Raw genomic sequence first — 55,551 nt, forward strand, 5'->3', positions numbered from 1 at the left:
CGGCGGGGCGCCCTCACCTCCCGGCCGATCAGCGGGGAGACGACCCGGGTGCTGCTGATGCTGCGCCGACGCCGCGCCGACTCCGTGCCGCAGCGCCACGCGGCCGGCGCACGACGCCCTTCACCTCGGTCGTCGCGCTGGAGGACGTCAACGGACGGGCGTTCTGGGCGTCATGTGTCGCTCGATGTGGATCTGGGTGAAGACCGCGACCTTGGCCCGCAGGGCCCAAGGGTCGAAGGGCTTGGTGATGTAGTCGACGCCACCGACGAGGTACCCCTGACTGGCGTGGACCGGATCCGCGCCCATGGCGGTCAGGAAGATGATGGGAACGTCACGGTTGCGGTGGCGGCGTTTGATCTGGGCGGCCGTCTCGTAGCCGTCCATGTCGGGCATCTGTACGTCCATGATGATGACCGCGAAGTCGTCGTTGTCCAGGAGGGCTTTGAGCGCCTCCCGACCGGACGAGACCGTGACGAGGTCCTGATCCAGCGTGCCGAGGACAGCGGTGATGGCCAGCAGGTTGTCGGGCTGGTCGTCCACGACGAGGATCTTGGGCAGGCCGGCGTCCGGCACGGCCGGGAGCACCGCGGGACGTTCGAGGGCGTCGAGCTGACGCTCCAGCAGCCGGCAGCGCTCCTCGGCGGCGGCCCGCTCCTCCCGCGCGTTCTTCAGTTCCTCACCGAGCCTGGTGACCTGCTGTTGCAGCACGTCGCGTTCCTCGAGCAGCTGGGTGACATCGGGGTGAGCGGCCGCCAGTTCGTCCGCACGGCTCCGCTCCGCCTTCCAGTCCGCCTCCAGCTGCGAGAGCCGCACCTCCAGGTCGTGGATGCGGTTCGTCCGCTCCAGCAGGGCGTCGCCCAGGACGTCTCCCTGAACGCTGGAACGCCGGGACCGGCGGTCGGCGTCGGCCAGCTGCTCCTCGAGGACCTCCATCGCATGGTGCTGCGAGGAGCCGGCGTCGATCGCGGCCCGGTACAGCTCCCGGACGAGCTCGACGGCCTCGGGCGTCACGGCCGTCCCCCGGTGCTCACCGAGGTCGGCCAGCAGCTCCCTCACGATCTTCCACGGAGGCAGCCGGGTGCCGTTGAGGTACCGGGACAGCGTGCCGGGGTCCCACTGCCGGCGCGTCGCGTACCGGCGCACCGAGACTCCCAGCCCCTCGAACAGCTCCCTGAGGGCCTGAGCCAGAGCACGCGTCGCTTCGGGAAGGTCACTGCCGAGCGGCCTCAGCTCACCCACGCCCCTCTCCTTCCGGCTCGCGGGACGCGTCGCCGCGGGCCCCGTCGCTCACGATCAACCGGTTGAAGAACGAGGCGGCGAGTCCGGCCGCGGCAAGACCGGCGAGCACACTGCGGGAAGGCCCCTCACCCCCCGTCCAGGACAGTGCTGCCGCGACACCCCCGCTGAGCACCGCGAGCAGCAGGACGAGTGCGCCTCTGGTCGTCAACAACGGCTGTTCCATACGGTGTCCATCCACTCGGCCCCTGGCCGGGAGGCAAGGGGAGCCCATCACCCGCGCGGCGGATTGCCCTCGGGGTGACACACAGGATGGAGTGCCGGGAACCTGTTGCGTACCGCAATCGGCGATGCAACACCCGTACTGAGGTGTCGTACGGCGGCGGCATGACCGGGCGGCGCCACGTTTCCCGAGGTCACCTGATTCCTCTCGGACGGAGCGTTGCCAGTGTGTTGCGCGCAACGTGGGCTCCCGCGGCGACCGCCCGGAGGCTCGCCGGCCGGGTGCTCACGGAGGCGTCGGGGCCCGGTCCCGGTCACCGGGGGCCGGAACCGGGCCCGGCCGGGGCGGCCGGTGGATCGGACCCGTCGTCCGGGACAGGGGCAGGCCCGTGGCGTCGTTCGCGCGGGCGATGATCTCCGCCGTGATGGACACGGCGGTCTCCTGGGGCGTGCGGGCGCCCAGGTCCAGGCCGATGGGGGAGTGCAGCCCGGCCAGTTGCCCGCTGGACAGTCCCGCCTCCCGGAGGAGGCGCAGGCGCTCGTCGTGCGTGCGCCGTGATCCCATGGCGCCGATGTAGCCGACGGGCAGGTCCAGCGCCAGACGCAGCAGGGGAATGTCGAACTTGGGGTCGTGCGTGAGGACACAGACGGCCGTGCGCTCGTCCACCGCCGTCCGCCGCAAGTAGCGGTGGGGCCAGTCGACCACGATCTCGTCCGCATGGGGGAAGCGTGCCGGGGTGGCGAAGACGGGGCGGGCGTCGCAGACGGTGACCCGGTACCCGAGGAAGCGGCTCGTCTCACTGAGGGCGGCGGCGAAGTCCACGGCGCCGAAGATCAGCATGCGGGGGCGGGGCGCGTGGACGTGGACGAAGGCGGTGAGCGGCTCGGGGCAGCTCTCCGCGTCCCCTCCGACCGTGGCGCGTCCGCCGCGCCCCGTGCGCAGCAGGGCCCGGGCCTCTTCCGCCACCGCTCGGCGCGCCGGCCCGTCGGCCAGGCCCGCGGAGGAGGCGTGGCCGTCACCGAGAACGCTCAGTGTCGAGCCGAGGAGATGACCGGGCCCTTCCACGAGCTGTGCCACGGCGGCCGGCCGGCCCCCCGTCACCTCGGTGAGGGCGGCCGCCAGGTGGGCGTGGGCGGCGGGGTCGACGTACTGGACGAAGACGTCGAGCTCACCGCCGCAGGTCAGGCCGACGGCGAAGGCGTCGTCGCCGGAGTGGCCGAACCGGGCCCGCAGCGGGAGGCCGGCCTCTCGGAGAACGTGTCGGCACAGTTCGTACACGGCGCCCTCGACACAGCCGCCGGAGATGCCGCCGACCGCGTTGCCGTCGTGGTCCACCGCGACCGACGTACCGGCCGGCAGGGGTGTGCTTCCGGTGACGTCGACGACCGTGGCCAGGGCGAAGGGCCGTCCGGCCCGGCACCAGCGGCGCAGCGTGTCCGCGATGTTCAGCATGGGTCCTCCTCCAGGGGACGCCGTCCACGTCGCGCTGCCCGGCCCGCCGCCGGCGCGGCCTCCACCGCGGTCCGACCGGCGGGGGCCCGGTCGCGGCGGCGGCCTTCACATGTGCTGGGCGCCGGCTCTGATCGCTTCGCGGATACGGGGGTAGGTGCCGCAGCGGCAGATGTTGCGGATGCCGTCCAGATCGGCGTCGGTGATCTCGCGTCCTTCTTCCGCCACGCGGCGGACGAGTGCGACGGCGGCCATGATCTGGCCGGGCTGGCAGTAGCCGCACTGGGCCACGTCCCGGTCGATCCAGGCCTGCTGCATCGGGTGCAGATCGGTCCCCGCGGTGGCGGGGAGTCCTTCGATCGTGGTGATCTCGTCGGTCGGCCGGAGCTTTCCGACGGGCACCGTGCAGGGAGTGACGGCTCTGCCGTTGAGGTGGCTGGTGCACGCCTTGCAGACGCTGATGCCGCATCCGTATTTGGGCCCGGTGACACCGAGGACGTCGCGCAGTACCCACAGGAGGCGCACGTCATCGGCGACGTCCACGGTCACCTGTTCGCCGTTGAGGCGGAATGTGTGCTCGGGCATGGGTGCTCCAGGTTCTCAGCGGACGTGGTCCAGGCCGTCGGTGGGCGATGCGGGGACGGGCGGGACGGTGGGCTTGGGCTCGAAGGAGAGCGTGCCGTGGTTGATCGGGAAGCTGGTCGGCATGGTTCCCGTGGCGCGGCCGTACGCGCAGGCGACGGCGGCCATCGAGGCGGCGACGCCCAGTTCCCCGGCCCCGCCGGGTTCCCCCGTGGTGGCCGGCATGACGACGATGTCCAGTTCGGGCGGTGTGTTCCACTGCCGGGTGTAGAAGTAGTTGTCCCAGCTGGCTTCCAGGAAGTACCCGTCGCGCAGGTGCAGGCTGGAGGTCAGGGCCAGGGCGATGCCGTCCATGACGCAGCCCATCATCTGCGCCTCCAGACCGCGCGGGTTGACGGCGAGGCCCACGTCCACGGCGAGGACCGCCTTGGTGACGCGGGGGCCCGTCACGCCGTCGCGGATCGGGCGGTCGACGGTCTCCGGGCGGCAGTCGATCTCCACGAGCACGGCGCTGGTGGCGTGGTACTCGGAGTGGAACGCGATCCCCTGCGCCATGCCGGCCGGCAGCGACCGCCCCCAGCGTCCGACCTCCGCGACCTTGTCCAGCACGGCCCGGGACCGTTCGTCCCGCAGGAAGTCGTGCCGGAACCGGAAGGGGTCCTTGCCCATCCTCCCCGCCAGCCGGTCGACGAGGAGTTCGCGGGCGCAGGTGGCGTCGGGGGAGTAGACGTTGCGCATGCTGCCCGTGTTGAAGCTCTTGTCGGTTTCGCTCAGCAGGCGGCTGTTGACACCGAAGTCGTAGGGCATCGACTGGGAGAGCTGGAAGAACGTCTCCGAGAACCCGATGTCGCCGACGGGCAGCCGTGCGGCCAGGGCGGTGAAGATCTCGCCCAGTCCGTGACCGAGGTCGGTGGCCACGCTGGTGTGCCGCTGCCGGTAGCCGAGGACGGTGTCGCCGAGATACGCGATGCGTACGCGGGAGGTCGCCATGGGGTGGGTGCGGCCCTGCCGTGAGTCGTCGGCGCGGTGCCACAGCAGCTTGACCGGTTTGCCGAGCGCCCGGGAGATCTCCACGGCTTCCAGCGCGGCGTCGAAGAAGAGCTTCCGGCCGAAGGAGCCGCCGCCTTCGGTGACGTGCACCGTGACCGTGTCGAGCGGCAGCCCGAGCTTGGCGGCGATCGCCTCCTGCGCGACGATCGGTGCCTTCAGACTCGACCAGACCTCGGCCCGGTCGGGCCGTACGTCGGCTATCGCGCAGTTCGGTTCCAGCGCGCTGTTGCTGCGGAAGGCGAACGTGAATCTGCCCTCCACGCTCGGTGTCAGGGGCGGCGGGCCGAGGGGGATCTCAGCCGCCTCCAGCTCTTCGAGCACGGACGCGTCGGACTTGCCTTCGGCGCTGCCCGGCTTCCAGGACACGCGCAGGGCACGGACGGCGTCGATGCACTGGCCGAAGGTCTCGCCGCGTACCGCCACGCCGGTGGAGACGGTGGCGACGTCCGTGATGCCGGGCATGCCGCGGACCTCCGCCAGGTTGGCCACCGACCCCACCGTGCCGTTGATGGTCGGCGGGCGGCACACCATGGTCGGCAGGGCGCCCGGCACGGTCAGGTCCAGGGTGAACCGCTTGCGTCCGGTGACGGCGGCGAGGGCGTCGACGCGGGTGCGCGGTGTGCCGATGACGGTGAAGCGTTCCCGAGGTTTGAGGTCCACGGCCACCTGCTGCGTCCGTACGCTCGCGGCCTTCTCGGACAGGGCGCCGATGCCGATGCTCTCGCCGGCCGGGCCGGTGACCACTCCGGCCTTCAGGGTGAGGCCGGTGACGGCCGTGCCGAGCTCGTCCGCCGCGGCCAGCAGCAGCCGGCCGCGGGCGACGGCGGCGGCGACCCGCACCGGGGTGAAGGTGGAGACGGTCGTGTTCGAAGCACCGGTGAGCTGGTTGAACAGCAACTCCGGTCGCGCGTCGGCGAGGGTGACCCGCACCCGTTCCAGGGGGACGTCCATCTCCTCGGCGATCAGCATGGCTGTCGACGTGGTGATGCCCTGGCCCACCTCGGCGCGCGGCAGCGCGAAGGACACGATGCCGTCCGTGCCGACCTCGACCGTGATCAGGCCGGAGGTCGGCAGGGCGGCCGCGGTCATCACGTCGTTGAGATCGACCAGTTCCGTGATCTCGGGGGAGGGGATGCCGGCTCGGGCCGTCGGTGCGGCGGCCAGTTCGGCGGCGGCCACGAGGGTCGGAGCCGCCAGCACGAACCCGAGGAACCGGCGCCTGCCCAGGCCGGCCGTACCGGGCTCCGGCCGGGGTGCACGGTCTGTGTCGCTCATCGACGGTCTCCTCGTGTCGTCGTGTCGTCGTGTCGTCGTTCCGTACTGCTCTGTCTCTGCGACGTCCGAGAGCTGTGCAACCGGACCGCGGGGTTCCGCCAGGGGGGCGCGGAACCCCGCGGTCCGGCGTCGGGGTGCGTCAGGACGGGCGGTTCACTTCCGGGATCTCGAGGTCGATGTCCTTGCCCTCGGCCAGGAACAGCAGGACGAACTTGCGGATGGCCTCCTCCACGGTCCAGGCGGCCTCCGGAACCAGCGGCAGGGGGATCAGGCCCTCGCGGAAGGCGACCAGCAGCGGCCAGGCGGCGCTGATCAGCGGCTGCCAGAACGGCTCCTTGTCCAGTCCGATCAGGTCCCCGGTCCGGTCGCCGACCGTGTACCTGGAGAAGGCGTTGATCAGGGGGCGGGTCAGGCCGGCGTCGAGTTCGGCGACGATGTCGAGGAGCACGTCGGTCAGCTCGTTGCCCTCGGGGGTGGAGGCCAGGATGGGGTCGAGGACCTGCCGGGACTGGGCGTCGGCCTCGTCCCAGGAGGCGGGGATGTACTCGTCCAGGATGCCCATCATGTGCGCGGTGACCTGCCACACGTGCAGGAAGCCGTCCGACTCGGCGGCGGAGATCGGCACCCTCCAGTCCTTCAGCTTGTGCATGACGAAGGTGGGCAGGCTGTGCCAGGTGACCATCATGTCCGCCTGGCTGATGGGGATGGTCTGGCCGCCGCTGGTACGGGACCAGCCCGGGGACTGCGGCAGCAGGTGCCGCACGGCGGCGTGCACCAGCCGGGTCTTCACCGCGGTGACGATCATCGTGCCCTGCGGCTGGTAGGCGTCCAGGTCCCCGACGTCGTACCCGAGCTTGGCGGTCTTGGCGATGCGGTCCTTCATGTCCGCCCCGCCCTTGGAGTAGTAGACGGCGCGTGCCTCCCGTGGGATGGCGGTGCTCATCAGACCGCTGCCCAGCCCGTACAGGGCACCGGTGTAGATGCCCTTGTTCTTGGTGAACCGGACCGCGGCCTCGAGTTTGCCCGAGTCGGCCCAGGACGGCATCCGGCGTGCCTTCTCCATGAAGTCCCGCAGGTCCGCGGGCAGTCCGGCCGGCAGCGGCTGGTCGTTGCGGGTCCACTGGCGCAGCAGCTCGTTGACCTTGGGCACGTCGCCCCGGTCGATCACCGCGGCGAGCACGGGATCGGCCTCGTCGTCCCACACCCACTCCGGGTCGAGCCCTGCTCCCGTTCCCGCCACCGAACCGCTCGGCGCCCACGTCCACGGGGGACGCGCCTGGGCGGGCGTGGCCGCGCCCAGCGCGCCCAGTGCTCCCAACGCCCCGCCGGCGATGAGCATTCTCCGCCTGCTGAGTCCGTCCATGCTCTGAACTCCTCCTTGAGTTCTGTCGGTGAGTACCGCGCTGCGAGGGGACGAGGTCCGCCCCTCGGTGCCCTGTGACGCCGGGCTTCGCACGTGTGCGGACGGGCCCCGTTGCCGGTGCGGCCCTTCCGCGTTCCGGTACGGCCCCCGTGCGGGGCCCGCGTGACAAGGCCACTGCAAGGGGGGGGCGACCGCTCGGCCGGGCACCAGCGGTGGCCGTCTCCCGTCCGGATGGTGAGGGGGGAGCGTCGCGCCACCGCGGGCGCCGATGCCCTTCAGGCCGGGCGGTTGGTGTCGGGGATCTCGATGCGCGTGCCCTGACCCTTGGTCAGGTAGAACAGGATGTACTGCCGGGCCGCCTCGTCGATCGTCCAGGCGAGGGGCGGTACGAGCGGCAGCGGGATCAGCTTCTCGCGGAAGGCCACCAGCTTCGGCCAGGCGGTCGCGATCGCCTTCTCCCAGAACGGCTCGTGGGGGATGCCGTCCCAGTCGGCGACCTGGTCGCCGACCAGGTACCGGGCGAGCGCGTTGACCAGCGGACGGTCGACGCCGCCGGGGCTGGTCTGTTCGGCGAGCTGGCCCAGCAGGATGTCGGTCAGCTCGACGCCTTCGGGAGTGGGGGCCAGGATGGGGTCGAGGACCTGCTGGGACTGGGCGTCGGCCTCGTCCCAGGTGGCGGGGATGTACTCGTCCCGGATGCCGAGCATGTGCGCGGTCACCTGCCACACGTGCAGATAGCCCGCCGACTCGGCCGGCGTGACGGGCACCTTCCACTCGCGCAGCTTCCGCATGGTGTAGGTGGGCAGGCTGTGCCAGGTGACCAGCATGTCCGCCTGGCTGATGGGGATGGTCTGGCCGCCGCTGGTGCGCGACCAGCCCGGGGACTGCGGCAGCAGGTGCCGCACGGCGGCGTGCACCAGCCGGGTCTTGACGGCTTCCACGATGACCTTGCCGTCGGGCCGGTAGGCGTTCAGGTCCCCGACGGCGAAGCCCAGCAGGCTCGTCTTGGCGACCCGGTCCTCCATGTCGGCGCCGCCCTTGGAGTAGTACACGGAGCGTGCCTCGCGGGGGATGGCGGTGCTCAGCATCCCGCCGCCCACGCCGTTGAGCAGATTGAGGTAGATGCCCCGCGACTCGTTGAACTCGGCCGCCGTCTCCAGCTTGGCCCGATCCGCCCACGAAGGCAGCTGACGTGCGCTTTCCATGAACTCGCTCAGGTCCGCGGGCAGTCCGGCCGGCAGCGGCTGGTCGTTGCGGGTCCACTGGCGCAGCAGCTCGTTGACCTTGGGCACGTCGCCCCGGTCGATCACGGAGGCGACGAGCCGGTCCACCTCCTCGTCCCACACCCACTCCGGGTCGAGCCCGGCGCCCGTTCCCGCCACCGAACCGCTCGGCGACCACGTCCACAGGGACCGCGCTCGGGCCGGCGACGCCATGCTCAGCGCGCCGAAGGCTCCCAACGCCCCACCTGTGATCAACATCTTGCGCCTGCTGAGTCCGTCCATTGCTGCGAACTCCTCCTGGAATTCCGTGTGTTGCGCGGACCTGTGGTCCTGCGGCTCCCGTTTGATACGGTGAAACAGATGCAGACTCTCTGTATCTTCAGGGGAGCACAACCGAGGCGGGAACGCCAGAGGCTTCACAGGATCAGGGAGGAACCCGTGAAACCCGCGCACGCGCCCCCCAGGGGCCCTGCCGACCTTGCGGCGCTGCTCGACACCGCGTTCGCCGACGCCGTCGGAGGCGCCGGCCGGGACGACGAGACGGACACGCGTCTGCTCGACGCCGCTTACGAGCAGTTCTGTCGTATGGGGATCAAGCGGTCCGCCATCTCGGACGTGGCACGACGCGCGGGAGTCTCCCGGATCACCGTCTACCGGCGGTTCGCCACCAAGGACCTGCTGGTCGAGCACGTCGTACGGCGTGAGTTCCGGCGCTACTTCGATCAGTTCATCATCGACATCCGGGACGCCGAGACCGTGGCCGACCGGGTCGTCGTGGGCTTCGTGAGCTCCATGCGGGCCATCCGCGACAACCCCCTGATCGGCGGACTGATGATCGCCGAACCGGAATCCGTCGTGCCGTCCATGACCAACGACGGGGGCCGCACGCTGAGCACGGTCCAGCGGTTCCTGGCGGGGAGGCTCCGCGAGGAGCAGCGCACGGGTCATGTCTCCGCCGAGGTGGAGGTGAGTCTCGTGGCGGAGATGATGGTCCGTATCTCCGCGTCGCTGCTCGTCATCCCCAGCCATGTCATCGACCTCGGCGACGAGGCGCAGTTGAGGAAGGTGGCCCTGGAGTTCCTCGTCCCGATGCTGGAACCGCCGCCGCCCCCGCCGCGCCCGTAGCGTTCCGCCTCGCACCGCCGGCGGGCGCCTTGAACCGGAGGGCGCTTGAACCGAAGGGGCCGGCCGAACCTGTTGACACTGAGTCAGGAGCAATTCACCGTGAGGTCCGCTCATGGACCTCACACACGGCTCGCGATGAAGGGAGCCCGCCGTGGCCACGGCACAGCAACTGCACGAGTCCGTCGAAGGACAGACCATCACCGGGCTGCTGCGCCGCAACGCCCGGCAGTTCGCCGACCTTCCCGCCCTCACCACCGGCGTCGGACCGGACGCGGCGACGCTGTCCTGGTCGCAGCTGCGCGCGGAGGTCGCCGCCCTGGCGCGCGGTCTCATCGCGCTCGGCCTGGAACAGGGCGACCGGATGCTCATCGCCATGTCCGGGCGGGCGCAGCACTGGATCGCCGACCTCGCCGCAGTGCACGTCGGCGCCCTGCCCTGCGGCATCCACGGCACACTGAGCACCGAGCGGATCATCGCCACGGCCCGGCACAGCGCCGCCACCGTGCTCGTCCTGGAGGGCGAGGAACAGCTACGGCAGTGGCGGCCGGCCCTGGCGGACCTGCCGCGCCTGCGCGCTGTCGTCGTCCTCGACTGGGACGCCGCCCCGGCGGACGACCCGCGCTTCGTCAGCTACCCGGCCGTACGCAACGCCGTACCGCCCGACGACGCCGCGTTCGAGGCGCTCACGGACGCCGTCACGGCAGAGCGGCCGTTGGCCCTGGTGTACACCTCGGGCACCACCGGAGACCCCGAGGGCGTGGTCCTCACCCACCGCAATGTCATCCACGCGTCCCTGATGTTCCACCGGCTCGCCTCCGCCCCTGAGCATCCACGCTGGGTGGCCTGCACGTCGACGGCGCACGTCACGGAGCGGGTCCTGGGAATCCACGGGCCGATCTGCGACGCCGGCCACACCACGCTCTGTCCGGCCCCCGAGCAGCTCCTGCCCACCCTGCTCTCGGTGCGCCCGCACGGGTTCTTCGGGACCCCCAGGGTGTGGGGCGAGCTCATCGCCGTCCTGCGGGCGGAACTCGACACCTTCACCGAGGACCGGGCGGCGGTCGTGACGCAGGCCAGGGGAACGGCGCTCGAGGCGTTCCGCCTGCGGGCCGCGGGCAAGGAACTGCCGGCGGACGTCGTCGAGCCGCTGGAGCTGCTCGACGCGCAGGTGCTGCGGCCCGTCCGCGCCGCCGTCGGGCTCGACGAGTGTCGCCGGGCTTTCTGCGGAGCGGCGCCGATCCCCGTCCCCGACCTGGAATTCCTGGCCGGCGTGGGCCTTCCGGTGTACGAGGTGTGGGGTTCGGGCGAGACCACCGGGGCGGCGGCGGTCAGCACCCCCGAGGCCTTCGCCCTCGGCTCGGTCGGACGCCCGGGGCCGGGCGTCGAGGTCAAGGAGGCCCACGACGGCGAGCTGCTCGTCCGCGGTGCGGTGGTGGCCGCCGGTCACCTGCGCGCCGACGGTCGTATCGAACCCGCGACCGATGCGGAGGGCTGGCTGCCCAGCGGTGACGTCGGGACCGTGGACTCCCGGGGCATCGTCACCGTCACCGGCCGCAAGAAGGAGATCATCGTCACCGACGACGGCACGCACATCGCTCCGGCCAGGATCGAGTCACTGCTGAGAACACACCCTCTGGTCGCCCACGCCGTCGCCCTCGGCGACCGGCGCCGGTCCGTCACCGCCCTACTGGTCCTGGACGAGGTGGCGGCCCCGCTCTGGGCCCGGACCAACGGAATCGACACCGCCGGCCTCGAGGAGCTGTCCCGTCACCCCGCGGTGCTCGCGGCCCTGGAGGCGGCCGTCGCGGCGGCGAACGCGGTCCTCTCGTCCGGAGAGCGGGTGACGAGGCACCGCGTCCTGCCGGGCCCCTGGACGGTGGAGACGGGCGAGCTGACACCGACGCTGGGGCTGCGGCGCCATGCCATCGACGAACTGCACGCCCACACGATCGAGTCGATGTACTCATAGCAGCCGGCACACCAGGGAGCGTCACGAAGGAGCCGACCACATGGGCGTTCAGCGTCAGGTCCCACGACGCAGATTGGCGCCGGATGCCCGGCGTGCCGAGATCCTCGCCGTCGCGCGCGGGCTCTTCGGGGCCAACGGCTACACCAAGGTGTCCCTCTCGGACATCGCCGCCGAAGCAGGCGTGGCCCGCGCGCTGATCAACCATTACTTCGGCGGCAAACGTCAGCTCTACCTCGCGGTGGTGCGGCAGACCATGGTCGTCCCGGCCTCCGTCCTGGAGCTGCTGCCCCCGAGCGGCCCGGAGGAACGCCTGTCGATATGCGTCGACCGGTGGCTCGACGTCGTGGCGCGCAACCGGGAGATGTGGTTGTCCGCGATCAGCCTGGAAGCCCTCGGCGACGACCCTGAGATCGACCAGATCATGCTCGAAGCGGACGAGATCGCCACCGACTGCATCCTCGAGGCCGCGATGCTGTCCGACGTCACCGACGGACAGCCGAAGCTGCGGGCGATGATCCGCGCCCACAGCGGCATGCTCAAGGCCGCCTCCCGCGAATGGCTGGTACGCGGCACGCTCAGCCACAGGGATCTGCACGTGATGCTGACACGCACGGTGCTCCACCTGATCGACACGGTCTTCCCCGCCGTACGGCACGACTGACGGCCGGACCCCGGACGGACCCCCAGGTCCTCCCGGAACCTCCGCGCGAGGTCGCGTACCACGACACCATGATCTACCACCCGAATGATCTTTGAAGACGGACCCTAGACGGCGGTCCCGGCTTCGAGGTCGAAGGGGACACCTGTGAGCTGCTCGCTCGCCGCCCACAGCCGCCTGCCCTCCGCGGGGTCGTCGGCGCCTGTGGGGAGCTTGGCGGACTTGGGGGTGCCGGAGGTCTGGTCCCGTCCGGCGGGACCGATGAACCCGCCCGACTGGACGTACGGGCTGGTCGCCGCGTACAGGGAGGGCCAGGCCGCACCCTCGGCCGAGCCCATGAGCAGACGTGCGGCGATCGGGGTGACCATGCGGCTCAGGGCGCCGTTGCCGTGCTGCTGCAGACCGGTCATCGCCGACCCCGGGTGGACGACGAGCGCCTCGACGGGGCTGCTTGCGGTGCGGCGCGCGAGTTCGAGGGTGTAGACGATGTTGGCGCGCTTGGACTTGGCGTAGGCGCCCATGGCGCGGTAGCTCTCTTCGCTCATCAGGTCGTCCAGCCTGCCCATCGGCCATCGCGCCGCGATGGCGCTGACGGTGACCACGCGTGGTGCGGACGAGCGGCGCACGGCGGGCCAGACCTGGGCGTCGAAGGCGAAGTGGCCGAGGTGATTTGTGCCGACCGTCATCTCGAAGCCGTCGTGGGTGGTCCGCCGCTCGGGCAGGTTCATCACGCCGGCGTTGTTGAAGAGCAGGTCAACCGTCTCGGTCTCGGCGATCCGGGTGGCCGCGTCACGGACGGAGGAAAGGTCGGAGAGGTCGAGCACGAGGGTGTCCGTCCGGGCCTCGGGGGTCTCGGCGCGCACAGCCTCCGCGGCTTGGTCCAGCTTGGTCCGGCTGCGGCCGGCCAGGATGACGCGGGCCCCGTGCCGGGCGAGCGCGCGGGCGGTCTCGAGTCCGATGCCGCCGTTCCCGCCGGTGATCAGCGCCGTGCGGCCGGTCTGATCGGGGATGTCGTCGGGAGTCCAGTGGTGCACCGTTGTCACGCTCCTCGGATTCGTTGATTCAGTTCTCGGTCGTGCGGCGCTCGGCAGGGTCGTGATACCGAGCCGGAAGAGCATGCCGAGGATGTCCTCGGTGAAGGCGGCTTCGGCGACGACCTGGATCCTGTCCAGGCGCATGCCGCTGACGGCGCCGGCGGCACTGAGCCGGCATGAACTTCCTGGAGGCGTCGGTCCTGGTACGCAGCCCAAGACCTCCCCCCTTTTCAGACCGGTGGTCTGTTCGGCTGCGGACCCCAACGTAGAAGACCACCGGTCTGATGTCAAAAGACCGGCAGTCTGTAACCTGGGGGCATGACGAACTTCCAGCGCGCGCGCAGTGAGGAGCAGCGTGAGGTCCGGCGCCAGGCCATCCTCGACACCACCGCCGCCATGCTCGAGGAGATGCCCATCGGCGAGATCAGCCTGAACGAGCTGAGCCGCCGCGTCGGGCTGGCGAAGTCCAACGTGCTGCGCTATTTCGAATCGCGTGAGGCGATCCTGCTGGAGCTGCTCGACCGTGCCTGGCGGCAGTGGGCGGCCGACTTGCCTGCCCTCGTGCACGCCGGCATCGACCAGGACGCTCCGGTGAGCCGGCGTGCCGAGCAGTTCGCCGCCGTCATCGCGGGCTCCCTCGCCCGACGCCGGGTCCTGTGCGACCTGTTGAGCGCGCAGGCGGGCGTACTGGAACACAACGTCTCCCCGCAGGTGGCCGCCCGCTATAAGCGCGCGGCCGTGGCCAACGTCGCCGACATCGCGGCGTTGGCCCACCAGCACCTTCCTGAGCTGGGCAACAGCGCACCGCAGTTGACCGCGGCCATGATCATGGCCGTTGGCGCCGTGTGGACACACGCACGGCCCTCTCCGGCGATGCTCGCCGCCTACGAAGCCGACCCCTCACTCACCGCGTTCAAGCTGGACTTCGTGACTGCCTTGCAGAAGATGCTGGCCACGCTCACCGCGGGCACCATCGCCCGCGCCTCCGCCTGAGCCCGGTTCTACGCGCGGTGGCGCGTCGCGACCAGGTACGACAAGACCGCCACCTCCTTGAGAAGCAGCGGTCTCTCTCACCTCGTTCCTGCTTTGGGCGAGACCTGTTCGAAGGCGGACCCTAGCTCGGGCCGGCCGCGGTCTCGAGGTGGGCGAGGTGGGCGGCGAGGATCTCCTCGAACGCGGCGCGGCGGTCCGCGCCCAGGGGGCGCACCTCGCGGGCGAAGTGGGCCAGGGCGGGGAAGCGTTCGGGGTCGGCGCCGAGTACCGCGACGCGGAACAGCTCCATGCCCTGATCGTGCTCCTCGGGGGTGATGGTGCTGACCCCGGCCTCGGAGGCGATCAGGGCCGCGATGAGGACCGCGATCCGGTGGTAGCGCGCCGGGATCTCCTCATCGGGAAGCCCCGACGCGCGCAGCGCCTGCAGCACCTCTTCCATGACCAGCCGGGAACCGGTACCGCCAGACGCGTAGCGTCCCCAGACCGCGGCGAGCTGGGGCTGTTGGCCGAAGGCCTCCCTCACGCGCAGGGCCAGGGCCGTGACGCGCTGCTTCCAGTCGCCCTCGGGGCGGTAGCCGTCCATGGCGGCCATGAGGATCCGGTCGGCGACCGCGCGCAGCAGTTCGGTCTTGTTGCGGAAGTGCCGGTAGAGGCTCGAGGAGTCCGTACCGAGTGCCGCGGCGAGCTTGCGCACGCTGAACGACTCGGCGTCGCTCGTGCGCAGCAGCTCCGCCGCCGTATCCAGGATCTCGTCGGTCGACCAGCGTCTTCGGCCCGTCATCTCGCCCCTTTCGCCGGGTGTCAGCCTAACCCATGCGATGCACTTGGGGTTGCACGCACCGCGTGCATAATGAGGACATGAGCTTGCCGAGTGGCCCGGCGTGCCAATCGAGTCCGTTGTCCGGGTCAGGCGACCGACGTGGAGCTCACCCCGGCGAAGACGAAGGGACACATGTCGTGAGACACCCACTGGATCCAGCGGAGCTGAACGCCGCCGTCGAAAACGTCCACCGCGCCGGGATGCCGGGCTTGTTCGCCGAGGTGCGTGACGGCGACCATGTCTGGCGTGGCGCCGCCGGGGTCGCCGATGTCGCCACCGGTCGCCCTGTCACCGCCGACATGCGGCACCGCGTCGGCAGCATCACCAAGACCTTCACCGCCGCGGCGGTTCTGCAGCAGGTCGAGAGCGGTGGGATCGGCCTCGACAAGCCGATCGGCCGGTACCTGCCGAGGCTGGTTCCCGGAGAGCGCGGTGACGCGATCACGGTCCGCATGTTGATCAACCACACCAGCGGCCTCGCCGAGTACCTCCCTCATGCCTACCCTTCCCTCAAGGCGTTCCCCGCCCTCGCGGACACGGGCCCCCAGAGCCTGGACGACAACCGGCTCACGCGGTTCCACCCCACCGAACTGATCGAGATGGGGGTCACCGCACCTGCCGTCGGCGTCCCGGGCGGCACACCAGGGGTGTACTCCAACACCAACTACCTGCTCCTCGGTGAACTCTTGGAACAGGTGACCGGCACTACGGCCGAGCGGTACATCACCCGGAACGTCATCGAGCGCGCCGGGCTCCGGGACACCGAACTCCCCGCCGAGCCGTACGTCGACGGGCCGCACTCGCAGGTCTACGAGGCGTGGTTCGGCATGATCGACCCGCCGCGTGACTACAGCGTCTACGACATGTCATGGGTGGGGGTGGCGGGCTCGCTGATATCGACCGTCGCGGACCTCAACCGCTTCTTCGGCCTGCTGCTGGCCGGCGAGATCGTCAGCCCGTCGTCGCTGGCGCAGATGCGGCGTACCGTCCCGGTCGTCTCCCAGGAGGGAAGGACCATCGACTACGGCCTCGGGCTGCACCCGATGGAGGCTCCCGGCCAGGGCACCTTCTGGGGCCATGGCGGCACGGTCTGGGGTGCTGGAGCGCTGGCCATGACCCGGGCCGACGGCAAGCGGCAGATGTCCGTGGCGGTGAACCTGCAGAGGTGGAACAGGCTCGACTCCTCGGGCAGGCCGCAGCACCATCCCGTCGACGACGCGCTCGCGGCTCTCCACCGCGTGGCGATGTACGGCTGACCGGGCCGGACAGCGCCACGCGGGTGTACGAGCGTGCGCCGGCAACCAGGAGGTGGTGGACCGTTCGGTGCACCGGTCGGTGGACCGCGTCGAGTCGGTGGTCGCCGCCGTACGTGGCGTGCCGGGCCGGCGCGATGCCTGGCCGGTGTGACGGTGGTCGCCGCCGCCCTCTCCGGCGACGGAGCATCCCCGCGCCCGCGCATGCGTTCAGCGGAACCTCTCGGGGCAGTCGTCGGACGGTTCTGATCAGCCGAGGAACTTCCGTAGGTGGGTCAGGAGGGCGTCGGGACGTTCCTCGGGGATGAAGTGGCCGCATTCGGGGATCTCGGCGGCGGTGACGTCGTCGGCGTACTGGCGCCAGATGCCCAGGCTGGGCAGCCGGGCAGGCAGGCCGACCGAGCCCCACAGGGCCAGAACGGGCATGGTCAGACGGCGGCCCGCGGTGGCGTCCTCGTCGTCGAGGGCGAGGTCGCGCTCCTGGGCGCGGTAGTCCTCGAAGCCGGCGCGCAGCGCGCCGGGGCGGGAGAAGGCGTGGACGTAGGCGTCGACGGCGTCGGGTGCCAGGCCGTGGCGGTTGTAGGTCCAGCGTTCGAAGAAGTACTCCAGGTAGGCGCGGACGTTGTTGCCGACCAGCAGCTCGGGGAGGTCGGGCTGAAGGTGGAACAGCCAGTGCCAGTAGCCGGCGGCCACCGAGGCGTCGAGGCGACGGAACATCTCGCGGGTGGGGACCACATCGAGCACGGTGAGCCTTTCGACCTGGCCGGGGTGGTCCAGGGCCCAGCGGTGCGCGACTCGGGCACCGCGGTCATGGCCGACCACCGCCGCCCGCTCGAACCCGAGGTGCCGCACCAGCACGGCGATGTCCGCGGCCATCTGCCGCTTGTCGTAGCCGGTGGCGGGCTTGTCGCTGAGGCCGTAGCCGCGCAGGTCGGGGGCGATGACGGTGTGGGTGGCGCTGAGTTCGCCGAGTACCGGCCGCCAGCACAGGCTGGTCTGCGGCCACCCGTGCAGCAGCACCAGCAGCGGCCCCGAGCCCGCCCGTGTGTAGTGCAGGCGGATCCCGTTCACCTGGGCCACATGCGTGGTCACGGTTGCCGTGCTCATGGTCGTCCCTCCCTGCCTCGACATATAACCGTCTTAGGGGGTTAGTCATGGGGAGGTTAGCTGCACCCGGGTCCGTGGACAATGGGCTCATGGCGGCGGCGGACGACGAGTGGCTCTGGTACGGCGGGCGGGTGTGCCTGGACTTCGTCAACACCCTGCGCGATCGGTGGAAGGAGCCCCGGGAGACACTCTGCGAGCCGGACGACGTGGCGCGCTGGCTGCGCGACGCCGGCCTGCTCACCGACCGGCCCCGCACCGGTGACGTGCCCGAGTCCGCGCTGCGTTCCGCGGTCGTGCTGCGGACGGCGATCGACCGCGCGGTGCTGCGCGTGGCCGGCGGTGAACTGCCGGCTTCCGCTGACATCGCCGTGATCAACGAGGCGTCAGCGGCAGCCCCCCGCCCCGCACCCCGTCTGGTACTCAGGGGCGGCCGGTTGGAGTCGAGCGGCACGCCGCAGGTCGCCGTGGGCACGACCGAGGGCCTCGGCCTCGTGGCCCAGGACGCGATCGGACTGCTGCTCTCCCCGGAGATTCGACGCATCCGTGTCTGTGCCTCTGGGCACTGCGCCCTGCGCTTCGTGGACCGCTCGCCCGCCCGCAACCGCCGCTGGTGCTCGATGACCCGCTGCGGGAACCGCGCCAAAGTCCGGCTCCACCAGGCCCGCTCCCGCGCGCGCGGCTGATCAGGTTGAGGCCTGTCCGGGGCATCTTGCTGTCCGTGCCGACTGCGTCGGTGCCCGTGGACTCCGGCCCTATGACTGCGGGGCGGTTCGACCTCGTGGCAACTCGGCAGCGACAGCCCGGATGCTGCGCAGGCCAGGAGCCTCTGGCGGAACCGAACAGAGATGCATGCGCGGGGCGGCACTGCGGCCCGACCCGCCCGGCCCGGGCCGTTACCGGACGAGGTGGCTCTCGATGTGGTCGATGACCGCCGACACGGCCTGCCGGTAGGCGGTGCTGGACCGGCGGACCCAGGACAGCAGCATGCCGCCCTGGACGGCGGCCAGCAGCGCGGTGGCGAGCGCGGCCCTATCGGCGCTCTCGTTCAGCGCGCCCGGTCCATCCCCAGGAACCCAGGGACGTCCTCCACCAGGTCTTCCATCACCCCCGGGAGCCGTCCGCCCGGGGCGCCGCGGGCTCCAGACGGACCACGATCTCCTTGTACGTCGGCTGGTTGCTCTTCTCCGCCACGCTCTCCAGGGGCACCAGCAGGTTGGTCTCGGGGTAGTACGCGGCGGCACAGCCCCGCGCCGTCGGGTACGGGACCACGCGGAAGTCTTCGACGCGGCGCTGGACATCGTCGGCCCAGACGCTGACCAGGTCGACGTTCTGCCCGGCGGTCAGGCCCAGTTCGGCCACGTCGTCCGGGTTGACGAGCACCACCCGGCGGCTTCCGAGGATGCCCCGGTAGCGGTCGTCGGACGTGTACGGGACGGTGTTCCACTGGTCGTGGGAGCGCAGGGTCTGCAACAGCAGGTGCCCCTCGGGCGCTCGCAGCACCTCGCCGGCGTTGCGGGTGAACAGCGCCCTGCCGACGGCGTTGGAGTACACGCCCTCGTTGACCGGGTTCGTCAGCTGGATGCCACCGGGACGGGCCACCCGCCGGTTGTAGTCGTGCAGCCCCGGGACGACGCGGGAGATGCGGTCGCGGATCGCGCCGTAGTCGGCCTCGAACCGCTCCCAGGGGATGCCGGGCGTTCCGTCGAGGGTGCGGCGGGCCAGCCGGCTCAGGATGGCGACCTCGCTGAGCAGCAGCGCGGAGGCCGGCCGCAGCCGCCCGCGGGAGGTGTGCACCTCGCTCATCGAGTTCTCCACGGTCACGAACTGCTCCCCGCTCGCCTGCACGTCCCGCTCGGTACGGCCCAGGGTGGGCAGGATGAGCGCGGTCTCGCCGCACACGGTGTGGGACCGGTTGAGCTTGGTGGAGATGTGGGCGGTCAGCCGGCAGGTGCGCACCGCCTCCTCGGTGACCGTGCTGTCCGGAGCGGCCCGGACGAAGTTGCCGGCCAGGCCGAGGAAGAACCTGACACGGCCCTCGCGCATCGCCTTGATCGTGTTCACCGAGTCCAGTCCGTGGGCGCGCGGCGGATCGAAGCCGAACTCCTGCCGCAGGGCGTCGAGGAAGGAGTCCGGCATCTGCTCCCAGATGCCCATCGTGCGGTCGCCCTGCACATTGCTGTGCCCGCGCACCGGGCAGGCGCCGGTGCCCGCCCTGCCGACGTTCCCGCGCAGCAGCAGGAAGTTGACGATCTCCCGGATGGTGGGGACGGCGTGCTTGTGCTGGGTGATCCCCATGGCCCAGCAGACGATGACGCGTTCGCTGCGCAGCACCTCGTCACGGACGTGCTCGATCTCCTCGCGGGTCAGGCCGGTCGCGGCGAGGACGTCGCTCCAGCCGACGCCGCGGACGTACTCGGCGAACTCTTCGAAGCCCGCGGTGTCGGTGCGGATGAAGTCATGGTCCAGCACCTCGCCCGGCCGGGCGTCCTCGGCCTCCAGCAGCAGCCGGTTGATCCCCTGGAACAGGGCCAGGTCACCACCGTTTCGGATGTGCAGGAACCGGTCGGCGATCTGGATGCCCTGCCCGATCACACCGCGGGGCTTCTGCGGGTTCTTGAAGCGCCGCAGCCCGGTCTCCGGCAGCGGGTTGACGGCGATGATCCGGGCGCCGTTCAGCTTGGCCTGCTCCAGCGCGGACAGCTGCCGCGGATGGTTGGACCCGGGGTTCTGCCCCACCAGGAAGATCAGGTCGGCGTGGTGCAGGTCGTGGAGGCTGACCGTCCCCTTGCCCGTGCCCAGTGTCTCGTGCAGGGCGTAGCCGCTGGACTCGTGGCACATGTTGCTGCAGTCGGGCAGGTTGTTGGTGCCCAGCGCCCGGGCGAACAGCTGGAGTACGAACGCGGCCTCGTTGCTGGCCCTGCCCGAGGTGTAGAAGACGGCCTCGTCGGGGGAGTCGAGCGAGGTCAGCTCCTCGGCCATCAGGCCGAAGGCGTCGTTCCAGCTGATCGGCTCGTAGAAGTCCGAGCCCGGCCGCTTGACCATCGGCTCGGTCAGCCGGCCCTGCTGGTTCAGCCACGCGTCGGACCGCCGGGCCAGCTCGGAGACCGGGTACGTGCGGAAGAAGTCGGCGGTGACGCGCCGCGTCGTGGCCTCGTCGTTGATGTGTTTGGCGCCGTTCTCGCAGTACTCGTTGCGGTGCCGGCGGCCCGGGGCGGGATCCGCCCACGCACAGCCGGGGCAGTCGATGCCGTCCACCTGGTTCATGGTCAGCAGCGTCTCGCCCGCGCGCCGGGCGGACGTCTCGTCCAGGGAGTACTCCAGCGCGTGCACCACCGCGGGCACGCCCGCGGCCCACTCCTTGGGCGGAGTCACGGTCAGGGCCTCGTTCGGCTCCTCGCCGGGCGCCTTCTTCATCGGATCGCCTCTCGCTCACGCTGTTCCCGGGGATCAGCCGACGGGCCAGCAGGGAACTCCGCTCACCTGCCGTTCCGCTGCCGCACGCCGCAGGCGGCCGTTGCGGATGGTGCCCCTCCAGGCCCCGCTCTCCTCCCCCAGCCCCTCGATGTACTCCTTGAAGTGCCGCAGCTCTCCGCGCACGACTCGACCGGCCAGCTTCGGGACGCCGGCCAGCAGGCCGGTGGCGCCGCGCGATGCGATGTCCATCCGTACGGTGACCGCCGTGCGGCCTGCCGCCGTGGGCTTGAACGACACCTCGCCCCGGTGGGCGGGGCGCTGGTCGAGACCGCGCCAGACCAGGTGGGAGTCGGGCACCTGCTCCACGATCTCGGCCACGAACTCGCCACGCAACGGTCCGACGGCGACGGTCCACGAGGTGAGGGTCGGTTTGATCTGGTCGACCTTCTTCACCGTGGTCATGAACCGGGGGAAGCTCTTGAACTGCGTCCACTGGTTGTACGCGGTGCGCACCGGGACCGCGACCTCGATCGTTTCCTCAACGCTGTGCATGGCCCACCCGTCATCAGGCGCCGCTCGCTCCAGTCTCGCCGCACGTCCGGCTACCCGCCACACGGCGACGGCGTGCGCCGCATGGCCGGCGCCGGCAGAGAAGACCGACTACCCCTCATCCGGCGCCTCAACCCGGGCATGCCGCGCTGCGGTATGATGGATCTTGAGCCGGTCGACGCGACTTCCGTCGAGTGGTGCTGCGTTGGTGGTCCAAGGAAAGACGTCCCGCTTCCTGCGGGGAGATGCAGGTGCAAGGCCTGCCCGGCGCTCGATCATGGAGCCCGGCCGTGGAGAACACGGCCGGGCTCCTGCGTGTGCAGCCCCGGTGTCCCTGACGCGATCGCCCGGCCGCTGCGGAAGGGGCCGCTCCCGGGTCGGGGGAGAGCACGGGCCGACGGCGGCGGGCCGACCCGGCCGCGATTCCCCACCCCCTTGCACCAATACATGTTTTCCTTATTGCAAGGGAATTCGAAGTCCCCAGTAAATGACGTCGGCGGCAACAGTTTCACCCAGGCGAATAGGAGTTACGGTGGACTCGTGGCCCCAGATTCGACCGTGGCGGCCGACTCGACCGGCTCCGCCATCGATTCCGTCAGCGTCCTGAGTGACGATTCACGGCGGCGCATGTTCGCCTTCATCCGGCGCACCCGCCGCCCCGTCACACGTGAGGAGGCCGCCGCCAGCGTCGGCATCTCACGCAAACTCGCAGCCTTCCACCTCGACAAACTCGTCGACGCCGGGTTGTTGCAGGCGCGGTACGAGACGCCCGGCGGGATCCGCAAGGTCGGCCGGCGGCCGAAAGTGTACGAAGCCACCGATGTGCAGATCACGGTCAGCATCCCCGACCGGCGTCACGAGCTGCTGGCGGACATCCTGCTGGATGCCGTCCTGACCGAAAGCGCCGGTGAGAACGCCGCGCAAGCAGCGGTGCGCTCCGCCGAGCAGCGGGGCCGCCGGCTGGGGGAGGCCGCGCGGGAAGAGACCCGGCCGGGGCGGCTGGGCCCCGAGCGCGGGCTGACCGCATGCGAGCTGCTGCTGGACCGCTACGGCTACGAGCCCGTCCGGGAGACGCCCACTTCGCTCCGACTGCGCAACTGTCCCTTCCATCCGCTGGCTGCGAAGGCCCCCGACCTGGTGTGCGGCATGAACCAGGCGTTCCTCAGCGGCTACCTGGGCGGCCTGCGGGTCAGCGGAGTCCGCGCCGTCCTGGCCCCGGCACCCGGGGAGTGCTGTGTGCGGCTGAGCCCGAGCGACACCGATCGTGATGACCAGACGGCGCAGGACCGCTGACGAGACGCCGGTCGCCCGCCCTCGCGCGCCACCGGCCGGACGCACGACGCTGCCCGCGGCGAAAGCATCGTCTGCGACGGCGCACCGACGGCAACGCTGCGGGCTTTCCCGGCACTGGTGCTCGGCATCCCCATCTCGCCGAGTCGGGGGAGACACCCGTTACGACATTCCAACCGGATCATTGCCATGTCGACCAAGCGCATATGGAACCGTCCTGGTGATTCGGGTTCCACGCAAACGGCGGCCCATCCGTCCACCGCCCACGTGGTGACCGCTGCCGATTGCGGCCTGCTGCTCATCAGGCTGACCTTCGGCCTGCTGATGGCCGCCCACGGCGCCCAGAAAGTCTTCGGGCTTTTCGGGGGTCCCGGCCTGACGGCGACCGGCGAGGGATTTGCGGCCCTGGGCTACCACCCCGGCACACTCTTCGCAACGATCGGGGGCCTGTCCGAGCTGCTCGGCGGCATCGGTCTGGCCATCGGGCTGCTGACCCCGCTCGCGGCCGCTGCCCTGATCGGCGTCATGATCAATGCGATGGCGACGGTCACGGGAGCCCACGGCCTGTGGGCGACGGACGGAGGAGTGGAATACAGCGTCTGTATCTCTGTCGTCGCCCTGGCCGTCGCTGCCATCGGGCCCGGCCGACTTGCGGTCGACCGCCTGTTCCCCTGGGGTGCCGGCGGCTGGAAAGAGGCTGCCTTCGCCCTCGGCCTCGGCGGCGTCGCCGCCGCGATCACGCTCAGTCTCTGAACGAGACACCCACACGCTCCGCCCTCCCGAGGCCGTGCCGCGTGCGACGCGGCGGGCTCCCATGGCCCCGGGAGCGCGGCAGACACCGAGAACGCTGGGCGCCCGCGACGGGGCTGGTTTTCGAGCCTCCCGGGCGGCGTCGGCCTCACCGTCCAGGACAGGCCAGGGGCCCTGGGCGGCCTGGGCGGGAGAAATACGTTGTCGTCCCGTCACTGCGGTCGGCATGCTCCATGCCGTGTCCCACCGAAGACGATTCCACCGACGCCACCCTCATCGTGCCTGTCAGCGTGCGCGATCTACTGCCCCGGGATCTGCCGGCGTGCACCTGGTCCGGTTCGGCCACCCACCTGCGCCACGTGGAGCGAGAGCTGGCGCGCGCCGCGGCCGGCGAGGTGGACTACCTGGCCGTATGCACTCCGGCGGATCTGCCGGTGGCGATCGGCGGCATCGACTACCAGGTCTCCGCGCAAGCCGGGACCCTGTGGCAGCTCGCCGTGCTCCCCGCGCTGCGGTCCCGCGGTCTGGGAACGCTGCTCGTCCGAGCTGCCGAACAACGGATCAGGGACCGCGGGCTGCGCAGGGCCGAACTCGCCGTGGAGGAGAACAACCCCCGGGCTCGCGACCTGTACGAGCGCCTGGGCTATGTCGCGTACGGCCGTGAACCGGACGCCTGGGACGAGGAAGGACCCGACGGGGCGATCCGGCGCCACGAGACGATGTGCGTTCTCATGCGAAGGGACCTCTGAGCTCTGCCCAGCGGCACACGCGCCACAGAGATCGCCGGGCGGTCGCCCCACAGCCCGCTGTTCCCCACCGGCCGCCAGACCCGGGCTGGAGAGGCAGCGGCTTCTCCAGCGTGGCCGAAGCGATCGATCCAGACAGTAGGTTGTTCCGATGACCGATCCTCTGCCGCCCGGTGGCGCTGTCCTGGACGCCGACGAACTGGCTGCTCGATGGGCGGATTCCTGGCGGCCGGAACAGGTCGCGGAGCGGTTGAGCGGGGTCGGTGCGCCCTGGTGCATCGTGGCAGGGTGGGCGCTGGATCTGTTCCGTGGAGGTCGGTCGCGGCCCCATGACGATCTGGAGATCGCCGTGCCCGCGGCAGGGTTCGCGGAGATTCGGGACCGCTTCCCCGAATACGTGTTCGACGCGGTGGGCTCGGGGCGGGTCTGGGCGAGTGCAAGCACTGAGGCGCTTGCCGCCACGTATCAGACCTGGCTGCGGGATCCGGCGAGCGGTCGGTTCCTGTTCGATGTCTTCCGCGAACCGCACGAGGGCGGGATGTGGATCTGCCGGCGGGACGAGAGACTCCGGCTGCCGTACGACGCGATCATCGAGCGGACGTCGGACGGCATTCCCTGTCTGGTGCCAGAGCTGGTGCTGTTGTTCAAGGCGAAGGCGGCACGGCCCAAGGACCACGCGGACTTCGACGGGGTGCTGCCGCTGCTGAGCCAGGCGCGGCGCGACGTCCTTGCCGGGTGGCTGACGCGCCTGCATCCCGGACATCCCTGGCTGGCGAAACTGGCGAGGCGATGACCTCGGCCCGGTCGGCCGAACGCCACGGACGAGCGGGCAGTGTGCCCATGGGCTGAGCGGTGCACTGCTACTCGCTCGTCCGTCGCGGTGCCCTCGGCACGGCCCTGCGACCGGATGCCGAGCGGGGAGGTGGTGCCGTCCCACGCGGCGGGTGAGATCAACTGCCGTGTGGGACGCGGGTGGTGTGTGAGAGGGACGCCGGCATGGTGGCTTGTGTCACAGCAGTCCCGACAGCGGCAGGACGCGCTCGGTGAGCTGTCCGCGCAGCCTGCCTCGGGCGGTGTCGGCTTCCGTGAGCCAGTCGGCGGCGACCAGCAGTTCGGCGTGCTCGGCGACTTCTTCGGGGGTCAGGGTGCAGAACGCGGCCACCCGGTCCAGGTGCAGCCCGCCGTCCCCGAGGTGGCCGAGGTGCCCGTCGAGGCGGGTGTGGGCGGCGGTGTAGAGGGCCAGCAGCCGGGTTGCGGCACCCGCCTTCTTCTTGCGGATCTTCCGGTCGCCCACGACTTTCTGGGCCCAGCCGGAGATCCTCGCGCGGGTGGTCTTGCCGAAGTCGAACGGGCGAGGCTGTTCGGGCAGCAGCGCGGGGACGGTGAGGGCGGCGGGGTCTTCGGGCCGGGAGGCCATCACCTCGGCCACGGTGGTGGGCAGGCGCAGCCAGTCGGCCGCGAGCAGCCGCTGAAGCACCCCCTCGGCATCGTCCTGGAGCCAGCCGGAGAGGTCCTGGCCGGTGACGTTCGCGGTGCCGGCGCGCGCGGCCCGCAGGGTGAGCATGAACACCGCCAGGCGGACTTCGGCGTCGGGGTGCGGGGCGTGGGCGGCGGCGTGGTCCAGCACGGCACGGGCGTGCTGGGCCTGGTGCCGGGTCAGCAGCCGTTCCACCACCGGCTGGTCGCCGCCCGCCGCATCCCCGACGGGCCGGCCACCACGGTTGGCGTGCATCTCCAGGGTGGTCTGTACGGCCGTCTCCGCGCGCTGTGCCTCGTGGTGCAGGGACCTGTCGCCGCTCACGTCGGCCCACAGGCGGAAGGCGCGGGCCTTGCGCTCGTGGAGCTCGGCCAGAAGGACGAGGTCGGGTTCGGCGCGCTGCTGGTAGGCGCGGAACGCGTCCCCGAGCTCGATGAGCTCGACCCGCAGGACGTCGGGCTCCAGGTCGTGCGGCACGATCCGCTGCGCGATCTTCCCCGACCGCCTCGCCACCCGCGGCATCCCGGCCGGTGAGGCGGCGCGGGCGCGAGGGACCTTCGCCGGTGTGGACGCCGCGGAAGAGGAAGCGCCGGCCGCGGGGGAGGGGCCGTGGTCGGAGAACACCGCCGCCACGCCATCCGTGCTCATGCCGTCCGCGGGCTCCCGCCCCGCGGCAGCCGGCTTCGCCGCCGCCTGGCCCCCCTCGGCCGGGGCGGTGTCCAGGACACGGCAGTCCGGAGTGGCGGCCGCGCACCGCGCGCACGTCTCCGCGATCCGCCACAGCCTTCCGGCACGGTCCGCGTACACCGTCAGGACCACCGGACCGCCGCACCGCACCGCCCCCGGCAACGGCCGCGACCCGCCGCGCGGTTCGGCGACGGAGGCGGGGGTGTGCCACACGCAGTCGGCGGCTCGGCACGCGCACCACGCCTCGCCGCGCGGCCCGCCGCCCGCGCGGATGCGTGCCAGGTGCAGGTTGATGTGTTCGACCGCGGCTCTGCGTCCTGCGCCGGCGCCGCCGGTGAAGCGCTGATCGGCGCAGACCGCGCGGGAGCAGGAGAGCCGCACCGATCCGGCGGAGGGGCGGCCGTGGGGATCCAGGCGTACTGTCCACACCCGCCCCGCGACGCGCTCCTGCTGCGTACCGGCCTTCACCACCATGTTGCTTCCTCACCACGTCACTTGACCCGTTGTCCCGGGCGGTTCCCATCATGGGGGATGATGGCCGATCAATCCGGAAAACGGCCATGCGGCCCGGCTTGCCCGTGTCGGCCGCGCACAGGTTGACGGCGGCGGCGTAGGACTAGGGACGGGTCACCGGCAGCGGACGGCAGCGGAAGGTCAGGTCAGGATTCGGCTGGGAGCCGACCATGGCGGATGGCGGATGGCGGATGGCGGATGACGGGTGAGGCCGCGGCACAGTCCGGCCTGATCGTCCCCGGCCCGCAGCGGCCGCCAGGTGGGGCGCGCAGGCGGCCTCCGTCAGGCCAGGAGTGCGGTGGCGAGGGCGCCGGCGAGGTAGGCGGTGCCCAGCCCGGCGACGAGGCTCACGACCGCGTTGGCCGCGGCGAAGTACTTCGCGCCGGTCTCGGCCAGGCGCAGGCTCTCGAAGGAGAAGGTGGAGTAGGTGCTGAGCGTCGCGCACAGGCCGGGGCCGACCAGGTGCTGGAGCGCCTGGGGGACGGTGGCGGCGGTCGCGGCGCCGGTGAGGAAGCCGAGGCCGGCGCAGGCGGCGATGTTGACGCTGAAGGTGCCCCAGGGGAAGACGGTGTCGTGGCGCGCCTGGACGGCTCGGTCGGTGAGGTAGCGCAGCGGGGCGCCGACGAGCGCCCCGGCGACCACCATCAGCCAGTTCACGGCCGCCCCCGCTCCGCGGTCGCGTGCGGGCGGACGGCGAGCCGGGTGAGGGCGGCGGTGGCCCAGACCGCGGCGAAGGCGGCCAGCAGCGTGGCGGCCGCGTACAGCAGCCCTGTTCCGGGACGGCCTGCGTCGAGGAGACGCCGGGTGTCGAGGGTGGCGGTGGAGAAGGTGGTGTATCCGCCCAGGACTCCGGTGCCCAGGAAGGGCCGTGTCAGGGGATGGGCGGTGAAGCGTTCGGTGATCAGGACCATCAGGATGCCCATGGCGGCGCAGCCGGTGACGTTGATCCAGAACGTCGTCCAGGGGAAGGCCGTGGGCGCGGTCGGCCAGATCAGGGTGGCGCCGTAGCGGGCGCAGGCGCCGATGACACCGCCGGCCGCGATGGCGGCGAGGATCTCGGCTTGGCGGCGCTTCGGGCCGGGTGCCTTCTCGGGCGGCCACGGGTCGACAGCGGTGTCCGGATCGACGGGTTCGGCCTGCCAGCCGGTGGCCCGGGCGGTGTGTTCGGGGTGGTCGGGGTGCACGCGTTCAGGCTCCTACCTGATCGTGTCGGTCCGTGCGCGGGCGCGCGGAAGGGTCAGGCAGGGACCGTTGTCGACCGGCGTGGTCGCGGTTGGGTACGGCGGGCCCCACCGCCGTGCAGCCGCCCGCGCGGGTGGCCACCGGGCCAGGCTACCGGTCGCGGTCGAGCGCCTGGTGGGTGAGGTGGCCGGGGACCGCCCTGGCCGGCGATCCGCGGGCCATCGCGGCCCGGTTGCCCGTCCGCCACCATGACCAGGGCGAGGGCGACGGCCGCCGCAGCAGCGGCGCCGGGATCGCGGGTGCAGGCCGACGCGGCGCGGGCGCTGACTCGACCGGCAGGTTCGACCGGCAGGTTCAGGTGCGGGGCAGCGACGGGAATCCGCGAACCCGCGCGCTGCGCGTGGTCCGGCGCGGAAGCGTCGAAGGCCCGGCCGGCCCTTCCAAGACCTCACCGGAGGGGCGCGGTCAGGCGTCTTCGAGCCGGGCGATCCGCGTGATGATGGCGTCGGCGATGCCGTCCTCGGGCCAGGGGAAAACGCGACTGACGGCTTGCTGCTGTGCGAGTCCGTGCAGGCAGAGCCAGAGGGTGACGGCGTCGAGCCGAGGGCTGGTGACCGAGGACCGGCCTGCGGCGGCGCAGTCCGCGAGGGCGTCCGTGAGGATCTGCAGGGCCGTCGTACCGAGATGGGTGAGGTCGTCCTCCGTCAGGGAGTTGTCCCCCAGGGTCGGCATCCAGAGACCGCCGAACATCGTGCGGTAGCGCTCGGGATGGCTCCGCGCGTAGCCGAGGTAGGCACGGCAGACGGCGTACAGCCTGTCCCGCGGGTCGTCCCCTGCTTCCCGGGCGACGGCGCGCAGATGCGCTGCCAATGCGGCGAACTCGCGCTGAACGACGGCCAGCATGATGGCCGGCTGGTCGGGGAAGTGCGGATAGATCGACGGTGCGGCGATCCCGACTTTGCGGGCGACCGACCGCAGGGTGATCGCGCGCTCGTCGCCGGTCTCGTCCAGCAGTGCCGCGGCGGCGGAGACGATGTCCTCCCGCAGGCGGCCGCCCTCGCCGCGCCGATTGCGCGCGCGTGCCCGGGCCGGTGCGGTCGGGCTCGTCCCGTCGGTGTCGTTCATCTCCGTAACCTTACATGAGCAAGTTTATGGGCGTATTCCCCTTGGTGCAGTCGCCCTTCATCGCCTCGCCCCCGCATGTCTCTCGGCGAACACCCTTGCCGAACCAGAGCCAACACCTTTAACCTTACGGCTGTAAGTAGACATCCGTAAGCATCGAGAGCTTCGTCAGGGGCACGCCATGACCAGCACTGTCACCACCTCCGTCACCGAGGTCGTCCTGCCCGGCAAGGTCGAGCCGGAGGGCCTGGAGTTGCGGATCCGCGATCTGCCGGCCCCCGCCGAGGGCCAGGTCGTCCTGCGGATGGAGGCGACCGGTGTGTCGTTCGCCGAGCAGCAGATGCGCCGCGGCAAGTACTACGACCAGCCGCCGTTCCCCTTCGTACTCGGCTACGACGTGGTCGGCACCGTGACGGCGGTCGGCCCGGCGGTGGACGCCGCGCTCGTCGGACGCCGGTTCGCCTCGGTGACCAAGACCGGCGCGTGGGCCAGCCACCTCGTCGTCGACGCCGAGGACCTGATGCCCGTACCGGACGGAGTGGACGCGGCCGCCGCGGAGACCGTGGCCGTCAACGGCATCACCGCGTGGCAGATGCTGCACCGCGTCGCCAAGGTCCGTACCGGCGGGACGATTGTGGTGCTGGGCGCCAACGGCGGTGTCGGCTCCACCCTCGTCCAACTGGCCCGCCACGCAGGGGTCACCGTGATCGGCACCGCGTCACCGCGCCACCACGGCACCGTGCGCGAACTGGGCGCGGCCCCGGTCGACTACCGCGACCCGGACATGTACGACCGCATCCGCGAGCTCGCGCCGGACGGTGTGGACGCGGTGTTCGACCACGTCGGCGGCGACGCGGTGGAGCAGTCGTGGCAGCTGCTGCGCCGGGGCGGAACGCTGGTCTCCTACGGCACGGCGGCCACCAAGGACGAGGAAGGCAGCTCACAGCTGCCGGTGCTGAAGCTGTTCGCGCGGCTCGCCGCCTGGAACGCCCTGCCCAACGGCAGGAGCGCGCACTTCTACAACTTCTGGGCCGGCAGGCGCCGTTGCCGGGCATCCTGGCAGCGGCGGATGACCGCGGACCTCACCCAGGTGCTGCGCCTGGTGGCCGACGGCGTTCTCAGTCCGCAGATCGCCGCGAGGTTCCCGCTGGCCGAAGCCGCCGCGGCCCTGGAACTCGCCGAGTCCCGCACCGTCGCCGGCAAGGTCGTCATCGTCCCGGAAGCGTGACACCGCGGGCGCGACCACGGACCGCCGCCCCTACGACCGGCGAGCCCGGGTCCGGTCCGCCGGACACCGCTCGCTCGCGCCGGCCCAGGTCCGGTGCTGCCCGGGCCGAGCGGTCCGCCGGGACGGTCGCCGAGGCCGCGGTGATCCGCCCGGGGAGATGAGCAACACCCTGCCGAGGCGGCGGACTTCGGACGTCACGTTCCCGGTGTGCCGCCGCCCGCACGGCGGCGTCAGGTGGCCAGGCCGTGGCGGTAGGCGTAGACGACGGCCTGGACGCGGTCTCGGAGCTGGAGCTTGGTGAGGATGCGGGAGACGAAGGTCTTGACGGTCTCCTGGCTGATGACGAGGGCCGCGGCGATCTCGCTGTTGGAGAGGCCGTCCGCGATGAGGCGGAGGACCTCCAGTTCGCGAGGAGTCAGCGGGATGTCGCGGGAGGTGTTCTCGGTGGGGCGGATGCGGGCGGCGTAGCGGCCGACGAGCCGGCGTGTCACGTCGGGGTCGAGGAGGGCCGCGCCGGTGGCCACGGTCCGGATGCCGTGGAGCAGCCGGTCCGGGGGTGCGTCCTTGAGGAGGAAGCCGCTGGCGCCGGCGCGCAGTGCCTCGTAGACGTATTCGTCCAGGTTGAACGTGGTCACCACGAGGACTTTGACGGGGTGCGGTACTCCGGCGCCGGCCAGCAGGCGGGTCGCTTCGAGGCCGTCGAGGACCGGCATGCGGATGTCCATCACGACGACGTCAGGCTGTACCTCGTGGGCGAGTTCGACCCCGGTCCGCCCGTCTCCGCATTCGCCCGCCACCTCCATGTCGGGCTGGGCGTCGATGATGGTGACCAGGCCGGTGCGGACCAGCATCTGGTCGTCGCAGACCAGGACCCGGATCGGTGCGCTCACGAGGTGCTGCCGGCGGGGATGCGTGCCCGTACGGTGAAGCCGCCGTCCGTGCTGCTGCCGGCGCTGAAGTCGCCGCCCAGGACGTCGACGCGTTCGCGCAGGCCGGCCAGGCCCCGTCCGCTGCCGACGGCGGCGGCGGTGCGTGAGCCGGTTCCGTCCGTGCTGACCTCCACGGTGATCTCCCCTTCGCCGTGCCGTACCTCGACGGAAGTCCGGCTGCCGTGAGCGTACTTGAGGGCGTTGGTCAAAGCTTCCTGCACCACCCGGTAGGCGACGAGGTCGGCGCTGCCGGTCGATGCCGGCGGTGTGCCCTGTTCCGTGAAGTCCACCGGCTGTCCGGCCCGGCGGGTCTGCTCGACGAGGGTGAGGACCCTGCCGACGGCCGGTGTCCTGAGCTCCTTGGCCTCCGCCGTGCCGGTGCCGGTGCCGTGGTCGGGGTTGAGCAGGTCGAGCAGGTGGCGCAGGTCGGTGATGGCGCGGCGGCCGGTGTCGCTGACCGCGGTCAGGGACTGCTCGAGCCGCTCGGGTGCGGCGGTCAGATAGCGGGCGGCTTCGGCCTGCACGACCATCGCGGTCACGTGGTGGGTCACCACGTCGTGCAGTTCGCGGGCGATCCGGGTGCGTTCGGCGGTACGGGTCTCCGCCGCGACGCGCTCGCGGCGTTCGGCCTCGGCGACCCGGGTGGAACGCAGCCACGCCCCGGCTCCCCAGGCCAGGGCCAGCACCAGGTAGAACGTCACGAACTCCGCCGGTGTCTCACCGCCCGAACCGAGCAGGGAGAGCGCGACCGCCAGCGGCACGTACGCCACGGAGAGGAGGATCACGGTGGCGCGCCGGCGGTGCTCCAGATGGGACCCCGCACTGATCAGCACGATGGGCAGTGCGGTGCCGGCGGCCGAGTGGTAGCCGCGCAGCTGGTCGAGAGCGAAGCCGCACGTCACCAGGGCGAGACAGACGACGGGCCACCGCCGGCGCACCGCGAGCGGAAGGCTTTCGAGCGCGAGGGCCCCGACGGCGAGGGCGTCGAAGGGGCGGGTCGGCAGGTCCCCGACCTCCGTCCCGTGGCCGCGCAGTCCCGGCAGGAACGACGCGACCAGGAACAGTGTTCCGAGCGGAAGGTCGCGGACGGTGACGTCGAGCCGGCGCCACACCTGGCCCGCCCTCTGAAGGCTCATCACCGGGTGAGTGTAGCCAGGGCGTCGACGCGCTCGGCACGCTGCCGGGGAACGATGGTGCCGCGCCGGCGGGCCAGCCACAGGAAGGCGACCGTCAGCAGCGCACCGAACACCATCGAGTACACACTGGCCTCCGGGCCGAACTCGCCACCCGTGATCAGCTGGGCGCCCGACGTCGAGGCGTCCAGCAGTCCGTGCGTGTCGCCGTTGCCCGATACCTCGGTGCCGAAGATGCCGGACTCCGCGAAGTTCCAGCCGAAGTGCAGGCCGATCGGCAGCCACAGGGAGCGGGTGGCGGCGTACGCGGCGGCGAGCATGCCGCCGGCCTCGATCGCGATGGCGACGGCACCCAGCAGGGTGGCGTTCTCGTTGAACAGATGGGCCGCGCCGAACACCGCAGCGGACAGCGCCAGCGCGATGTACGTGCCCAGACCTCGCTCCACGAGCCGGAAGAGCAGGCCGCGGAACATCAGTTCCTCCGTGACGGCGGCGCCGGCCATGAAGCCGACCAGCCCGATCGCACCGGTCAGCGAGCCGAAGCCGTGGACCTCGTAGTCCCCGAGGAAGTAGATGTTCGCGATGACGCACCCGAACATCGCGACACCGATGACCAGGCCCCGGAAGAGCGACTCCCGCGCTCCCTCCCGGGCCAGCTCCGTGACCGGGCGCCGCTCGGTGCGCCCCACGACCCACCGGTAGACGAACACCGAGAGCACGACCGTCAGGCCGCCCAGGAGGACCGAGAGCCACGGATTGCCCTGCACCGCGGTGACGCTCTGACCGCCGACCGCAGCGACCGCGACCACGGCCAGGATCTGCCACACCATTTTCATGACGACTCTTTTCTCCGGTTCCGTTTCCGGTTCCTCGTCCGGTCCGCGGCCGGGGCGCCGCGGCTGAACCGAACGCTAGGGAAACGGCGATCGAGAATCGTCACCTCACAGTGGACACCTGCACGTAGCTCTCACGGGGGACAGACCCCCGCGCCCCCGGCCCGGATCACCGCACCTTCGGTGCGCGGGTCCGCGCAACCCACTTCGACGCCCCGACGTCCCCTTCCATGACGGACGACTGCCGATCACCCGGGAGAGCAGCACATGGCGAAAAGCAACCAGACGACCGACGCGGCGAAGGAGAAAGACCGCGAGAAGTGGATGGCGCGTTTCCAGGTACGGCTCGCGATGCAGCCGGGCGTGGACCGGGCAGTCGTGCTCCAGGCGGTCAAGGAGGTCACGGCGCACTGCGCGGATACGGGAGAGCACCCGCAGACCGCCTTCGGCGACCCGGACGACTACGCCGTGCAGGCCGCCGCGCGGCTGGTCCCGACGGACCGGGCGGCGCGCGCCAGGCGGCACAACGCCGTGGTGGACGCGCTCGACTCCGTCCTGAAGAGGGCCGGAGACGTAGCCGGTCTGTGACCGGCCGAGGCGACGTGCGTCATGGCCCGGCACACGGGCCGTGACACAGCTTCTGTCTCCACCGGGATCGCTGAACAGCTCAGCGACTGGCGGACCGCCGGAGCCGGAGACACCGATCCTCCTCTGCTCGCTGCCGGTGACAGACAGCGCTCATCTGGACAACCTTGCCCGACATTCCTGGCGATGGGCATGCCCGAGGCGGCTCCTGGGCAGCCGCATGCCTCCCGTGGGGAGCCGGGAGGCGCGGCGGGCCCTGCCGTCCGGGGGAAGACGGCAGGGCCCGGCAACGGGCGCCGCCTGGGGGGGAGAGGGGCGGCCCGTGCGCACCACCATGCACCACAATTCAGCCACAGGAAAGATCACGGCCGGAATTAGCTGCTGTCAGTGCCGCCGTGAACCGAGGCCGGGGGGCGCGGCGGCCGGAGCGTGGTTCCAGGTGTCCTCCGTCTCGGCCGTCTCACGGAAAGCGACGATCGCCGCGCCGTTGGATCTCGCCCACTCGGTCAGCCTCGCGATGGGCTCCTCGAGGGTGCGCCCGAGTTCGGTCAGGCTGTATTCCACGCGTGGTGGCGCTTCGGCGTAAACGCGCCGCTCGACGAGGCCGTTGTCCTGGAGGCCGCGCAACGTCTGCGTCAGCACTTTGCGCGAGATGCCTCCGATCAGCTCGACCAGCTCGCCGTGCCGCAAGGGACCGTCGCTCAGCGCGAAGAGCGTGACCACGGCCCACTTGCCGGAAATGATGTCGACGGCCAGGCGGGCGGGGCAGTCGGCGAGGAAGACGGTTCCGGGGCGGAGGCTCACGCGCCGAAGGGTACCTTCAGGTTCCTGTCGGCTGCCTACTGTCGAAGACATGCGGCGCACCGTCCGACGGCCGCCGAAGCCGGACTCGGTGTCCGCTCCCACCAGGGGGTTGGTCCACCGTCCGTCCCGCGCTCGCGTGCAGGCCCGGACACGCCTCCGCGTGCCTGCCCCTTCCCCCGGCCACAGATCCACTCTCACCACGAGGAAGCATCCATGTCCCACCCCACCACGTACGTCCTCGTTCACGGCGCCTGGCACGACGGGCAGTGCTGGAACCGCGTCGCCCCGCTGCTCACCGCCCGGGGCCACCGTGTCCTCACGCCGTCCCTCACCGGCCACGGGGACAAGGCCCACCTGCTCGGCCCCGAGGTCGGACTCACCACCCACGTCGACGACATCGTCGGCCTCGTCCTCGGCCACGGCCTGAGAGACGTCGTCCTCGTCGGTCACAGCTACGCGGGGATGGTCATCTCCAGCGTGGCGAACCGCATTCCCGAGCGCATCTCGCACCTGGTGTACCTCGACGCCATGGTGCCGATGCACGGCGAGAACGCCATCGACGTCATGCCGCTCACCCAGGCCCTGATCGACGCTGCCGCCGACACCGCCGAGCCGTGGCGCATTCCGCCGCTGCCGGAGCTGCCCGCGCCGCTCGGCCTGTTCGGCGTCACCGACCCCGAGGACATCGCCTGGCTCAGGACCACGCTCGCGGATGAGTCGGCCCTCTGCTTCCAGCAGCCGGCCGAGACGGACAACCCCGCCCAGGCCGCGATCCCGCGGGTCCACATTCTCTGCGTCGGCAGCGAGCCCGAAGGCGTCACCCGGCGGCCCCTGCCGAAGACTCAGCCCAACGGCGAGCCGTCCCGCATCCACCAGCTGAAGACCGGTCACGACGCCATGGTCACCATGCCCGTGGAGCTCAGCGGCCTGCTGCTCGACATCGCCTGACCGGGCAGCGGAGCACGACCGGCCACGACCGGATCACCCGATGCGCAGTCACTTCCACCTCGTGAGCGGACAGTTGGTCAGGCCGGCGGGTAGCCGACGATGCTGTGGGTGGTGGCCGCGCTGTCGTCGGTCGTGTAGTAGTGGCTCGCCCGGCCGTCGAAGCGGGCGCTGTCCCCGGCGCGCAGGTCGTACGGCACCTCGTCGACGACGAGCGTCACCCGGCCGGCGACCACCATGACGTGCTCGACGGAGCCCGTGCCGTGCGAGCTGACCTGGCTCTGGGCGTGTGGGTGGAGCCGGGAGCGGTACACCTCGAAGCGGCTGTGGCCGTGCCCCTCGAAGAGCAGGTTGACGGCGGTCTCCCCGTCGGGTTCGACGAGTTCGTCGGCGCGCAGGATCTCGGGCTCCCGCAGCGAGCGGCGCAGCAGGTCGACAGGGTCGGTGTCGAGCACGGCCGCGATGCGCGAAACGACGTCCAGGGTCGGGTTGGCCTCGCCGCGTTCGATCTGGGACAGCAGGGCCTTGCTGACGCCGGTCGCGGCGGACAGTTCGCGCAGGCTCCAACCACGCAGGAGCCGACGGCGGTTGATGTTCACCGACAGGGCGTCCCGCACCGGGTCGCCGACCGGTGCGGGACGGGTGACGTCGCCCGCGGCCCGCCGCAGCGGCCCCCGGGCGGCCGACGGTGACGAGGCGGGTGTCTCGTCCGGCTGGGCGGGAACGGCGGAGGTGAGCGGCACCTGTCCTCCTCGGCGGCTCGTGGTGGATCTGCGTCAGTCTAGGGCCTGTTGCGAAAGTCCCGTCGTCCGCCCGGAGGGCGGGCCTGGCGGCGTCAGGTGCGTGCTCTGGGGGTCCCCCCGGCCGAAGGCTGGGGGAGTGCCGGCCCCTGGCCCTCGTACTGGATGTACTTGGGTCAGGGGCCGGTGCGGCGAGTGGGGGTCCCCCCGGCCGGAGGCTGGGGGAGCGTGCATGGCGTCGTCGGGCAGGCGGGACTTTCGCAACAGGCCCTAGGTGGTCGGGGCAGGGCTGTCGGGTGTGATGGGCAGGACCGGCCCGTCTGCCGCGGGGGCGGGATCGGTCCGCGCCGGATCGGGCAGCGAGTCCAGCATGCGGCGGGTCCACGCGTGGCCGGGCCGGTCCAGCACGCGGGACACGGAGCCCTGTTCCACCAGTTCGCCGCGGTACATCACCGCGACCTCGTCGGCGATCTGCCGTACCACGCCCAGGTCGTGGGTGATGAAGAGCACCGCGAAGCCCTCGGCCCGCTGGAGTTCGGTGAGCAGGTTGAGCAGCTGGGCCTGCACCGACACGTCCAGCGCGGCCACGGCCTCGTCGCAGACCAGCAGCCGGGGCCGTACGGCCAGCGCCCTGGCGATGGCGACGCGCTGGCGTTCGCCGCCGGACAGACCCGCGGGCCGCCGGCGGGCGTGGGCGGCGGGCAGGCCGACCTGCGTCAGCAGTTCCTCGACCCGTGCGCGCAGACGCAGGCGGCGTTCCCGGCGCCTGCCGTCCGGGAGGCGGCCGGCCGCGGTGAGGGCCTCGGCGAGCGTGGCGCCCACGGTGCGCAGGGGGTCGAGGGAGGAGAAGGGGTCCTGGAAGACGATCTGCGCGCGGGAGGCGAGCCGGATGCGCCGTGCGCCGGCGGGCAGGCGGCCCGCGCTCAGGGACACGTCGCCCACGTCGACCTGCCCGGCGTCGAAACTCTCCAGGCCCACGGCGATGCGGGCCAGCGTCGTCTTGCCCGACCCCGACTCCCCGACCAGCGCGGTGATCCTGCCGTCCGGCACGGTCAAGGTCACGTCGCGGACCGCCGGGTGCGGTTCACCGCCGCCCTGGAAGGTGCGGCGCACCCCGGTCATACGCAGGGCGGGCGGGGCCTCGGGGGACGCCGCGGGGAGCGCGGGCGGGGTGTCGTGCGGCTCCGTTCGCGGAGCGTCGGGCCGGTCGGCAGCCGTCTCCGCGCGGGCCCTCCCGGGCGTGCCGGTGGCGGTCGGCACCAGGTGCTCGCCGAGCGCGGCCAGGCGCACGCAGGCCGACAGGCGCTGCTCCCCCTCGGCCTCACGGTCCGGCCGCGCGCGGGGCGGAACCCGCAGGCGCAGCGGTTCGGTACGGCACTCCGGTGCCGCGTGCGGGCAGCGGTCGGCGAACGGACAGCCCGCGCCGCGGCTGCCCGGCGGCGGCACGAAGCCGGGGACGGTGGGCAGGCGTTCGTGGCGGGTGCGCACGGACGGCTCGGCGGCCAGGAGCGCCGCCGTGTACGGGTGCCGGGGCTCGCGCCGCAGGTCGGCCGCCGCTCCCTGTTCCAGTACCGATCCGGCGTACAGCACGTAGACGCGGTCGCAGGTGGAGAAGGCGACCGACAGGTCGTGGGTGATGAGCAGCAGTCCCATGCCGCGCCGCCGCTGCAGGCCGCGCAGCAGGTCCAGCAGGGCCCGCCGGCTGGCCGCGTCGAGCGCGGTGGTCGGCTCGTCGGCGACCAGCAGGTCCGGGTCGCCCGCCAGGGCCGCCGCGGCGGCGACGCGCTGCCGCATGCCGCCCGACAGTTCGTGCGGATACCGGTCGGCGACCGCCGCTTCCAGTCCTACTTCGGCGAGCCGGCGTACGACTTCGGCGCGCCGGGCGGTGTGCCGGGCGCGGCGGCCGCGGGCGGCGGCGAGGGCGGGGTGGTCGTCGCGCAGCCCGTCGGCGATCTGGCGGCCGCAGGTCAGCTGCGGGTGAAGCATGGTGAACGGGTCCTGGAGCAGCAGGGTGAGCCGGCGACCGCGCAGCGCGTGCCGTTCGCCGTCCGCCAGTCCCAGGGCTTCCCGGCCGGCCAGCCGGACGCTGCCGCCGGTGACGGCGACGCCCTCGGGCAGCAGGCCGGCGACGGCGCGTACGAGGAGGGACTTGCCGCTGCCCGACTCGCCCACCACGCCGACACATTCACCCGGCGCCACGCGCAGGCCGACGCCGTCGACGACCGTCGCGGACGCGGCGGCCCCGGTCGCGGTGATCCGCAGCCCGGTGACCTCCAGCAGGGGCACCGTGTCCGCGGGGGTGCCAGGGGCGGGGGCCGCGGTGCCGGAGGCGGTGCGGGGTGCGTCGGTCATCGGGACCTCCGGTCGGAGAAGACCTCGAACAGCCGGTCGCCGAGCAGGTTCAGCACCACCGCGGACACGATGACCGCGAGGGCGGGGGCGAGGGCGGCCGACGGGTTGTCGTAGAGCAGCGTGCGGTTCTCGGCGAGCATCCGCCCCCAGCCGGGGGCGCCGGGCGGCACGCCCAGGCCGAGGAAGGACAGCGAGGACAGCGCGACGATGGCGCCGGCGAAGTTGAGCATGGTGTTGGCCACGACGACCGGCAGCACGTTGGGCCAGACGTGCCGCACCATGACGGTCGCCGGCCGCAGGCCCAGACTGCGGGCGGCCTCGACGTAGGCGCGGTGGCGCTGTTCGAGGACGGCCGAGCGGACCAGCCGGATGTCGCCCGGCGAGGTGAGGACCACGAGCACGCCGACGGCGAGGGCGTACCCGCCACCGCCGATGCCCGCCACCACGATGGTCACCAGCAGCGCCGGCAGGGCGAGCAGCAGGTCGGCCAGGCGGCGGACCACGGTGTCGGTGAGGCCGCCGAGATAGCCGGCCGCCACTCCCAGGACGTTGCCGATCAGCATCGACCCGAGGGCGACGAGAGCGGCGCCGGCCAGGGTGCTGCGCGCGCCGGCCACCAGCATCCGCAGGATGTCCCGGCCGAGTTCGTCGGTACCGAGCGGATGGCCGGCCCCGGGCATCGCGGCGGTCGACAGCAGGTCCTGCCGGTCCCAGTCGGGGAACACCCACTGGCCCGCGACGGCCGCGACCAGCAGCAGCGCACCGATCGCCGCGCAGACCGCGTTCAGGACGCCGGCGCCGCGCCGCCTCCGGGTTCCGCGCGGCGGTACGGGGGTCAGGGAGGTGTCGGTGGTCATGCCTGCTCCTTCACCGTGCCGGCCGGGCCCGCGGAGGCGGGGGCGCGCCGGGGGCGGGCCGTGCGCAGCCTGGGGTCGGTCAGGGGGTGGGTGAGGTCGGTGGCCAGGTTCGCCAGGCAGATCAGCCCCGCGATCAGCAGCGCCTCCGCCTGCACGACGGGGACGTCCTTGAAGGTGACCGACTGCACGAGGAGCTGCCCCAGCCCGGGCAGGGCGAAGACCTGCTCGACCATCACGGTGCCGGCCAGCAGGTAGGCCAGGACCAGGCCGATACCGGTGGTGACCGGCACGGCGGTGCCGCGCACCACGTACCGGCGCAGCACGGTGCGCCGGGGAACGCCTCGGGCCAGGGCGAAGGTGACGTGCTCGCGGGCGAGTTCGCGCACCACGGCGGCGCGCGTCAGTTTGATCAGCACGGCGGTCACGGCCAGGCCCAGGGTGATGCCGGGCAGCACCAGGTGCAGCAGCCGGTCGCCGCCGCCGGTGCCGGGCCCGTAGGCGGGAAGCCAGCCCAGCATCAGGGAGAAGACGTAGATGAGCAGCAGGCCGCCGGCGAAGGCGGGGGTGGACAGGGCCAGTACGCCGAGGCTCTGCACGGCGCGGTCGAGCGCGCCGCGTGCCCGCAGTCCGGCCAGGACGCCCAGCGGGACCCCGAGGAGCAGCGCCACCGCGAAGCCGGTCAGGACGAGTTGGCAGGTGAGCGCCAGCCGGCCGCCGAGGGCCGCGGAGACCGCCTCGCCGGTCCGGATGGAGGTGCCGAGGTCGCCTCGGCAGGCGTCGGCCAGCCACCGGACGTATTGCAGGGCGAGGGGGTCGTCGAGGTTGTGGGCGGCGCGTACCGAGGCCAGGGCGTCGGGGGTGGCGCCGCGGGTGCCGAGGAGGGTGCGTGCGGGGTCTCCGGGTGCGAGCCGCAGCAGCGCGAACACGGCGACGGAGAGCACGAGCAGCAGCCCGGCGGTGCCGGCCAGGCGGCGCAGTACGAAGCGGGCGGGCAGGGCGGTGCGCAGCCGGGTGTGCCACGCCGGCGGTGGCGGCACGGCGCCCTGGCGCGGGCTCGGGTCGGTCACGGTGCTTCCTTCGGGGTGGAGCCGCCCGGCCGCGCGGGACCGGTGGGCGGGCGGTCGTCCGGTCCTTCGGCCGGGGTGGAGCCGCCCGGCCGGGGCGGACCGGCGGGCGGGCGGTCGTCCGGGCCTCCGGTGGCGTAGGTCCGCGCCGCCTCGGGGGTGACGTGCCGGGTGAGCCATGCCGCGGCGCGGGTGGCGGCGTCCAGCAGGTGGTCCGGACGGGTGAACTCGTGGCCCTCGCCCTTGTACAGGTGCAGCTCCACCGGTGCCGCCGCGCGTCGGGCCAGGGCCCGGTACAGCTCGTGCGCCTGGCCGGCCGGGGTGACGCGGTCCTGCTCGCCGTGCAGGACGAGGGTGGGGGTGCCGGTGCCGCCGTCGGCGAAGACGGGGGAGCGCGCGAGCAGGGCGGCGCGGCCCTCGGCGGTGGCGGCGTCGCCGATGCCGTAGGTCCGCTCGTAGCCGCCTCCGATCACGGAGGTGTGGGCGAAGCTGAGCCAGTCGGTGGGCGCGGAGACCACGACCGCGGCACGGAAGGCGTCGGTGCGGGCGGCGGCGAGAGCGGCGAGGAAGCCGCCGTAGCTGTGGCCGAGGACAGCGGCACGGCCGGGCAGGGCCGCGCCGTGCGCGGTGAGGTGGGCGACGCCGGTGAGGACGTCGTCGAGGTCGCCCTCTCCCACGTCGCCGACCACGGCGCGGGCGTGGTCCAGGCCGTAGCCGCTGCTGCCGCGGGGGTTGGGCAGCAGGACGAGCCATCCGGCGGCGGCCAGCGCGGGACCCAGCCCGAGCACGTCGGCGGGCGCGTGGGCGGCGGACCACTGCCAGGAGGGGCCGCCGTGCAGCACCACGGCCAACGGGCGTGGACGCGCCCGCGGTAGCGGTGGCGTCGGAGTCTCGCGGTCCTCGGAGTGCGGGCCGCAGGGTGCGGGCACGGCGGGTGCGTCGAGCAGCAGGCCGTGGACGGTGCGGCCGTCGGACGCGGTCCACGCGGTGGGGCGGGTGCGGACGCCCGCGAGGCCGAGGTGGCCGCCGTGTGCGCGGGGCGCGGCGGCCGGGTCGGGGGCGGTGACCGGGCGCCAGGCCCAGGCGTGCGGCCCGTGGGTGGGCGCGACCACGGCCTGCGGTGGCTCCCCGGGCGCGTCCCGGACGGTCGCGGCGGTCCGGCCGTCCGCGCTCAGGGTGAGGGCCGGCCGGAAGCCGGCGCCGGTGAGGACCGCCTGCTCCTCGCGGAGTACGGTGACCTCGGTGCCGTCGGGTGCGGCCCGGCCGAGGCGGACCGCGGCGAGCCGGCTCCCGGTGCCGCTCCAGCCGGCGGTGAGCAGCCGGCCCGGATCCCGTGGGTCGGGCAGCAGCCAGGTGACGTCCTCGACCGCGCTCGTGGTGGTCACGGTGCCGTCCGCGAGGTCCACGACGACCGGACGGCCGGCCACGATGGAGATGCCCTCGGCGACGACGGCGCTGCGGCCGTCCGGGGTGAGCGCCGGTGCGGCGAGCTGCCCTTCGGGCCGGTGGAGCACCCTGGTGCTCCCGTCGGTGAGGTCGACGCGGGCCAGCCACGCGGTGTAGTAGCCGGCGGGCAGCGGATCCTCGGAGACGGTGGCCACGGCGGTCCGGCCGCCGCGCCAGGCCGCGTTCCAGACCGTCAGCTCCGGCGGCCCGGCGTCGCGCAGGGCGACCGGTGCGGCGGGCCGGGGACCGGTCAGGGTCCCGGGAGGCGGGAGCAGCGCGTGCAGCAGGCGGCGCCGGCCGGTGCCGGGGCGGTGGGAGTCGGGGTCGGGCGCCGCGCCCAGCCGGACGGGCAGCCCCAGGTTCATGCCGTCGCGCTCGGCCCCGTCGTCCGCCACCAGCAGCAGGATCTCCGAGCCGTCGGCGGCGACGAGCACGTCCTCCACGGCGCCCGGGACGGACACCAGATCGCGGCGGACACCGGTGCGCGTGTCCCAGGCGGTCAGCACCGGCAGGCCGGCGCCGTCCGGTGCCCCCGCCTCCCTCGTCTCCTCCGTCTCCCTCATGAGCAGGAGGGTTCGGGAGTCCGGCAGCCAGCGCGGCGTGTGACAGGCGCCGGTGACGGCGGGTAGGGCCGTCGCCGGGCCGTGCGCCGGGGCGAGGACGACGTCGGTGCCGTGCGGTCCGGTCACGGTGACCGCCACCTGGCGTCCGTCGGGACTGATCCGCGCATCCAGCGGCGCCGTCAGGTCGGACATGGCCCGCCTGACCCGGCGGACCGCCGCGACCGGATCCGGGCCGGGGCCGGGCGGCGGGGTGGGACTGGTCATGCTGGTTCCGTTCGTGCTGCGGCCGGGCCCGGTGCGCGGGGGCCGCGGCCCGGTGAGGTGGGGCCGGCCGGGGCCGGTTGTCGGGGTGGAGGGTGCCGGGGCCGGGACTGTCGGCGGGGGTGCGCCCCGGGGGCGGGACTGCATGTGGGGGGCGGGGAGTGCGTGCCGGGCGACCGGGGGACATGCGCCCGGCACGCGGTCGTGAGGTGGCGGCCGTCGCGCTTCGGGCCGGGGCCTGACCGGTCGTGACCACCGCAGGCCGGCCCGCTCGAGGTGGCGGCGCCGCCTTCCCGCCCCCGGTGACGGCCTGCTCGATCCTGGCCACGGCCTGCCGGCTTCAGCCGGCGGCGGCCTTCTTGATCCTGGCCGCCCAGGGGCCGATCAGGGCGAAGGGGCCGGGTTCCTCCAGTACGAGATCCTTCGACAGGGCGGTCGCGGTCTGCGCCCACCACAGCGGCAGGTAGGGCAGGGCGGCGGCGGACGTCTCGACGGCGGTCATCAGGTGCCTGCCCCGCTCCGCCCGGTCGGTGGTCCGGCGGGCGGCGGCCAGGGCGGTGTTCACCGTGGTGTCGTCGTAACGCGGCAGGTTGGTCGCGGTGGCGGAGGCGTCCAGGTAGGCGTTGGTGAGCTCCGCGGGATCGCCGGTGACGGGGAAGTACCACAGGAACTGCAAGGGCTTCCGGCCGGGCACGAGGTCGGCGATCCACTGCTCCAGCGTGACCTCCTTGACGTCGAGCGTGATGCCGAGCTTCTTCAGCGAGGCGGCCAGGGCCAGCGCGGCCTTGCCCAGTTGGGGGCCGCTGCTCGGGTAGCTGAGGTCGAGGGTGAAGCCGTCGCCGTGGGCGGACTTCGCCAGCTCGGCCTTGGCCCGGTCGAGGTCGAAGTCCCAGGCGGGCAGGGCCTTGTAGGCGTCGGCCACCTGGTCGGCGGTGAGCAGGTCCCCCCACATGTCGGGCGAGACCAGGGTGGCGGCCACCTCCGCCTTGCCGTGCAGGATGCCGCTGGTCATGCCGGCCCGGTCGGCGGCGTGGGCGAACGCCTTGCGGACGTGGACGTCGTCGAAGGGCGCCCGGGAGGTGTCGAACGCGAGGGCGACCACGGAGCGGTCGCCGGTGTAGGTGACCGAGGCGGTCGACTCCCAGGTGCGTGCCTCGTCGGAGGGCAGGTCCAGCGCGCCGTCGACGGAGCCGGACTTCATGGCCACGAGGCGTGTGCCGGCGTCGGGGATGAAGGACAGCTTCAACGTCTTGAGCGACGGCTCGCCGCCCCACCAGGCGTCGTTGCGTTCCAGGCCGACGTGGTCGTCGGCGGCGAAGGAGGTCACCTTGTAGGGGCCGGACCCCAGCAGCAGGGTCTTGGGGGTGCCCACGCTGCCCTTGTTCCGGGTGAGGAACGCCCTGCTGCTGATGAGCAGGGTGCCAGGGGTCGGCGTCCAGGCGAAGGCGGCGTCGGGTTCGGCGAGGCGGATGGTGATCTCCCGCGCGCCCGTGGCCTTGACCGAGGTGACACCGGCCCAGGCGTAGGCGAGAGCGCTGGAGTCGTCCCGGGCGGCCTGGATGGAGGCGAGCACGTCGTCGGGGGTGACCGTGGTGCCGTCGGAGAACCGGGCGTCGCGGCGCAGGGTGTACACGTACGTCCTGGCGTCGGGCTGCTTCCAGGACTCGGCCAGGGCGGGCTTCAGTTCGCCGGTGGGGCCGACCGAGAGCAGGGACTCCTGCACCAGGGCCGCGACGACGTAGTTGAGGATGCCCGACTCGCGGCTGACGTCCAGGGTCGAGATGGAGGAGGGCAGAGCCAGCGTCAGGGTGTCGATGGGGGTGTCCGTGCCCCGCGTGGCCGTCTCGCCCTCGGAGCCGGCGTCCGCTTCCCGGGGCGGGGGCGAACACGCCGAGAGGATCGCCGAGGCGGCGAGCACGCCGATGCCCGCTCCCGCCGTGCGCAGCATGACGCGCCGCCCGATCTGTCCGTCCGGCTCCGAAAGCACGGGAACCACCTATCCGTTCGCCAGGGCGTCCACTAGAAATGCCCAACTGGGCACGGACGGTATACGTATGCGTTTGAGAGTGTCAAAGGATTCCTGTGGGGCGAGGTCGGCCGGACGGGGGGCGGAGGGCGGTGGGGGTGTGGGTGATCCGGCCCCCGGGCCGTTCCCGCGGGCGGCGCCGGGCATCCGCTTCCCGCGGTCCCGCCCCTTCCGTGTGCGCTCCGCACACGCCCTTGCCCGTCCCGGGCGGTGGTCCATCCCGCGGTGCCGCAAGGGTTCGCCGCCGGCATCGGCGTGGTCGCCGGCACCACCCGGGCTTCCCGGCACACCGCACCCGCACTCCGTCCGGCGTGACCGGCACACGGACCACGGCGGGTTGCGGCTCTGATCCGCGACCGTGCTCCTGCCCGCGACGAGCCGGGCAACGGCCGTCAGCGTGACCGGCGGTCAGCTTCCGGCCGGGGGACGCCGGGCCGGCCGGACGGCGGAGGAACTCCCCTCGTGCAGGGGCCGCTCGCCCGGCAGCCGCGAACCCCGCTGCGCGGACGCCTTCGCGCTGACCCTAGTTCTGCTTGAGGAAAGGAAGCGGCTCTCCTGCGTTCCGCTCGTCGGAGAGTCCGGAACTGTCGGTGAACGTGTCACGGCGAGCCCGCGAATCCACCCGCACCCGTGCGGAAGCGCGACCGCGAGGCATCGGCGCCAGGCACATGGTGATCATTCCGGCGAGGATCAGCGCGCAGCCGGCCCACGCCGAGGGCGAGAGGTGTTCGTGGAGGAGGAGCACGCCGATCAGGGCCGCAGCAACGGGCTCGGCGAGGCTGAACGTCCCGGCCGTGGTCGCCCGCACTCGGCTGAGACCTAGGGTGAACAGCCAGTACGCGGCGGCGGTGGTGACGATGCCCAGCCAGCCGATCAGGGCGAGGGTGGTGGCGTCACCCACCGGGGCGGCATCCTTGATCATCCAGGGCAGCAGCGGGAGGGAGCCCACCAGCAGGGAGAGGGCGGAGAGCGCGGGCAGGTGGGCGGAGGGAGTGGCGGCGGCCAGTTTCTTGGCGAAGACGGTGTACAGGCCGTAGCAGGTACCGGCGGCCACGGCCAGGAGCAGGCCGAACGGATCCACGCCGGTGCTCCCCGGTGCCAGCAGGAGGGCGCAGCCGGCGACGGCCGCGCCGGTGCTGGCCATCCAGGCGGTCCCCATCCGTTCACCGATCACCCACCGGGCGCACAGACCGGTCGCGGCGGGGGCGGTGCCCAGGGCGATCACCGTGGCCAGAGCCGCGCCGGTCCGCGCCACCGAGGACAGAAAAGCCGCTTGGTAGATACCCGTCGAGAAGGCGCAGATCAGCAGTGGGTGCATGACGTCGCGCGCAGCCAGCGCCCGGACAGCTCGCGCACGAAGGGTGAACGCCCCGAGGATCAGTCCGCCCGCGAGCAGGCGCCAGCCGCCCAGGGCCGCGGACGTCATGGTGCCGGCCGCCAGCACCTGGGCCGGGCCGACAGTGCCCCACAGCACTGCCGCCGACAGCACCAGAACCGCGCCGGCCGCCGGGCTGTTCTTCCGTATGTCCATGACCGGCGAGACTAGGCAGAAGTGTGACCGGAGCACCTGCGCTCCGCATTTCGTTCGGCATATAGTCGTTTCCGTGGAACTTGATGCGCTGGATCGGGTCCTGCTGCGAGAGTTGCAGAACGATGCACGGCAGACCAACCGCGACCTCGCCGGGAAGGCGGGGGTCTCGCCTTCCACGTCGCTGGAGCGGGTGAGACTGCTCCGCGAGCGCGGTGTGATCACCGGGTACCACGCTGCCCTGGACCTCGATGCGGCCGGCCGCCCCGTCCAAGCGCTCATCTCCGTGCGCATCCGGCCTCCGGCACGCGCCGTCATCGAGGGGTTCCGGGAATGGGCAGCGCGGCTGCCCGAGGTGATCGGCTTGTTCGTCACCTCGGGCACTCACGACTTCCTCCTCCACGTGGCCGTCCCCGATGTGGACGGCGTGTACGCCTTCGTCATCGACCGCCTCACCGAACGCCGTGAAGTCGTCGACGTGCAGACCACGCTGGTGTACGAGCACGTCCAGCTCCGCTGTATCGAGCCGGCCGGCCCGGATCGGCCCCGCTCCGCACGCACAGCCCGCTGACCGGCCTCCAGTTCCGGCGGGGCGGTCGTCGGCATGACCGGGATTCGCTCTGCCGTCCGACCTGTCGGCAGCGCCTCCTGACCCGGATACGCAGGGCATGGAACGCGCCGGAAGGTCGTCGTGGTGATGCTGAATCGGGGGCGCGGGTGGGGGCGCTTCCTGCCGCGTTCCGGTCCCGCGGCGGGCCGGGTGCGCGGTGCAGGCCCGGCTCGATGCCCGGGGCGCAGTCCGGAGCCGGTGGTGCCGGCGGCGGTCGCGGCCCCCTGCGTGGGCAGGCCCGTCGAACGCGCGTAGGTCCCGCAGCCGACCCTGCTGTCCGCGTAGCCCTCGGCGACGAGCCGTTCCTGGGCCACACCGACGGTGTTGCGGGCCAGCGAGAGGCGGCGGCTCAACTCCCGCGCTGGGGGCAGCGGATCACCGGGCCGTAGCAGTCCCTCGTGGATCGCGGTGCGCAACTGGCGGCAGATCTGGCCGGACAGGTCGCGCTGCCCGTCAAGCCAGACGTACACGTCCATCTCGGCCTTCCAGCACGGCAGTCGCCCGCTCCCAGTCCGGCAATTGGCTCAACCATGGGGGAGCTGATTGGCCCTGGAACCGAACCACTGGGTGCTTTTACGCTCCGGCCATGGACATACGACGGCTGGACCGCCAGGCGCTGCTGCTGACCGGGGAGGTGGTCTCCCAGGTGAAGACCGGCCACTTGAGAGGGGCGACGCCGTGCGCGGACTGGACCCTGTACGGCCTGCTTCGCCATCTGGTCAGCCAGAACCAGGGGTTCGCCGCCTCCGCTCGCGGCGCGGGTGAGCCGTGGGCCGTATGGCACGCCGGCGACCTCGGCGATGACCCGGCAGGAGCGTATGAGGCGTCGGTGGGCGAGGTCACCGCCGCGTTCGCGCAGGACGAGGTGCTGGAGCGGCCGTTCGCGCTGCCGGAGGTGGGGGAGGGGTTCGCTGTCCCCGGACGGACGGCGATCGGCTTCCACCTGCTCGACTACGTGGTGCACGCCTGGGACGTCGCGGTGACGATCGGCGCCCCGTGGGAACCCGCCGCCGAACTCACCGCTGCCGCGCTGCGCGTCGCCGCCCTGGTCCCGGACGAGGGCCGCGGGGCCGGTGCCGCGTTCCGCCGACGGATCGCGGTGCCCGACGACGCCCCGCCGGGCGACCGGTTGCTCGCCCTGCTCGGCCGCGACCCGTCCTGGACGCCGGGGCCGTGCTGAGGAGCCGCCGGCACAAGGGCCCGGCCGGGCACTCCCTCGGCGACCGCGCCGCGGCGAACGGCGGCCGGCAGCGGCGTGCGCGGTCGCCCGAGCGGTCCGCTGATCGCCGGCGTCACCGACGGCACCGGCGAGCTCGACCTGTGGTGCGGCGTGTTCTGTCGTCCGGGCCAGCCGGTCAGTGGGATGCGGGCCTGCTCGTGTCCCGTTCGCCGGCCCGTGCCGTGGGTGCGGGCCGGCCGTGGCCGAAGGCGGACTCCACGAAGCACTGCTGGTACGCCGCCTGTGCTCCCTGGTGCAGGGCATGTCGCAGTGCCGCGGGGCCCGGCGGAACCCGCCGGGACCATCCGTCGTGGAGGAGTGACACGACGAACCCGGCGAGGAAGGCGTCTCCGCAGCCCATCGTGTCGGACATGGCCGCGGGGTCCGCGGCGCGGGCCGGTGCGGCGGCGGTGACGCGGCCGTCGTGCGCGATCGCCCCGTCGAGGCCACGGGTGGCCAGAGCCATGCCCGCGCCCCGCCGTACCGCCTCGGCGAGCAGCGCGCCCGTGGCGGCCTCGTCCAGGTGGGAGCAGGAGAACAGGGCCAGGTCCACATGGGGGCAGACGCGCTCGAGGTACGCGGGTGTGCGGTACTCGTCCTCGTCGGAGAAGTCGAAACCGACGAGCGGTCCGGCCGCGGCGAGCCGGGGGAGTTCGGCCTCGGTGCCGGAGTAGACGCTGGAGTGCACGAGCGTGAACGACGCCGCGTAGGCCAGCAGGCCGGGGTCGAGGACGAGTGGTTCGCGGACGGCGTCGCCGCCGGGGGCGTAGTCCAGGAAGACCCGGTCGCCGTCCTGCACGTGCAGGGTGGAGACCGAGGTCGCGCCGCGGCGCACGACGCAGCGGTCCACGGCGACGCCCTGCGCTGCCACGGCCGCGCGCAGGAAGGCGGCGAGGCCGTCGTCGCCGAACACCCCCAGATAGGCGGCGTCCAGGCCGAGCCGGCGGGCGTAGACGGCGACGTTGACACAGTTGCCGCCCGGGTAGTCGGTGCCGCGGTCCACGAAGCGGTCGATGGTGTTGTCGCCGAAGCCGAGGACGTTCATCAGGGTCTCCCGAGGCGCGGACGCGGCGCGCGGGGAAGCGCGGCGCCCGCCATGGGCGCGCCGGTGCCGGGGCACCGGCGCGCGGGGTGGATGGACGAGGGGAACCGGTCGGGCGGGTCAGTAGTCCATGACGCGGTAGTAGCGGCGCAGGTCGAGGGAGTGGTCACGGACCCGCTCCAGGTGCTTGCTGACCCGGTCCATCACGGTGTCCAGCACCAGCGGGGCGAGGAGCCCGCGGAACCGTGGGCTGATGCCCTCCAGGGGGTAGTCGCGGGTGTCGAAGACGGTGACGTTCTTGGAGACGCGCCGGGCGAAAGCCTCCGCCCGGTCGGTCAGGGCCCGCGTCTCGTCCTCCCCCTGGAAGACGATCACGCTGGTGTCCTCCTCCAGCAGTTCCAGCGAGCCGTGGAAGAACTCCGCGCTGTGCACCCGGGTGGTGCGCAGCCACTGCATCTCCTCCAGGATGCACATCGAGTACAGGTAGGTGAATCCCCACAGGTTTCCGCCGCCGATGAGGAAGTGGTAGGCGTCGTCCTTGTGGGCCTCCGCGAAGGCCGCCGCCACCGGCTCGGCCTGCCGGGCGACGTCCACCAGGACGCGGGGCAGGCCCGCGAGTTCGTCGGCGAGGCGCTCGTAGCCCTCGAACTCGCCCCGCCGGGAGAGCAGTCGGCCCATGAACAGGAGCATCTGGACGTCGAACGGCCAGGCCTTGGGCTCGGAGATCAGCGCGGTGTCGACGGCCTGGGCGACGGGGGAGTCGGGGATGCCGGTGAAGCCGATCGTGTGGGCGCCGAGGGACTTGCAGTAATCGATGGCGCGGAGACTGTCCTCCGTGGTGCCGGAGACGGAGGTGAAGACGGCGGCGGTGCGCTCGCCGAGGCGGGCGTCGCCGGAGACGACCAGCTCGGCGGCGACGGCGGCCCGCACCGGCAGCAGCGAGGTGCGGCGGGCGAGGTGCTCGTAGGGCCACATCTGCGCGTACGTCCCGCCCGCGCCGACGAGGAGGACGTTGTCGTAGCCGTCGTCGATCAGGCGGTCGACGAGCTCTTCGATCCGGGGGCGCAGCGTCACGAGGCTTTCCGTCTGGGAGACGAACTCGGCTTCGTTGAACTTGAGCACGGTGATCTTTCCTTTGGAGGTTGTTCCGTACCGGCCGGCGGGCGCCGGTGAGCCGGTGTCCGAGAGGCGCGGTGGACCGGATCGGTCAGACCGCGCGGCGCCGGGAGAACAGGACGTTCGCTCCGGCGATGATCAGGCCGCCGACGAAGATCAGCGTCCCCATGACGTTGACCTGCGGGGGCACGCCCGTACGGCTGGCGCTGTAGACCCACAGCGGGAAGGTGACCGTACGGCCGGCGTTGAAGCTCGTGATGACGTAGTCGTCGATCGACAGGGCGAAGCACAGCAGGGCGCCGGAGGCCACGCCGGGCAGCAGGACCGGCAGGGTGACCAGCCGGAACGCCGTCCAGGGACCCGCCCCCAGGTCGCGGGCGGCCTCCTCCAGCGTCGGGTCGTGGCCCGCCATGCGCGCCCGGACGGTGATCGCGACATAGGGGATGCAGAACGCCACGTGCGCGACGACGACCGTCCAGTAGCCGCGGGGCACGCCCGTGACGATGAACAGCGACAGCAGGGCGGCGCCGAGCGCGATCTCCGGTGCCGCGATGGCGGCGAACATCAGCAGGTCCACCGATCCCCGGCCGCGGAAGCGGTAGCGGCCGAGCGCCAGCCCGATCGGAGTGCCCAGGAGCGTGGCGACCACGGCGACGACCAGGGCGATGGTGAGGCTGTTGACCAGTGCGGCGGTCAGGTTGGGGATGGCGAACAGATGCCGGTACCAGTCCAGGGTGAAGCCCTGCCAGGTGAAGTTCACCTTGCTGCCGGTGTCGTTGAAACCGAACAGGACCATCACGGCGATCGGCAGCATCAGCCAGCCCAGCACCAGCACCGTGTACACGGCCAGCGTGGGGCGGCGGCGCACCCGCCGGGTGGGACGTGACCGCGGCGCGGCGGGCGGGCCGGCCGCGGGGGCGGCGGTTCGTGTGCTCATCGCGCGGCCACCTCCAGGACCTCGTCGGTGCCCAGGGCACGGGCGTAGGTGAACACGGCGAGCAGCAGCGCGCCCATGAGGACGAAGGACAGGGCGGCGGCGCTCGGGTAGTCGAGGTTGGTGAAGTACTCCGTCTGGATGATGTTGCCGATCATCGTGGTGGAGGGGCCGCCGAGGATGCCGGCGTTGACGTAGTCGGCGCAGGCGGGCACGAAGGTCAGCAGCACTCCGGCGAAGACGCCGGGCAGCGACAGCGGCAGCACCACGCGCAGGAAGGTCGCCGCCCGGGAGGCGTACAGGTCGGTCGAGGCCTCGATCACCTTGGGGTCCACCCGTTCCAGGGCCACGTAGACGGGCAGCACCATGAACGGCAGGAAGTTGTAGGTCAGTCCGCCGATCACCGCGTAGGGCGTGGCCAGCAGGTGGAAGTCGTCGGGGAGCAGGCCGATGTCCTTCAGCGGTCCGAGCAGGACGCCGTGGTCGGCGAGCACCACGTTCCAGGACTGGGTGCGGATGACGAAGGAGACGAAGAACGGCAGCAGGAGCAGGAAGAGGAACGCCGACTTGTGCCGGCCGGCCCGGAAGGCGATCCAGTAGGCGACCGGGTAGCCGATGAGGGCGCAGGAGACGGTGGCCGCGGCGCCGTAGACCAGGGACCGCACCAGCTGTACGTGGTAGGTGCGCACCACGTCGGCGTAGGTCTGGAAGTGGAAGGTCTGGCGGAAGCCGTCGATGAAGTCACCGGTCTGGAGCGACAGGGACACCATCACGATCACGGGGGTGACGAAGAAGGCCGCCAGCCACAGCCAGCCCGGCAGGATCATCCAGTAGGGGGCCAGTGCGGCCGCGGGACGCCCGCGGCGGCGCCGGGTCAGGCCTGGTAGATCGGTTCGAACAGCGCGTTCCACTGCTTCTCCTCCTCTTCGTCGAGCACCCGCAGGTGGCGCAGCCTGGCTTCGTCGGCCTCGGTCGGGAAGACCAGGGGGCTGGTGCTCAGCGCCTCGAGCACGGTGCGCCGCTCGCCGGTGGCGGCGGCCGCGTCGCGGGCGACGACCGCTTGCGCGCCGGGGACGGGGCAGACGAACTGCACGGTCTCGCTGATCCGCGCGGCGACCTCGGGCCGGTAGGCGTAGTCGATGTAGGTCAGGGCGTCGACGGGGTGGGCGGCCGTCGACGGGATGCAGAGGTTGTCGGTCCACAGCAGACCGCCTTCCTCGGGGATGACGAACTCCAGCGCCGAGCCGCTCTGGTTGGCCTGGAAGACGTCGCCCGAGTAGACGAGCGAGGCCGCCAGGTCGCCGCGCTGGAGCGAGGACTGGTAGGTGGCGGTGCTGTAGGAGCGGACCATGCCGGCGTCGCGCTGCCCGCGCAGCCAGGCCGCCGCCTTGCGCCAGTCGGCGGGGGTGGAGGTCTCCGGGTCGACACCGACGGCCAGCAGGGCGACGTTGCCCATCTGCACCGCGTCGTTCCACATGCCGACCCTGCCGCGCAGCTTGGGGTCGAGCAGGTCCTGCCAGCTGGTGATCTCCCGGCCGACCTGGGCCGGGTCGTAGCCGATGCCGGTCATGCCGGACTGCCAGGGGACGGTGTAGACGTTGCCGGGGTCGAAGGAGCTGTTCTTGAACGCGGCCCCGCCGTACTCGGCGAAGTGCGGCAGCCGGCTGTGGTCGAGGGGTGCGAGGTAGCCGAGCTGGATGTACTTGGTGAGGTAGCTGTCGCCGCCGACGACCATCAGGTCGTAGCCGATGCCCTGGCCGGAGGCGAACTCGGGCTGGATCCTGCCGAACCAGGAGGCGCTGTCGTCGATCAGCTCGCTGTAGGCGACCTCGATGCCGCTGGCGCGGGTGAAGGCGTCGAGGGTGGGGTGTCTGCTCTGGTCGGCGGGGTCGACGTCGATGTACTGCGTGTAGTTGACGAAGTCCAGCTTTCCGGACTTCTTCTTCCCGGTCCAGAAGTCGCTGACGGCCGCGGCGATCTCCGCCTCGCCGGTGGGGACGTGTACGCGGGCGCCGGGAACGCTGCACGCGGCGAGCGGGGCCAGCGCGGCGGCGCCGAGCGCGGCGCGCAGCAGACCGCGCCGGGTACAGCCGTGCGGGGCCGGTCCGCGCCGCCGGGGCGCGAAGGGGGTGGAGTGCTCGGGCATGGTGGTCTGCCTGTCGTCAGCGCGGGGTGAGGGAAGCCGGGTCCGCGGCGGTCGCCGCGGGTGCGGGTGCGGTGGTGAGCAGGTAGGAGTGGTCGACGGCCCAGGAGAGCCAGACGGTGTCGCCGCGGGCGGGGCTGACGGACGCGGTGCCGTCGTTGGGCTGGAAGACCGTCATCTCCGCGCCCGCGGCGGTGTCCACCGTGTAGCTGGTGGAGGTACCGAGGTAGACCACCTCCCGGACGGTGCCGCGGATACGGCTCGCGGCGTCGGCCGGCCCGGCGGTCAGCGTGATCTTCTCCGGCCGCACCGTGAGCTCGACGGCCGACCCGGCGGTGCGGGAGCCGCGCAGGGGGACGGTGACGCGCTGGCCGTCGCCGAGGTCGAGCACCCCGGTCTCCGCTTCCACGGAGGCCAGCCGTCCGCCGATCAGGTTGGACGTGCCGATGAAACCGGCGACGAACGCGGTGGCGGGCCGTTCGTACACCTCCCGGGGAGGGGCGACCTGCTCGACCAGGCCGTGGTTCATCACCGCGATCCGGTCGGACATGGTCAGGGCCTCGGCCTGGTCGTGCGTGACGTAGATGAAGGTGATGCCCACCTCGCGCTGGATCCGCTTGAGCTCCAGCTGCATGGACTGGCGGAGCTTCAGGTCGAGGGCGCCGAGGGGCTCGTCCAGCAGCAGCGCGCGGGGGCGGTTGACCAGGGCGCGGGCGAGTGCGACGCGTTGCTGCTGGCCGCCGGAGAGCCGGCTGGGGCGGCGGTCGGCCTTGTCGGCGAGTTCGACGGTGCGCAGGATCTTCTGGACCCGGTCGCGGACCTCGTCCTTGGGCACGCGCTTGCGGCGCAGCCCGAACGCCACGTTGTCGGCGACGCTGAGGTGCGGGAAGAGGGCGTAGGACTGGAAGACCATGTTGACGTCGCGCTTGTCGGCCGGCACGCCGACCATGTCACGGCCGTGCAGCAGGATCTGTCCGCGGGTCGGTTCCTCGAAGCCGGCGATCATCCTCAGCGTGGTGGTCTTGCCGCAGCCGGAGGGGCCCAGCAGCGAGAAGAACTCCCCTTCGCCGATGGAGAGGTCGACGCCGCGGACGGCTGCCGCGTTCCGGGTGCCGCCGAAGTCCTTGGCCACGTCGACGAGCGCGATGGCCGGTCCTGCGGCCGGTGGCGGCGAAAGGGTGTCGGTTGCCATCCGTGAGACCTCCGGTGTTCGGGGCGTGGGATCGGGGCCGCCAGGGGCAGGGGCGTGCTGTGGTCGGCCCGGGGGAAAAGGCAGGCGAGCGGGTGCCGGTGAGAGTTGATAACGTTACCAACGGACCCGTACCTTACCCACCGGCAGCCGCCGTCCGTCAATGGTTGAATGGCGCCGGATTTCATCGCCCCGTTCCCCAGCGTCCACCGAGCCGCCCCTCACGAAGAGACCGCCCATGCCGAACACTCCACGGCCGCCGCGCCGCGTCACCATCCCCGACGTCGCCCGGCACGCCGGCGTCGGACAGGCCACCGCCGCACGCGTCCTGGGCGGATACGGCTCGGCGAGCCCGGCCACCAGGGAACGGGTGCTCGCCGCCGCCGCCGAACTGGGCTACAGCACCAACGCGGTGGCCCGGAGCATGATCAGCGGACGCACCCACACGCTGGGCGTGGTCGTCGCCGACATCGAGAACGCCTACTTCGCCCGCGCCGTGCGCGGGGTCACCGACGTCGCGGCCAAGGCCGGCCTCCAGGTCGTCCTCGCCAACAGCGACGAGAACGGCGAGACGGAGAAGGCCGCGGTGCAGATGTTCATCGAGCGGCGCGTGGACGGCCTGGTCGTGGCACCCGCGGCCGCCGATCACGACCACCTCGACAAGGCCGTCGCCGCGGGCATCCCGGTGGTCCTTCTGGACCGTGTGGTCAGCGGCGCCGCGCTCGACACGGTGGTGGTGGACAACCGCGGTGCCGCCCAGGCCGCGGTGGCCAGGTTCACGGATGCCGGGCACACCCGCATCGCGGTGATCACCTCGGCGTCTCCCGACGAGAACGCCGCGCTGCTCGCGCCGGGCGCGGACATCTGGACCACGACCGAGCGACTCACCGGCTACCGCAAGGCGCTGCGTGCCG

General features: G+C 72.2%; 49 protein-coding genes and 1 pseudogene (1 of these 50 running past the window's edge). 16 read left to right on the forward strand and 34 right to left on the reverse strand.

The features are described 5' to 3' along the window. Positions 1–147: 147 nt before the first annotated feature. The 7 genes from ACZ3KJ_RS24325 to ACZ3KJ_RS24355 form a co-directional block, all read right to left on the reverse strand. On the reverse strand, positions 148–1,239 hold the full coding sequence (locus ACZ3KJ_RS24325; RefSeq protein WP_467529992.1) for a response regulator: 1,092 nt from the start codon (positions 1,237–1,239) through the stop codon (positions 148–150). Next, entirely contained in the window at positions 1,232–1,450 is a 219-nt protein-coding gene (locus tag ACZ3KJ_RS24330; protein WP_467529994.1) for a hypothetical protein, read from the reverse strand. Before ACZ3KJ_RS24330 ends, ACZ3KJ_RS24325 begins: the two co-directional genes overlap by 8 nt. Before the next feature lie 294 nt (positions 1,451–1,744). Beyond that, positions 1,745–2,911: an XdhC family protein gene (locus ACZ3KJ_RS24335; protein ID WP_467529995.1), complete on the reverse strand. Its 1,167-nt coding sequence runs from the start codon at positions 2,909–2,911 to the stop codon at positions 1,745–1,747. Positions 2,912–3,016: 105 nt separating this feature from the next. Next, a complete protein-coding gene (locus tag ACZ3KJ_RS24340) occupies positions 3,017–3,493 on the reverse strand; it encodes a (2Fe-2S)-binding protein (RefSeq protein ID WP_467529997.1) in 477 nt (158 codons plus the stop codon). 15 nt (positions 3,494–3,508) lie between these two features. Continuing rightward, complete coding sequence (locus tag ACZ3KJ_RS24345; RefSeq protein ID WP_467529998.1) at positions 3,509–5,815, reverse strand: molybdopterin cofactor-binding domain-containing protein; 2,307 nt, start codon at positions 5,813–5,815, stop codon at positions 3,509–3,511. Positions 5,816–5,954: 139 nt separating this feature from the next. Next, a complete protein-coding gene (locus ACZ3KJ_RS24350; RefSeq protein WP_467530000.1) occupies positions 5,955–7,178 on the reverse strand; it encodes an oxygenase MpaB family protein in 1,224 nt (407 codons plus the stop codon). Between the two features lie 275 nt (positions 7,179–7,453). Next, positions 7,454–8,683 (reverse strand): oxygenase MpaB family protein, encoded by a 1,230-nt coding sequence (locus ACZ3KJ_RS24355; protein ID WP_467530001.1) that lies wholly within the window; start codon positions 8,681–8,683, stop codon positions 7,454–7,456. Between the two features lie 156 nt (positions 8,684–8,839). Between ACZ3KJ_RS24355 and ACZ3KJ_RS24360 the strand changes: the two genes are divergently transcribed. From ACZ3KJ_RS24360 to ACZ3KJ_RS24370, 3 genes are all read left to right on the forward strand, one after another. Continuing rightward, on the forward strand, positions 8,840–9,526 hold the full coding sequence (locus tag ACZ3KJ_RS24360) for a TetR/AcrR family transcriptional regulator (RefSeq protein WP_467530003.1): 687 nt from the start codon (positions 8,840–8,842) through the stop codon (positions 9,524–9,526). A gap of 151 nt (positions 9,527–9,677) precedes the next feature. Beyond that, the gene (locus ACZ3KJ_RS24365) at positions 9,678–11,495 is read left to right on the forward strand and encodes an AMP-dependent synthetase/ligase (protein WP_467530005.1); all 1,818 of its coding nucleotides are present in this window, start codon (positions 9,678–9,680) and stop codon (positions 11,493–11,495) included. A 40-nt stretch (positions 11,496–11,535) separates the two neighbouring features. Then, entirely contained in the window at positions 11,536–12,156 is a 621-nt protein-coding gene (locus ACZ3KJ_RS24370; protein ID WP_467530006.1) for a TetR/AcrR family transcriptional regulator, read from the forward strand. 104 nt (positions 12,157–12,260) lie between these two features. Here ACZ3KJ_RS24370 and ACZ3KJ_RS24375 read toward each other — a convergent pair whose 3' ends face one another. Further along, positions 12,261–13,331, reverse strand: a complete 1,071-nt coding sequence (locus ACZ3KJ_RS24375; RefSeq protein ID WP_467530008.1) for an oxidoreductase — start codon at positions 13,329–13,331, stop codon at positions 12,261–12,263. A 174-nt stretch (positions 13,332–13,505) separates the two neighbouring features. On the opposite strand from ACZ3KJ_RS24375, the gene ACZ3KJ_RS24380 reads away from it, so the two are divergent. Then, complete coding sequence (locus ACZ3KJ_RS24380; RefSeq protein WP_467530009.1) at positions 13,506–14,180, forward strand: TetR/AcrR family transcriptional regulator; 675 nt, start codon at positions 13,506–13,508, stop codon at positions 14,178–14,180. Between the two features lie 121 nt (positions 14,181–14,301). Here the strand turns inward: ACZ3KJ_RS24380 and ACZ3KJ_RS24385 are convergent, their stop codons facing one another. Continuing rightward, positions 14,302–14,961: a TetR/AcrR family transcriptional regulator gene (locus ACZ3KJ_RS24385; RefSeq protein WP_467530010.1), complete on the reverse strand. Its 660-nt coding sequence runs from the start codon at positions 14,959–14,961 to the stop codon at positions 14,302–14,304. A gap of 176 nt (positions 14,962–15,137) precedes the next feature. On the opposite strand from ACZ3KJ_RS24385, the gene ACZ3KJ_RS24390 reads away from it, so the two are divergent. Then, positions 15,138–16,256 (forward strand): serine hydrolase domain-containing protein, encoded by a 1,119-nt coding sequence (locus tag ACZ3KJ_RS24390; protein ID WP_467530011.1) that lies wholly within the window; start codon positions 15,138–15,140, stop codon positions 16,254–16,256. A gap of 246 nt (positions 16,257–16,502) precedes the next feature. On the opposite strand, the gene ACZ3KJ_RS24395 is transcribed toward ACZ3KJ_RS24390, so the two are convergent. Then, positions 16,503–17,360 carry an alpha/beta fold hydrolase gene (locus tag ACZ3KJ_RS24395; protein ID WP_467530012.1) on the reverse strand — a complete coding sequence of 286 codons (858 nt, stop codon included), beginning with the start codon at positions 17,358–17,360 and terminating at the stop codon, positions 16,503–16,505. 89 nt (positions 17,361–17,449) lie between these two features. Here ACZ3KJ_RS24395 and ACZ3KJ_RS24400 point away from each other — a divergent pair, with 89 nt between their 5' ends. Then, positions 17,450–18,043, forward strand: a complete 594-nt coding sequence (locus tag ACZ3KJ_RS24400; protein WP_467530013.1) for a CGNR zinc finger domain-containing protein — start codon at positions 17,450–17,452, stop codon at positions 18,041–18,043. 418 nt (positions 18,044–18,461) lie between these two features. On the opposite strand, the gene ACZ3KJ_RS24405 is transcribed toward ACZ3KJ_RS24400, so the two are convergent. Together ACZ3KJ_RS24405 and ACZ3KJ_RS24410 are read right to left on the reverse strand one after the other, a co-directional pair. Then, on the reverse strand, positions 18,462–20,774 hold the full coding sequence (locus ACZ3KJ_RS24405) for an FdhF/YdeP family oxidoreductase (protein WP_467530014.1): 2,313 nt from the start codon (positions 20,772–20,774) through the stop codon (positions 18,462–18,464). 33 nt (positions 20,775–20,807) lie between these two features. Then, on the reverse strand, positions 20,808–21,326 hold the full coding sequence (locus tag ACZ3KJ_RS24410) for an SRPBCC family protein (protein WP_467530016.1): 519 nt from the start codon (positions 21,324–21,326) through the stop codon (positions 20,808–20,810). Positions 21,327–21,863: 537 nt separating this feature from the next. Between ACZ3KJ_RS24410 and ACZ3KJ_RS24415 the strand changes: the two genes are divergently transcribed. From ACZ3KJ_RS24415 to ACZ3KJ_RS24430, 4 genes are all read left to right on the forward strand, one after another. Then, positions 21,864–22,616 (forward strand): helix-turn-helix transcriptional regulator, encoded by a 753-nt coding sequence (locus tag ACZ3KJ_RS24415; protein WP_467530018.1) that lies wholly within the window; start codon positions 21,864–21,866, stop codon positions 22,614–22,616. A gap of 186 nt (positions 22,617–22,802) precedes the next feature. After that, positions 22,803–23,366, forward strand: coding sequence for a DoxX family protein (locus ACZ3KJ_RS24420; RefSeq protein ID WP_467530019.1), 564 nt, complete (start codon positions 22,803–22,805; stop codon positions 23,364–23,366). 230 nt (positions 23,367–23,596) lie between these two features. Then, positions 23,597–24,112, forward strand: coding sequence for a GNAT family N-acetyltransferase (locus tag ACZ3KJ_RS24425; RefSeq protein WP_467530021.1), 516 nt, complete (start codon positions 23,597–23,599; stop codon positions 24,110–24,112). Positions 24,113–24,260: 148 nt separating this feature from the next. Then, positions 24,261–24,902, forward strand: coding sequence for a nucleotidyltransferase domain-containing protein (locus ACZ3KJ_RS24430; protein ID WP_467530023.1), 642 nt, complete (start codon positions 24,261–24,263; stop codon positions 24,900–24,902). Between the two features lie 216 nt (positions 24,903–25,118). Here the strand turns inward: ACZ3KJ_RS24430 and ACZ3KJ_RS24435 are convergent, their stop codons facing one another. The 4 genes from ACZ3KJ_RS24435 to ACZ3KJ_RS24450 form a co-directional block, all read right to left on the reverse strand. Next, positions 25,119–26,747 carry a hypothetical protein gene (locus ACZ3KJ_RS24435; protein WP_467530025.1) on the reverse strand — a complete coding sequence of 543 codons (1,629 nt, stop codon included), beginning with the start codon at positions 26,745–26,747 and terminating at the stop codon, positions 25,119–25,121. A 321-nt stretch (positions 26,748–27,068) separates the two neighbouring features. Continuing rightward, a complete protein-coding gene (locus tag ACZ3KJ_RS24440; protein ID WP_467530026.1) occupies positions 27,069–27,443 on the reverse strand; it encodes a fluoride efflux transporter FluC in 375 nt (124 codons plus the stop codon). After that, positions 27,440–27,970 carry a fluoride efflux transporter FluC gene (locus ACZ3KJ_RS24445; protein WP_467530028.1) on the reverse strand — a complete coding sequence of 177 codons (531 nt, stop codon included), beginning with the start codon at positions 27,968–27,970 and terminating at the stop codon, positions 27,440–27,442. Before ACZ3KJ_RS24445 ends, ACZ3KJ_RS24440 begins: the two co-directional genes overlap by 4 nt. A 463-nt stretch (positions 27,971–28,433) precedes the next feature. Then, positions 28,434–29,093: a TetR/AcrR family transcriptional regulator gene (locus ACZ3KJ_RS24450; protein WP_467530030.1), complete on the reverse strand. Its 660-nt coding sequence runs from the start codon at positions 29,091–29,093 to the stop codon at positions 28,434–28,436. A gap of 178 nt (positions 29,094–29,271) precedes the next feature. On the opposite strand from ACZ3KJ_RS24450, the gene ACZ3KJ_RS24455 reads away from it, so the two are divergent. Then, positions 29,272–30,318 carry a medium chain dehydrogenase/reductase family protein gene (locus tag ACZ3KJ_RS24455; protein ID WP_467530032.1) on the forward strand — a complete coding sequence of 349 codons (1,047 nt, stop codon included), beginning with the start codon at positions 29,272–29,274 and terminating at the stop codon, positions 30,316–30,318. Positions 30,319–30,548: 230 nt separating this feature from the next. Here the strand turns inward: ACZ3KJ_RS24455 and ACZ3KJ_RS24460 are convergent, their stop codons facing one another. From ACZ3KJ_RS24460 to ACZ3KJ_RS24470, 3 genes are read right to left on the reverse strand one after another with little or no spacing between them, the layout of a single operon-like run. Continuing rightward, positions 30,549–31,208 carry a response regulator gene (locus ACZ3KJ_RS24460; RefSeq protein ID WP_467530033.1) on the reverse strand — a complete coding sequence of 220 codons (660 nt, stop codon included), beginning with the start codon at positions 31,206–31,208 and terminating at the stop codon, positions 30,549–30,551. Continuing rightward, the gene (locus ACZ3KJ_RS24465; RefSeq protein ID WP_467530034.1) at positions 31,205–32,383 is read right to left on the reverse strand and encodes a sensor histidine kinase; all 1,179 of its coding nucleotides are present in this window, start codon (positions 32,381–32,383) and stop codon (positions 31,205–31,207) included. Before ACZ3KJ_RS24465 ends, ACZ3KJ_RS24460 begins: the two co-directional genes overlap by 4 nt. After that, positions 32,383–33,216: a lysostaphin resistance A-like protein gene (locus ACZ3KJ_RS24470; protein WP_467530035.1), complete on the reverse strand. Its 834-nt coding sequence runs from the start codon at positions 33,214–33,216 to the stop codon at positions 32,383–32,385. The genes ACZ3KJ_RS24465 and ACZ3KJ_RS24470 overlap by 1 nt, the downstream gene beginning before the upstream one ends. A gap of 264 nt (positions 33,217–33,480) precedes the next feature. Here ACZ3KJ_RS24470 and ACZ3KJ_RS24475 point away from each other — a divergent pair, with 264 nt between their 5' ends. Next, positions 33,481–33,801, forward strand: coding sequence for a hypothetical protein (locus ACZ3KJ_RS24475; RefSeq protein WP_467530037.1), 321 nt, complete (start codon positions 33,481–33,483; stop codon positions 33,799–33,801). 381 nt (positions 33,802–34,182) lie between these two features. On the opposite strand, the gene ACZ3KJ_RS24480 is transcribed toward ACZ3KJ_RS24475, so the two are convergent. Then, a complete protein-coding gene (locus tag ACZ3KJ_RS24480; RefSeq protein ID WP_467530300.1) occupies positions 34,183–34,653 on the reverse strand; it encodes a winged helix-turn-helix transcriptional regulator in 471 nt (156 codons plus the stop codon). A 162-nt stretch (positions 34,654–34,815) separates the two neighbouring features. On the opposite strand from ACZ3KJ_RS24480, the gene ACZ3KJ_RS24485 reads away from it, so the two are divergent. Further along, a complete protein-coding gene (locus ACZ3KJ_RS24485) occupies positions 34,816–35,550 on the forward strand; it encodes an alpha/beta fold hydrolase (protein WP_467530039.1) in 735 nt (244 codons plus the stop codon). Positions 35,551–35,627: 77 nt separating this feature from the next. Here ACZ3KJ_RS24485 and ACZ3KJ_RS24490 read toward each other — a convergent pair whose 3' ends face one another. The 7 genes from ACZ3KJ_RS24490 to ACZ3KJ_RS24520 form a co-directional block, all read right to left on the reverse strand. Then, a complete protein-coding gene (locus tag ACZ3KJ_RS24490) occupies positions 35,628–36,290 on the reverse strand; it encodes a helix-turn-helix domain-containing protein (protein ID WP_467530040.1) in 663 nt (220 codons plus the stop codon). A gap of 267 nt (positions 36,291–36,557) precedes the next feature. Continuing rightward, positions 36,558–38,639 (reverse strand): ABC transporter ATP-binding protein, encoded by a 2,082-nt coding sequence (locus tag ACZ3KJ_RS24495; protein ID WP_467530042.1) that lies wholly within the window; start codon positions 38,637–38,639, stop codon positions 36,558–36,560. After that, positions 38,636–39,496, reverse strand: a complete 861-nt coding sequence (locus ACZ3KJ_RS24500) for an ABC transporter permease (RefSeq protein WP_467530043.1) — start codon at positions 39,494–39,496, stop codon at positions 38,636–38,638. The genes ACZ3KJ_RS24495 and ACZ3KJ_RS24500 overlap by 4 nt, the downstream gene beginning before the upstream one ends. Continuing rightward, positions 39,493–40,563, reverse strand: a complete 1,071-nt coding sequence (locus ACZ3KJ_RS24505) for an ABC transporter permease (protein ID WP_467530045.1) — start codon at positions 40,561–40,563, stop codon at positions 39,493–39,495. The genes ACZ3KJ_RS24500 and ACZ3KJ_RS24505 overlap by 4 nt, the downstream gene beginning before the upstream one ends. Then, complete coding sequence (locus ACZ3KJ_RS24510) at positions 40,560–42,833, reverse strand: S9 family peptidase (RefSeq protein ID WP_467530047.1); 2,274 nt, start codon at positions 42,831–42,833, stop codon at positions 40,560–40,562. The genes ACZ3KJ_RS24505 and ACZ3KJ_RS24510 overlap by 4 nt, the downstream gene beginning before the upstream one ends. A gap of 337 nt (positions 42,834–43,170) precedes the next feature. After that, a complete protein-coding gene (locus ACZ3KJ_RS24515; RefSeq protein ID WP_467530049.1) occupies positions 43,171–44,817 on the reverse strand; it encodes an ABC transporter substrate-binding protein in 1,647 nt (548 codons plus the stop codon). A 562-nt stretch (positions 44,818–45,379) separates the two neighbouring features. Beyond that, on the reverse strand, positions 45,380–46,387 hold the full coding sequence (locus ACZ3KJ_RS24520; protein ID WP_467530050.1) for a DMT family transporter: 1,008 nt from the start codon (positions 46,385–46,387) through the stop codon (positions 45,380–45,382). On the opposite strand from ACZ3KJ_RS24520, the gene ACZ3KJ_RS24525 reads away from it, so the two are divergent. After that, a complete protein-coding gene (locus ACZ3KJ_RS24525) occupies positions 46,386–46,955 on the forward strand; it encodes an Lrp/AsnC family transcriptional regulator (protein WP_467530052.1) in 570 nt (189 codons plus the stop codon). The genes ACZ3KJ_RS24520 and ACZ3KJ_RS24525 overlap by 2 nt on opposite strands. Before the next feature lie 302 nt (positions 46,956–47,257). Here ACZ3KJ_RS24525 and ACZ3KJ_RS24530 read toward each other — a convergent pair. After that, positions 47,258–47,470: pseudogene (locus tag ACZ3KJ_RS24530) on the reverse strand (GntR family transcriptional regulator); the annotation flags it as partial. A 110-nt stretch (positions 47,471–47,580) separates the two neighbouring features. On the opposite strand from ACZ3KJ_RS24530, the gene ACZ3KJ_RS24535 reads away from it, so the two are divergent. Then, a complete protein-coding gene (locus ACZ3KJ_RS24535) occupies positions 47,581–48,174 on the forward strand; it encodes a TIGR03086 family metal-binding protein (RefSeq protein ID WP_467530054.1) in 594 nt (197 codons plus the stop codon). Between the two features lie 175 nt (positions 48,175–48,349). Here the strand turns inward: ACZ3KJ_RS24535 and ACZ3KJ_RS24540 are convergent, their stop codons facing one another. The 6 genes from ACZ3KJ_RS24540 to ACZ3KJ_RS24565 form a co-directional block, all read right to left on the reverse strand. Then, positions 48,350–49,258: a PfkB family carbohydrate kinase gene (locus tag ACZ3KJ_RS24540; RefSeq protein WP_467530056.1), complete on the reverse strand. Its 909-nt coding sequence runs from the start codon at positions 49,256–49,258 to the stop codon at positions 48,350–48,352. Between the two features lie 117 nt (positions 49,259–49,375). Beyond that, positions 49,376–50,377 carry an SIS domain-containing protein gene (locus ACZ3KJ_RS24545; RefSeq protein WP_467530058.1) on the reverse strand — a complete coding sequence of 334 codons (1,002 nt, stop codon included), beginning with the start codon at positions 50,375–50,377 and terminating at the stop codon, positions 49,376–49,378. Between the two features lie 85 nt (positions 50,378–50,462). After that, positions 50,463–51,308, reverse strand: coding sequence for an ABC transporter permease (locus ACZ3KJ_RS24550; protein WP_467530059.1), 846 nt, complete (start codon positions 51,306–51,308; stop codon positions 50,463–50,465). Beyond that, on the reverse strand, positions 51,305–52,216 hold the full coding sequence (locus ACZ3KJ_RS24555) for an ABC transporter permease (protein WP_467530061.1): 912 nt from the start codon (positions 52,214–52,216) through the stop codon (positions 51,305–51,307). Before ACZ3KJ_RS24555 ends, ACZ3KJ_RS24550 begins: the two co-directional genes overlap by 4 nt. Beyond that, on the reverse strand, positions 52,180–53,451 hold the full coding sequence (locus tag ACZ3KJ_RS24560) for a polyamine ABC transporter substrate-binding protein (protein WP_467530063.1): 1,272 nt from the start codon (positions 53,449–53,451) through the stop codon (positions 52,180–52,182). The genes ACZ3KJ_RS24555 and ACZ3KJ_RS24560 overlap by 37 nt, the downstream gene beginning before the upstream one ends. A 16-nt stretch (positions 53,452–53,467) precedes the next feature. Beyond that, entirely contained in the window at positions 53,468–54,640 is a 1,173-nt protein-coding gene (locus ACZ3KJ_RS24565; protein ID WP_467530064.1) for an ABC transporter ATP-binding protein, read from the reverse strand. Positions 54,641–54,875: 235 nt separating this feature from the next. Between ACZ3KJ_RS24565 and ACZ3KJ_RS24570 the strand changes: the two genes are divergently transcribed. Further along, positions 54,876–55,551 carry the 5' portion of a LacI family DNA-binding transcriptional regulator gene (locus ACZ3KJ_RS24570; protein ID WP_467530066.1) on the forward strand. It continues 422 nt past the right edge of the window, so the window shows 676 of its 1,098 coding nt (coding positions 1–676); its start codon is at positions 54,876–54,878; the stop codon falls past the right edge of the window.

It is taken from the genome of Streptomyces sp. NPDC003248, assembly GCF_055563235.1.

Coding starts and splice junctions, on each gene's coding strand:
- ACZ3KJ_RS24335 (WP_467529995.1), bottom strand. CDS start 2,911: ATGCTGAACATCGCGGACACGCTGCGCCGCTGGTGCCGGGCCGGACGG.
- ACZ3KJ_RS24340 (WP_467529997.1), bottom strand. CDS start 3,493: ATGCCCGAGCACACATTCCGCCTCAACGGCGAACAGGTGACCGTGGAC.
- ACZ3KJ_RS24345 (WP_467529998.1), bottom strand. CDS start 5,815: ATGAGCGACACAGACCGTGCACCCCGGCCGGAGCCCGGTACGGCCGGC.
- ACZ3KJ_RS24350 (WP_467530000.1), bottom strand. CDS start 7,178: ATGGACGGACTCAGCAGGCGGAGAATGCTCATCGCCGGCGGGGCGTTG.
- ACZ3KJ_RS24355 (WP_467530001.1), bottom strand. CDS start 8,683: ATGGACGGACTCAGCAGGCGCAAGATGTTGATCACAGGTGGGGCGTTG.
- ACZ3KJ_RS24370 (WP_467530006.1), top strand. CDS start 11,536: ATGGGCGTTCAGCGTCAGGTCCCACGACGCAGATTGGCGCCGGATGCC.
- ACZ3KJ_RS24375 (WP_467530008.1), bottom strand. CDS start 13,331: ATGCGCCTGGACAGGATCCAGGTCGTCGCCGAAGCCGCCTTCACCGAG.
- ACZ3KJ_RS24380 (WP_467530009.1), top strand. CDS start 13,506: ATGACGAACTTCCAGCGCGCGCGCAGTGAGGAGCAGCGTGAGGTCCGG.
- ACZ3KJ_RS24385 (WP_467530010.1), bottom strand. CDS start 14,961: ATGACGGGCCGAAGACGCTGGTCGACCGACGAGATCCTGGATACGGCG.
- ACZ3KJ_RS24395 (WP_467530012.1), bottom strand. CDS start 17,360: ATGAGCACGGCAACCGTGACCACGCATGTGGCCCAGGTGAACGGGATC.
- ACZ3KJ_RS24400 (WP_467530013.1), top strand. CDS start 17,450: ATGGCGGCGGCGGACGACGAGTGGCTCTGGTACGGCGGGCGGGTGTGC.
- ACZ3KJ_RS24405 (WP_467530014.1), bottom strand. CDS start 20,774: ATGAAGAAGGCGCCCGGCGAGGAGCCGAACGAGGCCCTGACCGTGACT.
- ACZ3KJ_RS24410 (WP_467530016.1), bottom strand. CDS start 21,326: ATGCACAGCGTTGAGGAAACGATCGAGGTCGCGGTCCCGGTGCGCACC.
- ACZ3KJ_RS24420 (WP_467530019.1), top strand. CDS start 22,803: ATGTCGACCAAGCGCATATGGAACCGTCCTGGTGATTCGGGTTCCACG.
- ACZ3KJ_RS24425 (WP_467530021.1), top strand. CDS start 23,597: ATGCCGTGTCCCACCGAAGACGATTCCACCGACGCCACCCTCATCGTG.
- ACZ3KJ_RS24430 (WP_467530023.1), top strand. CDS start 24,261: ATGACCGATCCTCTGCCGCCCGGTGGCGCTGTCCTGGACGCCGACGAA.
- ACZ3KJ_RS24435 (WP_467530025.1), bottom strand. CDS start 26,747: ATGGTGGTGAAGGCCGGTACGCAGCAGGAGCGCGTCGCGGGGCGGGTG.
- ACZ3KJ_RS24450 (WP_467530030.1), bottom strand. CDS start 29,093: ATGAACGACACCGACGGGACGAGCCCGACCGCACCGGCCCGGGCACGC.
- ACZ3KJ_RS24455 (WP_467530032.1), top strand. CDS start 29,272: ATGACCAGCACTGTCACCACCTCCGTCACCGAGGTCGTCCTGCCCGGC.
- ACZ3KJ_RS24465 (WP_467530034.1), bottom strand. CDS start 32,383: ATGAGCCTTCAGAGGGCGGGCCAGGTGTGGCGCCGGCTCGACGTCACC.
- ACZ3KJ_RS24470 (WP_467530035.1), bottom strand. CDS start 33,216: ATGAAAATGGTGTGGCAGATCCTGGCCGTGGTCGCGGTCGCTGCGGTC.
- ACZ3KJ_RS24475 (WP_467530037.1), top strand. CDS start 33,481: ATGGCGAAAAGCAACCAGACGACCGACGCGGCGAAGGAGAAAGACCGC.
- ACZ3KJ_RS24480 (WP_467530300.1), bottom strand. CDS start 34,653: ATGTCTTCGACAGTAGGCAGCCGACAGGAACCTGAAGGTACCCTTCGG.
- ACZ3KJ_RS24485 (WP_467530039.1), top strand. CDS start 34,816: ATGTCCCACCCCACCACGTACGTCCTCGTTCACGGCGCCTGGCACGAC.
- ACZ3KJ_RS24495 (WP_467530042.1), bottom strand. CDS start 38,639: ATGACCGACGCACCCCGCACCGCCTCCGGCACCGCGGCCCCCGCCCCT.
- ACZ3KJ_RS24500 (WP_467530043.1), bottom strand. CDS start 39,496: ATGACCACCGACACCTCCCTGACCCCCGTACCGCCGCGCGGAACCCGG.
- ACZ3KJ_RS24510 (WP_467530047.1), bottom strand. CDS start 42,833: ATGACCAGTCCCACCCCGCCGCCCGGCCCCGGCCCGGATCCGGTCGCG.
- ACZ3KJ_RS24525 (WP_467530052.1), top strand. CDS start 46,386: ATGACCGGCGAGACTAGGCAGAAGTGTGACCGGAGCACCTGCGCTCCG.
- ACZ3KJ_RS24520 (WP_467530050.1), bottom strand. CDS start 46,387: ATGGACATACGGAAGAACAGCCCGGCGGCCGGCGCGGTTCTGGTGCTG.
- ACZ3KJ_RS24535 (WP_467530054.1), top strand. CDS start 47,581: ATGGACATACGACGGCTGGACCGCCAGGCGCTGCTGCTGACCGGGGAG.
- ACZ3KJ_RS24540 (WP_467530056.1), bottom strand. CDS start 49,258: ATGAACGTCCTCGGCTTCGGCGACAACACCATCGACCGCTTCGTGGAC.
- ACZ3KJ_RS24550 (WP_467530059.1), bottom strand. CDS start 51,308: ATGAGCACACGAACCGCCGCCCCCGCGGCCGGCCCGCCCGCCGCGCCG.
- ACZ3KJ_RS24560 (WP_467530063.1), bottom strand. CDS start 53,451: ATGCCCGAGCACTCCACCCCCTTCGCGCCCCGGCGGCGCGGACCGGCC.
- ACZ3KJ_RS24565 (WP_467530064.1), bottom strand. CDS start 54,640: ATGGCAACCGACACCCTTTCGCCGCCACCGGCCGCAGGACCGGCCATC.